The sequence below is a fragment of the Streptomyces lateritius genome (assembly GCF_014649715.1).
Classification (GTDB): domain Bacteria; phylum Actinomycetota; class Actinomycetes; order Streptomycetales; family Streptomycetaceae; genus Streptomyces; species Streptomyces lateritius.
The window spans coordinates 328,218-384,397 of sequence record NZ_BMTO01000003.1; the positions used below are offsets into that span (position 1 = coordinate 328,218).

A 56,180-nucleotide genomic window follows, 5' to 3' on the forward strand; every position below is an offset into this window, starting at 1 on the left:
CAACCGGCGCGCGCTCGGTCCGCGCCGACGAGGGCGCCGGCGGGGTCCGCGCCGACGGGGCCCGCACGATCCCTGTCGCCGAGGACACTCGCGCTGCCGGCGCCGCCGACGGCGCCGGTACGGTCCCTGTCGCCGATGGCGGTACTCGCTCGGCCCCCGCCCGGACGGCGCCGCCTGGGGACGCCCGGCCGGCGGCACCGGCACGGCCGGCGCTGACTGCGACCTCGGCACGGTCCTCGCAGGCGGCGGCGCCGGTACGGTCCCTGTCGCGGATGGCGGCACTCGCACGGTCCCCGCAGCCGACGGCACCCGCCCGGGCAACGTCGCCGACCGCGCCGGCGGGTGCCGGACCGTGCGCCGAGCCGGCACCACGCGGTGGCCGACGGCCTTCGGCGTCGTCGAATGACCCGATCCCGGGGGCCGTCGGGGCCCGGCATGGGGGACACTGCTCCCGTGCGTGGACATCTACCGGACGAGAACGGCGACTTTGTGGGGCGACGCACCGAAGTCGCGCGCCTGGAAGCCGAGTTGACCCGTCATCGCATGGTCACCGTCACCGGGGTCGGCGGAGTCGGCAAGTCGCGCCTCGCCCTGCACACCGCCCGGCGGATCGCCGCCCGGTACCCCGACGGCGTGTGGTGGGCGGACCTCACCCCGCTCCAAGGGGACCGGCTGCTCGTCGCCACCGTGGCCGACGCGGTCGACCTGAGCGACCACACACCCGGCATGCCCGTCGCCGCGCTGGGCCGGTGGCTCGCGGCCCGGCGGCCGCTGCTCGTCCTCGACTCCTGCGACCACCTCGCCGAGCCCTGCGCCCTCCTTGTCACCGAACTCCTCGCCGCCGCCCCCGCCCTCACCGTCCTCGCGACCGGCCGCCGCCCCCTCGGAGCGGAAGGGGAACGGGTGATGCCCCTCGAACCGATGCCGCCGACCGGGCGCGACGCCCTCGACCTGCTCCGCCTGCGCACGTCGACCACCACCGGCACCGGCCGACGGGACGCACGGGGCGCCACGCGTGCGCCCGGCCGGTGGCGGAGCGGGCCCGCCGCCGAGATCTGCGCCCGTCTGGAGGGCATCCCCCTCGCCCTCGAGCTCGCCGCCGCCCAGATCCGTATCCAGGGCATGGGCGCCGTGCGCGCCCAGATCGGCTCCCGCTTCGAACTCCTCGTCCACGACGAGCGGGTCTGGCCGCAGCGCCACCAGACGCTCCGGGCCGCGATCGGCTGGAGCCACGAGCTGTGCGACCCGCTCGAACGGCTGCTGTGGGCACGGCTCACCGTCTTCCGCGGCCCCTTCGAGGCCTCCTCCGCCGCGTACGTGTGCGCGGGAGGCCCCCTGACCCCCCAGACCGTTCCCGACATCCTCGAAGCGCTGGCCCTGAAGTCGGTCGTCGGCAAGGAGGGTGGCCGGGACAGCGGCCGGTACCGGCTCCTCGACACCGTGCGCGAGTACGGCGCGGAGTGGCTGGAGCGACTCGGCGAGACCGAGGCCGTCGCCGACCGGCACGCCGCCCACTGTCTGCGCCTCGCCCGTCAGGCGGACGCCGGATGGCTCGGCCCCGATCAGCTCCGCTGGTACACGGTGATCTCCGAGCTCCACACCGACCTGCGCACCGCCCTGGACCGGCTGCTGCGCACCGATCCCGACGACGCGCTCGCGCTCGTCGGCGCGGTGGGCTTCTTCTGGACATGTTGCGGACGGCTCCGGGAAGCCCGTGACCACCTCGAACAGGCGTTGCTGCTGAGCGGCGCGCGCGGCTCCGACCGGGCCCGCGCGCTGTGGGCCCTGGGCGTGGCGCTGACCCTGCAGGGCGAGTTCGGCGCCGCTCAGGAGGTGAGCGAGGCGTGCGCGCGGGAGGCCCGGTACGCCGAGTACGACGCCGGCACCGCACCCGACGCCGGGGGCGGTCCGGGGGAGAGGACGCTGGACGCCGCGTACCTCGCCGGGCTCCTCGCCCTGCTGACCGGCCGTCCGACGGCGGCGCTCGTGGTCGTCGGCCATGTGCTGGACGCCGTCCCGGGTGGCCCGGCCGCCTCCGCCGCCCGCCTGCGCTGCCTGCTCGTCCGCGTCTTCGGCCTGACCGGTCTCGGCAGAATCGACGAGGCCCGGCGCGAGGCGCTGGCGCTCCGGGAGGTCTGTGCGGAGCTCGGTGAGCACTGGACACGCGCCTCGCTCGACTACCAGCTGGCTCTCACGGGGCTGCTCGAAGGGCGGCCCGCGATCGCCGCCGACCACGCCCGGGCCATGCTCGAAGGGAAGCGGCGGCTGGGGGACGGCTTCGGGGTCGCCCTCGGCCTCGACGTCCTGGCGGCCGCGCTCGCCGCGAACGGGGAAGGGGAACTGGCCGCCGACGTCTCGGGCACGGGGGAGGCGTACTGGCGCTCCACCGGCCACGCACAGCGCGGCATGCCGGAACTGCGCGCGCTGCGCGAGAAGTACGCGCACCGGGCGCGCGAGACGATCGGCTCGCCCGCCTACGAGGAGATCTTCCTGCGCGCGCTCTCCGGCCACCCGCAGGAAGGCCTCGACCGCGCCCTGCGCGGTTCCCCGCACCGCTGAACAGCCGCTGAACCCCCGGGGCGGAAGCCGCCGGAGGCGCGCGGCGTGACTTGTAAGGGCCCCAGGAAGTGGATCACCGGTGCTCGCCGGGGTGACGGGGCGGCGCGCCGGGTTCGCGTCGAGGGGCCGAGCGGCCTTGACGGGTGCGGGCGACACCGCGCCGCCACTGACCGGAATCCTCCGCTCCGCCCCGCGCGACCGCGACGCGCACGACACGCCCCGCGACCTGGTCGGCCCCGAACCGGCCCCCGAGTGCCAACCATGCTTGAACGTGTTCAATAATGCGGTCATGACCGTGATGCGCCCCCGTGCGTGGGCCTTTTCCGCCGCCGTCCTCTACGTCGGAGCGACGGCCGCCGCCGGCCTGGTCCACGTCCTCACGGGCGGATCCGTGGGGGGCTTCACCGTGCCGCACCTCCTGGCCTTCCCCGGATCGGGCGTGGTGACGGTGCTCCTCTTCCTGACGGCGGGGTTCTTCGGCCCCGGGCACCCGGCCGCCGACGCGTCCGCCGATCCGGGACCCACCCTCGGCTCGCTGGTGCCTGTCGTGGGTGGTGCCCTCGTCAATGTGCTGCTGATCCGGGGCATGGCCGGCTTCGTGCGGCTGTTCGTCCGCGAGTGGGCGGCGGCCCGCCGGGCGCGCGGGGCATGTGTGAGGCGCGGCGCATAGAGTCGTCCCCGGCCCCGGAACCCGACGCCTCGCCCCGTACCGTGGACGCGCGCCCGTTCCGTACGGCCGTCTTTCCGTCCGTGCCACCGACACCTCCCGAGGAGCACTCCGTGACCGACCCGGCGTCCACCGCCCTGCAGCAGCAGATCGCCCGGGAACTCGAGGTTTCCGAGACCTTCGACCCTCTCGCCGAGATCGAGCGCCGGGTGGCCTTCCTCGCCGAGCGCCTCACCTCCACGGGCCTGCGCTGCCTCGTGCTCGGCATCAGCGGCGGCGTTGACTCCACGACGGCCGGACGGCTCTGCCAGCTCGCCGTGGAGCGGGCCAGGACCGCCGGACACGAGGTCACGTTCTACGCGATGCGGCTGCCGTACGGCGTCCAGGCCGACGAGAAGGACGCCCAGCTCGCCCTCGGCTTCATCGCCGCCGACCATGTGCTGACCGTGGACATCAGGCCCGCGAGCGACGCCGCGCTCGCCGCCTGCCTGGCCGGAGGGATCACTTTCCGCGACGCCCACCACCAGGACTTCGTCCAGGGCAACATCAAGGCGCGGCAGCGGATGATCGCCCAGTACGCCGTCGCCGGCGCCCACGACGGCCTCGTCGTCGGCACCGACCACGCCGCGGAGGCCGTGTCCGGGTTCTTCACGAAGTACGGCGACGGCGCGGCCGACGTCGTGCCGCTGACGGGTCTGACCAAGCGGCGCGTGCGCGCCGTCGCGGAGGCCCTGGGCGCCCCCTCGGAGCTGGTGTGGAAGACCCCGACGGCCGACCTGGAGACGCTCGACCCGGGCAAGCCCGACGAGGACGCCCTCGGTGTGACGTACGACGACATCGACGACTTCCTGGAGGGCAAGCCGGTGAGCGAGGCGGCCTACGCCTCGATCGTCCGCCGCTACGAGCTCACCGACCACAAGCGGCGGCTGCCGATCGCTCCCTGAGGGTGACGGGCGGGACCCATCCGGACGCCTCCGCGTGGCGTGACGGGGGCCCGCCCTCCGCCGTGGTGTGCCCTGGAGCCCCCGAGGGGCACAGATGGGCACACAGGCGAAGGGAAGACGGCCATGTTCGGACAGGCGAAGGCGTTCAGCGGTTTCTCGGTGGACGACCTCGACAAGGCCAAGAGGTTCTACGGCGACACGCTCGGGCTCCGCGTCGAGGAGAGCGGCTCCGGGGACATGAGGATGCTCGGCCTCACCCTCGGCGGAGGCGCCCAGGTGTTCGTCTATCCCAAGGAGAACCACACCCCGGCGACGTTCACGATCCTCAACTTCCCGGTCGACGACATCGACACGGCGGTCGACGAGCTCGCTCAGCGCGGGGTGGGCCTCGAGCGGTACCCGGAGTTCGGCGCGGACGAGAAGGGGGTCGTCCGGGCCGGCCGCGGCGACGAGGGGCCGGCGGCCATCGCCTGGTTCAAGGACCCGGCCGGGAACGTCCTCTCCGTCATCCAGGAGAGCTGAGCGCCGCGGTGGTTTTCCCGGGGCCGGTACGGGAAGCCGCTGGCCGAGGAGACGGCCGAGGAGGTGCACCGTGACGCGGCACGAGGAGAGCAGGCGGGAGAGCGAGGGCGCGCACGCCCACGCCCAGTACCAGCGCGACAAGGCGGAACATCTTCTGCAACGGGCGCGTCGCAGCACCGACCCGGAGGAGGCCGCGCGCCTGCGCGAGCAGGGGGAGCGGCTCAAGGAAGGCAGCGAGCGGGCCCTGGCCGAGGAAAACGAGCCCCGGCCCGGCGACCTGCACGAGGAGTATCCCGGCTGACCCTCGCTGGGCAGTATCCCGGCTGACCCTCGCTGGGCAGTATCCCGGCTGACCCTCGCTGGGCAGTATCCCGGCTGACCCTCGCTGGGCAGTATCCCGGCTGACCCGCGCGGGGCGGGAACGGGCAGCCACGGGAGCGGCGCGGGGGCAGGGGCGCTCGACGGATCGGAGACCCGTGAATGACCGGAAAGGATGCCCCGGACCGGCCCGGTGACGGGTACGACGCCAGGCCGTACCTGCCGCGCGGCGGCGGGCTCGAAGCCCACCGCCGGGCCTCCGCGTCCTGCCAGGGCTGCCCCCTCTTCGCCGAGGCCACGGCGACGGTGTTCGGCCGCGGCGACCCCGCCGCCCGCTTCCTGGTCGTCGGCGAGCAGCCGGGCGACCAGGAGGACCGCAAGGGGCAGGCCTTCGTCGGGCCCGCGGGTCGGCTGCTGTCCAAGGCCCTGAGCGAGGCGGGTATCGACGAGGAGGACGTGTACCTCACCAACGCCGTCAAGCACTTCAAGTTCACGCAGTCGGGGCCGGGCAAGCGCCGTATCCACAAGGCGCCGAGCCTGCGGGAGATGACGGCCTGCCGGCCGTGGCTGGAGGCCGAGCTGCGGCTCGTCGACCCGAGCGTGGTGGTGGTGCTCGGCGCGACCGCGGGCAAGGCCGTCCTCGGCCGCGGGTTCCGCGTCGGCGCCGACCGCGGGGCGGTGCTCTCCCTGCCCGGCACGGACGGCGGCCCCCACGTCGTGGCGACCCTCCACCCGTCCGCCGTCCTGCGCGCCGACGACCGCGAGAGCGCCTACGCCGGCCTCGTCGCCGACCTGCGTGTCGCGGCCGACGCGCTGTGACACCGGCACGGCCGCCGGACGGCCCGACGCGCGGAGTGGGCGTACGGGCCACGGCGGCACCCGGGTGAAATCCCGGACTTTCAGGAGTGTTCCGACACGAACCGGGCACGTGGGCCGGCATGCCCCCCATGACACTCGACAGCACCGCCGCCCTGCTCATCAAGGGATACGCCTGGCTCCCCGACCTGCGCCGCCGCAGCGACGGCCGCCTGGTGCGGACCCGGCTCCTGGGCCACCCGACGGTCGCCCTGCACGGCCCGGACGCCGTCCCGTTCTTCTACGACGAGAACCACGTCCGGCGCCACGACGCCCTTCCCGGGCCCGTCCTGGACACCCTCTTCGGCCGCGGCGCCGTACACACCCTGGACGCCGAGGAGCACCGTGTACGCAAGGGACTGTTCGTCGGCGAGCTCACCGACCCCGCCGGCGTCGCCGAGCTCGTGGACCGGGTCCGGGCCGAGTGGCAGCGGACCTTCGCCCGGCCGCCCCGCCGCGAGATCGTGCTGTTCGAAGAGGCCGCGCACGTGCTGGCCCGAGCGGTCTGCGCATGGGCCGGTCTGCCATTGACCCGGGAGCAGACCGAGCGCATGGCCGAGGACTGCGTCGCCATGGTCGACGGCTTCGCGACCGCGGGTCCGCGCCACCTGCGGGCGAGGCGCGCCCGGGCCCGCCAGGAGCAGCTGCTCGCCCGGCTGGTCGAGGAGGCCCGCGGCGGGGCGTCGCGCGCCCCGGCGACCCCGTTCGACGCGGTCGTACGCCATCGCGACGCCGACGGCGAGGAGCTGGACGCCCGTACCGCGGCCGTCGAGCTCCTCAACATCGTGCGTCCGACCGTCGCCATCGCCTGGTTCGTCGCCTTCGCCGCCCACGCCATGGACAGGTGGCCCGCCCGGCGCCACCTGCTGCGCGAGGACGACGGCTCGTACTCGGAGCCGTACACCGAGACGTACGCCGAACCCTTCGCCCACGAGGTCCGTCGCTTCTACCCCTTCGCGCCGTTCGTCGGCGGCCTCGCCGCCACCGACCTGCGCCGGGACGGCGAGGAGATCGCCGCCGGGACCCTGGTCCTGCTCGACGTCTACGGCCAGAACCACGACCCCGAGCTGTGGCACGACCCCTACCGCTTCGACCCGGAGCGCTTCATGCGCCGGGCACCGCTGCGCGACGAATTGATCCCGCAGGGCGGCGGCGACGCCAAGAGCGGCCACCGCTGCCCCGGGGAGGACATCACCGTCGCCGTCCTCGCCGCCCTCTCCACCGAGCTGTCCCGGATGGACTACACCGTTCCCGAACAGGACCTGAGGATTCCGCTCCACCGCGTCCCCACCCGCCCCCGCAGCGGCTTCCGCTTCGTCCCCAGCCCCACCTGAGCCCCCGTGTCGTTCGTCACCATCGGGGCGATCGTGGACCACGGCGGCCTCGGCAACCTCCTCTACTCCGGTATGAACACCTACTTCACGTCACAGGTGCTCACCGCCTCCGTCCTCTGCGTGATCATCGCCGTCGTCGCCGGCCTGCTCCTCCTCGCCCTCAGCGGCTGACCCTCTGGAGTGCGACGACGTCACCGGGTCGCGGGCAGGCGGGGTGAGTCGACGGCGCCGAAGGGTTCGTCCATCGGGAGGACCGCGGGTCGGCGGCCAAGGCGCGGGCCACGCCGACGCGCCGGCGCCGGCCGCCGGAGTCCGGGTCGAGCAGGTCAGCAAGGTGTACGCGGACGGCACCGCCGTCGGCCTCTCCTTCGACGGCGCCGAGGCGAGCTGGCCGCAGAAGTCCCGGGCCCGCGCCACCGACCTGCTCGACCTCGTCGGCCTGGACCCGGGGACCTACGGCGCCCACCCCGCCGCACAGCTCCTCGGAGGGTCGCGGACCCGGTGCGGCGCGGCCGGGCGCCTCCTGGCCTGAGTCCGTGACGACCGGCGCCCGGCCGAGGATTGACCGGCGCCCGGCCGAGCACGATGCCGACAGCCCGCTGAACACCGTCTCTTGTCATGACCCTTGCGAGGCCGGCCGTGGGACTGCTATCCATCCGTTAGGAAACTTTCCTTCCAATCCATCGTTCCGGGAGACCCCCATGACATCGGCACGATCGGTACGTCCCCCTCTGCGATCACTGGGTGCCGCCGGCGCCGCCGTGGCCGCCCTGCTCCTCGGCCTCGCCGCCGCACCACCGGCCGCCGTCGCCGCCCCCGTGACCCACGAGGCGGAGACCGCCACCGTCTCCCAGGGCGCGGCCGAGTCCAACCACACCGGCTTCACCGGAACCGGCTTCGTCAACTACGACAACACCGCCGGCGGCTACGTCCAGTGGAACGTCGACGCCGCCCAGGCGGGCACCGCGACCCTCACCCTGCGGTACGCCAACGGCAGCACCACCAACCGGCCCATGGACATCGCCGTCAACGGCGCGGTCACCTCCTCCGGCAAGGCATTCGCCGGCACCGGCGCCTGGACCACCTGGGCCACGACCACCGTCACCGCGAACCTCAAGGCCGGAACCAACACGATCCGGGCCACCGCCACCACCGCGAACGGCGGCCCCAACGTCGACCACCTGAAGGTCGACACCGCCACCACCCAGCCGCCCACCGGCGCCACCCCGGCCGCCGTCAACGGACAGCTGAAGGTCTGCGGCACCCAACTCTGCAACCGGTACGGCAAGCCGATCCAGCTGCGCGGCATGTCCGGCCACGGCACCCAGTGGTACAGCCAGTGCCTCACCGGCGGCTCGCTCGACGCACTCGCCAAGGACTGGAACGCCGACGTCCTGCGCGTCTCCACCTACGTCCAGGAGGAGGGGTACGAGACCGACCCGCGCAAGTACACCGACCTGGCCCACTCGCTCATCGACCAGGCCACCGCACGCGGCATGTACGTGATCGTCGACTGGCACATGCTCGACCCCGGTGACCCGCACTACAACCTGGCCCGCGCCAAGACCTTCTTCACCGAGATCGCCCAGCGCCACGGCTCCAGGACCAACCTGCTCTACGAGATCGCCAACGAGCCCAGCGGCGTCGCCTGGTCCCGCATCAAGAGCTACGCCGAGCAGCTCATCCCGGTCATCCGCGCCAAGGACGCCGAGACCCCCGTCCTCGTCGGCACGCGCGCGTGGTCCTCGCTCGGCGTCTCCGAGGGGGCCGACGAGTCCGAAGTGGTCGCCAACCCGGTGAACGCCTCCAACATCATGTACACCTTCCACTTCTACGCGTACTCGCACCGCGAGGCGTACCTGAACACGCTCTCCCGCGCCGCCGACAAGCTGCCGGTCTTCGTCACCGAGTTCGGCACCCAGAACTACGCGGGAGAGGGTGCGAACGACTTCGCCATGACCCAGCGGTTCATCGACCTCATGGCCGCCAAGAAGATCAGCTGGGTCAACTGGAACTACTCCGACGACCACCGCAGCGGCGCCGTCTTCACCGCCGGCACCTGCGCGAACAACGGCCCGTGGGCCGGTACGAGCAACCTCAAGCCCGCGGGTGTGTGGATCCGCGACCGGATCAGGACGGCAGACGACTTCCCCACCTCCTGACGCCACCTCGACGCGCCCCCGTCCCGCGCCCTGTGATGCACTGGGCGGGCGGGGGCGCATCGAACAGGAGCAGCATTGACCAGCTACCGCCAGCCCGGGCTCGTCCTCACCGACCGCCGTTTCACCGTCCCGCTCGACCACGCCGACCCCGAGGGCGAGCAGATCGAGGTCTATGGCCGTGAGGTCGTCGCGAGCGACAAGGCAGGGCCGGACGGGACGGACCTGCCATGGCTGGTGTATCTGGAGGGCGGCCCCGGCTTCGGGGCCCGCCGCTTCATCGGTCCGCAGGCATGGCTCGGCCGGGCCGTGCGGGAGTTCCGCGTCCTCCTCCTGGACCAGCGCGGCACCGGCAACTCCACCCCCGCCACCCGCCAGACACTCCCGCTGCGCGGCACCCCCGCCCAGCAGGCCGACTACCTCGCCCACTTCCGGGCCGACTCGATCGTCCAGGACTGCGAGCTCATCCGTAAGCGCCTCACCGGCGGCGCCCGCTGGACCGTCCTCGGTCAGAGCTTCGGCGGCTTCTGCGCCACCCACTACCTCTCGACCGCGCCGGAGGGGCTGAAGACCGTCCTGATCACCGGCGGACTGCCGTCCCTGCACGCGGACGCCGGCGAGGTCTACCGGGCCGCCTACCCCCGTATCCGGCGCAAGTCCGAGGCCCACTACTCCCGCTACCCGCAGGACGTCGAACGCGCCCGCCGGATCGCCGCCCACCTGCTCGACCACGAAGTCACCCTGCCGAACGGCGGCCTGCTCACGCCCCAGGCCTTCCAGTCCCTCGGCATCCTCCTCGGCGGCGGCGACGGCACCCACCAGCTCCACCTCCTCCTGGAGGACGCCTTCGTCCCGACGCCCGGCGGCCCCGCCCTCTCGGACGCCTTCCTGGAGAACGTCCAGGCCGTCCTCTCGTACGCCGGACACCCGCTGTACGCCGTGCTCCACGAGGCGATCTACGCCCAGGGCCGGGGCCCCACCGCCTGGGCCGCCGAACGCGTCCGCGCCGAATTCCCCGCCTTCGACGCCGAGAAGACGCTCGCCGGGGACGAACCGCTCCTCTTCACCGGCGAGACCGTGCACCCCTGGCACTTCGAGACCGACCCGGCCCTGCGCCCGCTGCGCGAGACCGCCCACCTCCTCGCCGAGCGGACCGACTGGACCCCGCTCTACGACCCGGCGCGGCTGGCCGTCAACGAGGTGCCGGTGGCCGCCGCCGTCTACCACGACGACCTGTACGTGGACACCGCCCACTCCCTGGAGACCGCCCGCGCGATCCGGGGCCTGCGCACCTGGGTGACCGACGAGTTCGAGCACGACGGCGTCCGGGCGGGCGGCCCGCGCGTCCTGGACCGGCTGCTCGCCCTCGCCCGGGGCGAGGTCTGACCGCCCCGGGGGAGGGAAGCGGGACGTGATCGCCCGAGGTGAGCCCTGATCCTCCGGGGATAGGATTCGGCGCGCAATCGGTCGGCGGTCGAGGCGAGTCCACAGGGGGCGCGGGTGGCACGCGACGAGGTTCCGGCGTCCGGACGCGAGCTGAAGTTCCGAGCCCTCATGGCGGAGCTGCGACGGGGCATCCTCGACGGCACGTGGCCGCCCGGCAGCAAGCGGCCCACCGAGCGGGCCCTGGCCACGGAGACCGGTCTCTCGGTGACCACGGTCCGCCGGGCGTACGAGGACCTCGTCGCCCTCGGTCTGGTCGAACGCCGCCAGGGAGCCGGGACGTTCGCCGCACACCGCCACGAGGAACCGGGCGACCGCCGGATCGTGGGCGTCCTGGTCCCGGACACCGCCTTCTACTCCCCCCGCGTCCTCCAGGGCATCGAGAAGGAACTCGCGGCGGCCGGCGCGCGGCTCGTCCTGGCCTGCTCGCACTACGTCCCCGCCGAGGAGGACGCGGCCGTCCGCCGGCTGCTCTCCTCCGGCGTCCACGGCCTGCTCCTCGTCCCCACCCTGCACACCGCCGTGGATCCCGGCCGGCGCGCCGAGGAACTCCTGGCCCTGCCCGTCCCCGCCGTCCTCGTCGAGCGCCGGCTGGCCGCGACGCACGGCCCGGGCGACCCCACCGAGCACGTCTGCACCGACCACGAGGGCGGGGCCTACGACGCCGTACGCCACCTGCGCGCGCTGGGCCATGACGGGCTCGCCCTCCTCGTACGCTCCGACGCGCCCACCACCGCGCCCATCGAGTCCGGCTTCGCCCTGGCCGTCGCCGACCTCGGCCTCCACGCGCCCCTGCGCATCCGGGAGGAGCGGCAGGGCTGGAACCCCCGGCGGGCGGACCGGGCGGTCGCCGACGCGCGCGGCGGGCGTCACCGCCGGCCTCTGCTTCGGCGACCGCGAGGCCGCTCTCGTCCTTGCGGCCACCCCGCCGCGCCGGTCTGCGGGTCCCCCAGGATCTGGCGCTGATCAGCTTCGACAACGAGTTCGCGGACGTCGCCGAGACCCCGCTGGCGGCTGTCTCACCGCCCAAGTACCAGGTGGGCAGGCTCGCCGCGCAGATCCTGCTGCGCCGGCTCGCCGACGGGGACGCCTCCCCGCTCCACCAGGTGCAGCTGCGGCCGAGGCTGGTCGTCCGGGCCTCCTGCGGGGCGGCGCGCGGGGTGGTCGCGCGCAAAAGTCCAAGCGGTGCGTACTGATTGCTCATGGTGTGCTCGTGCGGGAGCGGATAGAACTCGGCCCGGACCACCCATGAGGAGAGGACCCGGACATGACCACCCACGTCAGTGCCGAGATCGCCGGCCAGCCCGACTGCTGGCGCCGCGCCGCCGACACGGCCGCCGACCACGCCACGCTGCTGCCCCAGCGCGGTGAGCGGATCGCGGTCGTCGGCTGCGGCACCTCGTACTTCATGGCCCGTGCCTACGCGGCCCTGCGCGAATCCCTCGGCGCGGGCGAGACCGACGCCTTCCCGGCCTCCGACGAGACGCCGCTCGGGCGCGGCTACGACCGGATCGTGGCCCTCACCCGCTCCGGCGCGACGACCGAGGTGGCGACGCTGCTCGCCCGGGCCGCCGGCCGCATCCCCACCCTCGTCCTGACCAGCGCCCCGGACAGTCGCGCCGCACAGCACGCGGACGGAGTGGTCGGCCTCGGCTTCGCCGACGAACGCTCCGTCGTGCAGACCCGGTTCGCCACCACCGCCCTCCAACTGCTGCGCGCGGGGCTCGGGGTGGACCTGTCCGCCTCGATCGCCGACGCCGAACTGGCCCTGTACGAACCGCTGCCGACCGCCTGGGAGCAGCGCGGCCAGTTCACCTTTCTCGGCACCGGCTGGACGGTCGGACTCGCCGACGAAGCCGCCCACAAGCTCCGCGGCGTGGCGCGCGCGTGGACGGAGTCGTACGCGGCGATGGAGTACCGGCACGGGCCGATCGTCATCAGCGACCGCTCAAGTCTCGTGTGCTGCCTGGGGCCGGAGCCGGCCGGTCTCCGGGACGAAGTGGAGGCCACGGGCGCGCTGTTCGCGGCCGACGCCATCGATCCGGTCGCGGCTCTGGTGCGCGCCCAGCGACTCGCCGTCACGCTCGCGGCTCGGCGCGGGCTCAACCCGGACCGCCCCCGCCATGCGTCCCGCTCGGTGATCCTTTCCGGAGCGATCCGGAGGTGACGTCGTAAGCTGCGCCCATGATCGAGTCGAACGAACAGGCCCCGCAGCTCGCAGACATGCCCGATGACTGGCAGCGCGCCCTCGCCGTGGTGGCCCACCCCGACGACCTCGAGTACGGCTGCGCCGCCGCCATCGCCGGCTGGACGGACGCCGGCAAGGAGGTCACGTACGTCCTCACCACGCGCGGCGAGGCGGGGATCGACTCCCTCGACCCGGCCACCTGCGGCCCGCTGCGCGAGCGGGAGCAGCGGGCGAGTGCGGAGGTCGTCGGGGTGTCGACGGTGGAGTTCCTGGACCACCGCGACGGGGTGATCGAGTACGGGCTCGGGCTGCGCCGCGACATCGCGGCGGCCGTCCGCCGCCACCGGCCCGAGCTGGTCATCACCCTCAACCACCGGGACACCTGGGGCCCGGCGGTCGGCGGGGCCTGGAACACGCCGGACCATGTCGCGGTCGGCCGCGCCACCCTGGACGCGGCGGGCGACGCGGGCAACCGCTGGATCTTCCCGGAACTGCTCGAACGAGGCCTGGAGCCGTGGGGCGGAGTCCGCTGGGTCGCGGTCGCCGGCTCGACCACCCCGACGCACGCCGTCGACGCCACCCCCGGCCTCGAACGCTCCGTCCACTCCCTCCTCGCCCACCGCGCCTACATCGAGGCCCTCACGGACGAGGACCCTGAGGAGTACGTGCGCACCTTCCTCGCCGGCAACAACCAGCGCTTCGCGACCCGCTACGGAGGCCGCCCGGCGGTGGCCTTCGAGGTGTTTCCCCGCTGACCACCACCGGGCCCACCCCCGGACGGTGGGCTACGTCCGCGGCACGGGCTTCAGAACGGCGAACGGAGCTCCGAAGGGGTCGGCGAGCCACGCGATCCTGCCCACGTCCGGGACGTCCGCCGCCGGCATGAGGACCGAGCCGCCGTTCCCCTGAGCGCGGCCGACGACCTCGTCCGCGTCCCCGACACCGAAGTACGGGATCCAGCGCGGCTTGTCCCCGCCGTCCTGGAGCTCGGCGATGCCGCCGAAGGAGGCGTCCTGCTGGTCGCCCTCGGAGGTGGACAGGACCCGGTACGTCATCCCGGGCGCCTCCATCTCCTGCGAGCGCCAGCCGAACAGCTTCCCGTAGAAGTCCAGCGCCGCCGCCGGGTCGGCGACGTGGAGCTCGACCCAGCACAGCGTGTTGTCCTCGGCAGTCCTCTCCAGGCCCTTGACGGAGGCCGGCTGCCATACGGCGAAGTCGACGCCGCCCGGATCGGTCAACTGGGCCATCCGCCCGGCGTCCATGACGTCGAGGGGCTGGGCGCGCACGGTGCCGCCGCTCTGCTCGGCCGTCTTCGCCGTGGCGTCGACGTCGGGCGTCTGGAAGTAGACCGTCCAGGCGGAGTCGGCCCCCTCCTCGGTCAGCGGCCCCAGCGCGGCGACCGTCCGGCCGTCCCGCTGGAAGAAGCCGTAGCCCCCGGCGTCCGGTCCCGCCGAGGCGAAGTCCCAGCCGAAGACGCCGCTGTAGAACGCGGCGGCGGCCGTCGTGTCGGGACTGCCCAGGTCGAGCCAGCTGGGGGAGCCCTTGGTGAAGTCCGTACCGAGCATGTGGTCTGTCCTGTCTCTGCGCTTCCGGTCTCTCCGCTTCCGGAGGACTCCGGCCACCATCGCCGATCCTCGCCGCTCCCCCCGGCCCCCGCAGCGGTACGCCTCGCAGTTCATCCGCGTGGACCAGCCCCCGGCCGGCCGCGCGCGTCACCCGCCGGCTCGGGTGGCCGCCTCGCGGTCCAGGTCGGTGAGGGTCAGTTCCGCGTTGACCGCCACGCCCGCCCGGTAGCCCCCGCTCGCCGCGTTGATCACCTGTTCCGCGGGGCCGATCGCGTTCCCGGCCGCCCATACGCCGGGCACGCTGGTCAGGCCCGTCGCGTCCACCGTCACGAAGGCGCCCAGGGGGGTGTCGTGCGTCGCGGCGCCCAGCGCCGTCAGCAGTTCGTCCCGGGGTGTCATGCGGGTGCCGGCGAAGAGCACGGACCGCTCGACGATCCGCCCGTCCGTCATCCGCACGCCCGTCATCCGGTCCTCCTCGACGACCAGCCCCGCCACCTCGCCCGTCACCACGGTGATGCCCGCGGCCGCCACCCGGCCGAGATCCTCCTCGGTCAGGGCAGCGGCCGTGTGCGGGAAGAGGGTCACGTCGTCGGACCATTGGGAGACCAGCAATGCCTGGTGCGCGCCCATGACCGGGTGCGCGATCACCCCGAACGCCTGGTCGCGGACCTCCCAGCCGTGGCAGTACGGACAGTGCAGCACGTCGCGCCCCCACCGCTCGGCGACGCCGTCGATCGCGGGCAGTTCGTCCACCAGGCCGGTGGTGACGATCAGCCGCCGGGCCCGTACGGTGGGCCCGCCGTCGACCGTGACGACGAAGCCGTCCGCCGCGTCGGGGACCGCCTCCGTCACCCGGCCGGCCCGCCGTTCCACCCCGTACGCCGCGATCTCGCGCCGTCCGACCTCCAGGAACTCCGCCGGGCTCATCCCGTCCCGGGAGAGGTATCCCTGCATGTGGGCGGCCGGGGCGTTGCGCGGCTCGCCGGCGTCGACCAACAGGGTCCGGCGCCGGGACCGGCCGAGGACCAGGGCCGCGCTCAGTCCCGCCGCGCCTCCGCCGACGACCACGACCTCGTACCGCTCCCGCTCAGGTGTGCTCTCGTATGCGTCCATGCCCCGACCTTCACGCGGCGGAGACGAATCGACAAACATTCTTGCTGTTTCCGCAAGAATCCCTGACCATGAACGCCATGACCGAGGACGAACGCATCGACGAGGTGCTGAACGACGTCGGCCCGCGACTGCGCCGCATCCGGCGCGAGCGCGGGGCGACCCTGGGCGATCTCTCCGCCTCCACGGGCATCTCCGTGTCCACCCTCTCCCGCCTGGAGTCCGGGCAGCGCAGGCCCAGCCTGGAGCTGCTGCTCCCGATCGCCCGGGCGCACCAGGTGCCGCTCGACGAACTCGTCGGCGCGCCGCAGGTCGGCGACCCCCGGGTGCGCGCGAAGCCGATCGTGCGCAACGGCCGCACGATGTACCCGCTGACCCGCCAGCCCGGCGGTCTGCAGGCGTACAAGGTCGTGCAGGAGAAGCCGCACGAACACCCCGACCCGCGCGTCCACGAGGGGTACGAATGGCTCTACGTGCTCTCGGGGAAGCTGCGGCTCGTCCTCGGTGAGCACGACGTCGTGCTCGGGGCGGGGGAGGCGGCGGAGTTCGACACGCGCGTGCCGCACTGGTTCGGGCCGACCCCCGACGCGCCGGTGGAGTTCCTGAGCCTGTTCGGGCCGCAGGGGGAACGGATGCATGTGCGGGCCCGGCCGAAGAAGTCCTGAGAAGTGCCGGGCATACGGTTCCCCCAGAGCAAGCGACCGCTTAGTATGCGACCGATCGCGCAGTACCGACCGCGCAGTACGGACGACGGCTGGTGGAGGACCCGATGCAGGCATGGCGAGTGCACGAGAACGGTGAGCCGGGCGAGGTGATGCAGCGCGACGAGGTGGACCTGCCCGTACCCGGAGAGGGGCAGATCCTGCTCAAGGTCCGCGCCGCGAACATCAACTTCCCCGACGCGCTGCTCTGCCGGGGCCAGTACCAGGTGCGGCCCCCGCTGCCCTTCACCCCCGGAGTGGAGATCTGCGGCGAGACCGAGGACGGGCGCCGCGTCCTCGCCACCCCCGTCCTTCCGTACGGCGGCCTCGCCGACTACGCGGTGGCGGACGCCGCGGCCGTGCTCCCCGCGCCCGACGCCCTGGACGACGCCGAGGCCGCCGCCCTCCACATCGGCTACCAGACCGGCTGGTTCGGCCTCCACCGCAGGGCCGCCCTCAAGGAGGGCGAGACCCTCCTCGTCCACGCCGCCGCGGGCGGCGTCGGCAGCGCAGCCGTCCAGCTCGGCAAGGCGGCCGGCGCCACGGTCGTCGGCGTCGTCGGCGGACCGGACAAGGCCGCCGTCGCCCGCGAACTGGGCTGCGACGTGGTCGTCGACCGGAACTCCGAGGACGTCGTCGCCACGGTCAAGGAGGCCACCGGCGGCCGGGGTGCCGACGTGATCTACGACCCGGTCGGCGGCGCCGCCTACGCGCAGTCCGCCAAGCTCGTCGCCTTCGAGGGACGGATCGTCGTCGTCGGCTTCGCCAGCGGCACGATCCCCTCGCCCGCCCTCAACCACGCCCTCGTCAAGAACTACTCGATCCTCGGCCTGCACTGGGGGCTCTACAACCTCAAGGACCCGGCCGCGATCCTGCGCTGCCACGAGACCCTCACGGACTACGCGGCCAAGGGGCTGATCAAGCCCCTGGTCACCGAGCGGCTGCCCTTCGCCGACGCGGCGGACGCCGTGCAGCGGGTCGCCGAGGGCGTCACCACCGGCCGCCTCGTCGTCCTCCCGGAAGGAGCCCGCGCATGACGGACGCCGCCGAACTGCGCACCCGCACGCAGCGGTTGCTCGCCGAGCACCCGCCCGCCACCACCGCCCGCGAGGACTTCCTCCGGGCCCGCTTCGACGCCGGCCTCGCCTGGGTCCATTACCCCGTGGGCCTTGGCGGACTCGACGCCCCGCGCTCCCTCCAGGCCGTCGTCGACGCCGAACTGGCCGCTGCCGGAGCCCCCGACAACGACCCTCGCCGGATCGGGATCGGCCTCGGCATGGCCGCCCCCACCCTCCTCGCGTACGGCTCCGACGAGGTCAAGCAGCGCTTTCTCAAGCCGCTCTGGGTCGGCGAGGAGGTGTGGTGCCAGCTCTTCAGCGAGCCCGGCGCCGGCTCCGACCTCGCCGCGCTCGCCACCCGCGCCGTGCGGGACGGTGACACATGGGTGGTCAACGGCCAGAAGGTGTGGACGTCGAGTGCCCACGTCGCCCGCTGGGCCATCCTCATCGCCCGTACCGACCCGGACCTGCCCAAGCACCGGGGCATCACCTACTTCGTCTGCGACATGACCGACCCGGGCGTCGAGGTGCGACCGCTGCGCCAGATCACCGGCGAGGCGGAGTTCAACGAGGTCTTCCTGACCGACGTCCGCATCCCCGACGCCCACCGCCTCGGCGAGGCCGGCGACGGCTGGCGGGTGGCCCAGACGACCCTGATGAACGAACGCGTCTCCATCGGCGGCGCCCGCATCCCCCGCGAGGGCGGCATGATCGGCCCGGTCGCGAAGACCTGGCGCGAGCGCCCCGACCTGCGCACCCACGACCTGCACCGGCGCCTCCTCGACCTCTGGGTCGACTCCGAGGTCGCCCGCCTCACCGGCGAACGGCTGCGCCAGCAGCTCGTCGCCGGACAGCCGGGCCCCGAGGGCAGCGCCATGAAGCTCGGCTTCGCCCGGCTCAACCAGGCCATCAGCGGCCTGGAGGTCGAACTGCTCGGCGACGAAGGGCTCTTGTACGGGGACTGGACCATGCGCCGCCCCGAGCTCGTCGACTTCACCGGACGCGACGCCGGCTACCGCTATCTGCGCTCGAAGGGCAACTCCATCGAGGGCGGTACGACCGAGGTGCTGCTCAACATCGTCGCCGAACGCGTCCTCGGCCTGCCCCCCGAGCCCCGCAACGACAAGGACGTCGCCTGGAAGGACCTCGCGCGATGACGGATCTGCTCTACTCCGAGACCGAGGACGACCTGCGGGCGGCGGTCCGCTCCCTGCTCGCCGACCGGGCCGACGCCCAGACCCTGCTCGGCCGGATCGAGACCGGCGCCCCGTACGTCCCCGGCCTCTGGAAGTCCCTGGCGGGCGACATGGGCGCGGCCGGACTGCTCGTACCCGAGAAGCTCGGCGGCCAGGGCGCGAGCCACCGCGAGGCGGCCGTGGTCCTGGAGGAGCTGGGTCGCGCGGTGACCCCGGCCCCGTACCTGACCAGCGCCGTGGTGGCGACCGAGACCCTGCTCGCCCTCGACACGGAGGGCGAGCCCGTGGCCGAGCTGCTCGCGGGCCTCGCGAGCGGACGTACGGTGGCGGTCCTCGCCCTGCCGCTGTCGACGGCCCCCGGCACCGAACGGGGTCTCGCCACCGCGCCGCGGGAGCACGGGGTCGACATCGGCTCGGGCGCTCCGGAGACGCGAGAAGGAGGAGGAAGCGGGCGGCCCGGCACCGTGACCGGTGTCGCCGACGCCCTCGCCGCCGACGTCTTCCTGGTGCCGCGCGCGGACGGGCTGTACGCGGTCCCGGCCGGCGACGCCGTCGTCGTACCGCAGACCCCGCTCGACCTGACGCGGCCGCTGGCGGCCGTCACCACGGACGGCGCGGTCGGCACGCTGCTCGCCGACGCGGAGACGGCCGGGGCGGCGATCCGGCGGGGGCTGCTCTCCGGCGCGGGACTCCTCGCCTCCGAGCAGCTCGGGCTCGCCGAGTGGTGCCTGGAGGAGACCGTCCGCCACACCCGCCAGCGCTACCAGTTCAACCGGCCGGTCGGCTCCTTCCAGGCGCTCAAGCACCGGATGGCGCAGCTCTGGCTGGAGATCGTCAACGCCCGCGCGGCGGCGCGCGCGGCGGCCGACGCGCTGGCCACCGGCAGTCCCGAGGCGCCGCTGACCGTGGCCGTGGCCCAGGCGTACTGCTCGAAGGTCGCCGTGCACGCGGCCGAGGAGTGCGTCCAGCTGCACGGCGGCATCGGCATGACCTGGGAACACCCCGCCCACCTCGCGCTCAAGCGGGCAAAGTCCGATCAGGTCGCCCTGGGCTCGGCTGGCCGGCACCAGGACGCGATCGCCGCCCTGGTCGACCTTCCGGCACCTGCGTGACAGCGGGACTTCCCGCACCGGCGTGACGCCGGACCTTCGGTACCCGCCTGAGCCGGCTTTCCGGCCAAAGTAAGGGGCCCATGTGCCCCCACCCCTTTACATACTGTTTAATTGCGAGCTGTTCGCAACAACGGTTGATCTTCAAGAGGGGTGTGGGCACGATGACCGCCCGATCCATACGCGGCGTGGCCGCCGCGACCCTGGCCGGAGCCATGGCCCTGACCGCGGCGGCCTGCTCGAACCCGGGCGGGTCCGCCGTGGGCTCCGACGGGCGCAAGGATTCCGCGGTCGTCGGCATCGCCTACGAGCCCGACAGCCTCAGCCCCCTCCTCGGCTACGGCAAGGACGGCAACTCCAAGATCTTCGACGGGCTGCTCGCCTTCGACGGCGCCATGAAGCTCCAGCCCGCCCTCGCCACGGCCCTTCCCCAGGTCAGCGCCGACGGCATGACCTACATCTACAAGCTCCGCAAGGGCGTGAAGTTCAGCGACGGCGCGCCTTTCTCCGCCAAGGACGTCGTCTTCACGTACAGGACGGTGCTCGACCCGAGGACCAACAACCCGTCCCGGACCGAGCTCGACGCCCTGAAGGACGTCAAGGCCGTCGGGGAGGACACGGTCGTCTTCACCCTGAAGTACCCCTACGCGCCCTTCGCCGAGCGGACCGTCCTCGCCATCGCCCCCGAGCACATCGCGGCGGAGCAGGACGTCAACACCGGCAGCTTCACCACCCGCCCCATCGGCACCGGACCGTACATCCTCACCGACTGGTCCAAGGGCGAGAAGCTCAGCTTCAAGGCCAACCCCACCTACTGGGGCGGCGCGCCGCAGGTGAAGAAGTTCACGATGGCGATCATCAAGGACGACGACGTCCGCGCGACCCGCCTGCGCTCCGGAGACCTCGACGGCGCGATCCTGCCGCCCAACCTCGCCGCCGGATTCAAGAACGACCCGGCGAAGAAGACGTACGCCGCCACGACGTACGACTACCGGACCGTGACCCTCCCCACCCACAACCCCGTCACCGGGGACACCGCCGTCCGCCGCGCCCTCGACATCGCCGTCGACCGGCAGGCCATGGTCGACCAGATCCTCGAAGGCGCCGGCAGGCCCGCCTACGGACCCGTGCCCACCGACAGCCCGTGGTTCGCCAAGGGCACCGAGCGCCGCCACGACCTCGCCGGCGCGAAGAAGATCCTCGACGAGGCCGGCTGGAAGCCCGGCCCCGACGGCATCCGCGTGAAGAACGGCGTACGGGCCGAGTTCCCGCTCTGGTACCTCTCCGGCGACAAGCTCCGCCAGGACCACGCCCTCGCCTACGCCTCCGACGCCAAGAAGGCCGGCATCGCCGTCAAGACCCAGGGCGGCACCTGGGAGGTCATCGAGCCGAGGATGAAGACCGACGCCGTCCTCGCCGGCGGCGGCTCGCCCGGCGACCCCGACTTCGACCAGTACCTCCTCCTGAAGTCCAGCCTCGGCGGCGACGGCTTCAACAACATGGCGTGGTACGACAACAAGACCGTCGACAGAGCCCTGGAGGACGGCCGCCGCACGAACGACACCGTCGAGCGGCGGGCCGCGTACGACACCGTGCAGCGCGAGCTGGTGAAGAACCCCGGCTACACCTTCCTCACCCACATCGACCACCTGTACGTCGTGAACGACCGCTGGGACGGCCTGTCCACCCAGACCGAACCGCACGACCACGGCCTCGCCGCCGGCCCCTGGTGGAACGTCGAGCGCTGGATCCCGAAGGACGCGAAGAAGTGAGCCGGCGCCTCCCCTGGGGGGCCATGGCCCGGATGACGGGGCGGCGCGCCCTGGCCGCCGTCCCCGTCCTCCTCGCCGTCACCTTCGCGGTCTTCGCCGTCGCCGCGGCCTCCCCCTTCGACCCCGTCAAGGCCTACGCCGGCACCGCCGGACTCACCGCCTCCCAGGAGAACCTCGACCAGCTCCGCGCCAACCTCGGCGTGGACCGGCCGCTCGTCGCCCGCTGGTGGGAGTGGCTCACCGCGGCCCTCCACGGCGACCTCGGTGACTCCAGCGTCATGCGCCGGCCCGTCGCCGACGTCATCACCGAACGCATCGGGTGGTCCGCGCTCCTCGCCGGCACCGCCTTCCTCGTCGCCATCCTGCTCGGCACCGCGCTCGGCGTCCTCGCGGGACGCCGCCGCGGCGGACTGCTCGACCGGACCGTCAGCTCCGTCGCGTACACCCTGGAAGCCGCCCCCGCCTTCTGGCTCGGGCTGCTGGCCATCTGGTTCTTCGCCCTGAAGCTCGGCGCCCTGCCGGCTGGCGGACTCACCGACACGGCAAGCGACACCGTCACCTTCGACCAGGTCGCCGCCCACCTCGTGCTGCCCGCCCTCGTCCTCGGTGTCTCCCAACTGCCCTGGTTCTTCCTGTACGTCAGGCAGGGCGTCGGCGACGCGCTGGACGAGGACTCCGTGCGCGGCGCCCGCGCCCGCGGCCTGCGCGAACGCACCGTCCTGCTCGGGCACGCCCTGCGCTCCGGAATGCTGCCCATGCTCACCCTCGTCGGCTCCCGCGTGCCCGAACTCATCACCGGAGCCCTCCTCGTGGAGACCGTCTTCAGCTGGCCCGGCATCGCCGCGGCGACCGTCCAGGCCGCCACCTCCGTGGACTTTCCGCTGCTCGCCGCCCTCACCGTGCTCGCCACCGCCGCCGTCCTCCTCGGCAACCTCCTCTCCGACCTGCTGTACGGGCTCGCCGACCCGAGGGTGGGCTTCGATGGCTGACCGTGTGACTCCTGCGCCCCCTGCGACCCGTGCCTCCCGTACGACCCGTGCCCCCCGTCGTCTCGGGGCCGGCCGGCAGGCCCGGCGCGTACGGCTGTGGACGTCCGCCCTGATCGTCGGCGCGGTCGTCCTCACCGTGCTGCTCGTGCCGCCGCTCGTCCAGCTCGACGAACAGGCCGTCGACCTCTCCCGCAAACTCCTGCCGCCGTCCTGGGACCACCCCTTCGGCACCGACGACGTCGGCCGCGACCTGCTGTTCCGCTGCGTGTACGGGCTGCGGGTCTCGCTCCTCGTCGGCCTCGTCGCCGCGCTGGTCGCCACCCTCATCGGGACCGCCGTCGGCGCGGCGGCAGCCTCCCTGGGCGGCTGGACCGACCGTGTCGTGATGCGGATCGTCGACGCCTTCGCCTCCGTGCCGCACCTGCTCCTCGGGATCTTCATCGTCGCGATGTTCCGGCCCGGCGTCTGGCCCGTCATCGTCTCCGTCGCCCTCACCCACTGGCTGTCCACCGCGCGGATCGTCCGCTCCGAGGTGCTCTCGCTGCGCTCACGCCCCTACATCGACGCGGCGGTCTCCGGCGGCGCCTCACGGTGGCGGGTGACCGTACGCCATCTGCTGCCCGCCGTCCTGCCGCAGGCCGGGCTCGCCGCCGTGCTGATGGTGCCGCACGCCATGTGGCACGAGTCCGCCCTCTCCTTCCTCGGCCTCGGCCTCCCCAGCCACCAGGCCAGCCTCGGCAACCTGGTGCAGTCCGCCCGCTCCTCCCTGCTGGCCGGTGACTGGTGGCCGACGCTCTTCCCCGGGCTGCTCCTGATCGTGCCGACGCTGGCGCTCGCGGGGCTCGCCGGCGTCTGGCGGGACCGGCTCAATCCGCGCCGCCGATCGGAGCTGATGCTGTGAACACCCGAGTACTGCGGGCCCTGGAGGCCGTCACCGCCGAACGCGCGGAGGGCGCCGTGCTGAGCGTCCGCGGCCTCACCGTCCGCTTCCGGATGCGCGGCGGCCGGCAGGTCGCCGCAGTCACCGACGCCGACTTCGACCTGGCGGCGGGAGAGTGCCTCGCCCTCGTCGGCGAGAGTGGCTGCGGCAAGTCCGTCCTCGCCTCCGCGCTCCTCGGTCTCCTCCCGGGCAACGCCGAGACGTCCGGCACGGCAGTGCTCGACGGCGTCGACCTGCTGACCGCCGACGAGCGGACGCTCGCCCGTACGGTACGGGGGCGGCGCGTCGGACTCGTACCGCAGAGCCCCGCCGCCCACCTGACCCCCGTCCGCACCGTCCGCTCCCAGCTGGAGGAGACCGTCCGCGAACTGACCGGCGTCGCCCGGCGGGAGCGGCGCGCCGCCGCCGAAGCGGCCGCAGAACGGGCCGCGTTCCCGGCCGGCCACCTCGACCGCCACCCGCACGAGCTCTCCGGCGGCCTCGCCCAGCGTGCCGCCACAGCGCTCGCCCTGATCGGCGACGCCCCGCTCCTGCTCGCCGACGAGCCCACCACCGGCCTCGACCGCGACCTCGTCGAGCGGACCGTCGACGAGCTGCGCCGCCACGTCGACGAGGGCCGGGCCCTGCTGCTGATCACCCACGACCTGGCGGCGGCCGAACGCGTCGCCGACCGGGTGGCCGTGATGTACGCGGGCCGGATCGTCGAGACGTCCGCCGCCCACCGCTTCTTCGGCGAGCCGGGCCCCCGCCACCCGTACGCCCGGGGTCTCCTGAACGCCCTGCCCGACCGGGCGTTCGCCCCGATCCCCGGCATGCCGCCCGAGCTGACCGACCTGCCGCCGGGCTGCGCCTTCGCGCCGCGATGCGCGCGGGCGACGGAGGCCTGCGCCACCCTTCCCGAGCCGCTGGCGGGAGTGGCCTGTCACCACCCGGAGAGCCCCCGTGCTTGAACTCCACGACATCACCGCCGGCTACGACCGCCGGAACCCCGTCTTCACCCGTGCGGCGCTCTCCGTCGCGCCCGGCGAGTCGGTCGGTCTCCTCGGGCCCAGCGGCTGCGGCAAGTCCACGCTCGCCCGGGTCGCCGCACTGCTCCACCGGCCCGACGCGGGACGTGTCTCCCTCGACGGAACAGAGGTGAGGGCCTGGCGCCACCGTGCGCCCCGCGCCCTGCGGACCACCGTCGGCGTGGTGTTCCAGCAGCCCCGCATGTCCGCCGACCCGCGCCTGCGCCTGCGCGACCTGATCGTCGAACCGCTGCGCGCCGCCGGCCGCCGCACCGGGATCCCCGCACGCCTGGCCGAACTCGCCCCTGCCGTGGGCCTCACCGACGACCTCCTCGCCCGCCGACCGCACGAGGTCAGCGACGGCCAGCTCCAACGCGCCTGTCTGGCACGCGCCCTGGTGCTCCGCCCGCGCCTGCTGGTCTGCGACGAGATGACGGGCATGCTCGACGCCTCGACCACCGCCGCGCTGGTCACCGCGGTGGAGGCCTACCGCGCGGAGACGGGTGCGAGCCTCCTCGCCGTCGGCCACGACCGCCTGCTCCTGGAGCGCTGGTGCGACCGTACGGTCGACTGGTCCGACTGTCTGACACCGGCCGGAGGCGGCTCCCCGACCTCCTGAGCCGGAACGTCACCCTTTCGGCAGGCATGCCGTACGGCCGTACGGCGGCCCGGCTGCGCCACACTGGCCGCCGAACGCCGCGATTCAGGCGCGGCGCAAGGAGGGTGTGGGCGATGGCCGTAACCATTTCAGTCGTACTGCTTCTGCTCGTCCTGGCGGTGATCTTCCTCCGCAGCGGCGGCCTCAAGCTCTCCCACGCGCTGGTCTGCGCCCTGCTCGGCTTCTTCCTCGCCGGCACGAGCATGGCGCCGACCATCCAGAACGGGGTCGCCGCCACCGCCAACGTGGTCAGCAGCCTCAAGCCCTGAGCCGCGGGCTCCGTGGGGCGGCGCCGTAACGTTTCACGACCGTGAAGCCCCCCCCGAAACCGGAGGCGTTTCGCTCTTCGGCGCCCGTGAGAAGTACGTCGCCATCACCGACGACGCCGACGACCGGATGAACGTCCTCGTCCACCGGCGCGGCACGGACGTCCCGAGGCCCCAGCGGCTGGTCCGCGTGATCGCGGTCTCCCGCCCCGGCGCCTCCACCGCCGACAACTCCCTGATCAGCGGGGGCGACGGCCTCGCCGTCCGTGACCGAGCCCGAGACACGGCGACGCCCGGGGCCGCGAGAGCGGCGGCCCCGGGCGCCCGGCTCACCCGCGACTCAGATCATCTCGGGCATCTCGCCCTCGGTGGTCGACAGGTCGATGACGGCGAAGGCCGCACCCTGCGGGTCGAGGATCGCCGCGAAGCGGCCGAACGGGCTGTCCATCGGGCCGAAGACCTTCCGGCCGCCCAGCTTCTCCGCCTTCTCGACCGCCTGGTCGCAGTTGTCGACGGCGAAGTAGATCTGGACGTACGGAGGGATCTCCTCGGGGAAGTCCTCCGGCGTCATCGTCATCCGGCCGAGGACCGGCTGCTCGCCGCCCAGGTCGAAGACCTTGTAGTCGACATGGTCGTCCTGCATCGTCTTCGCGTTGTAGCCGAAGACCGAGGTGAGGAAGGCGTCGGACTTGGCGGGCTCGCGGGTGAAGACCTCGGCCCAGGCGAAGGAGCCGGGCTCGCCCTCCAGCTCGAAGCCCTCGTGGACGCCGGGCTGCCAGACGCCGAAGAGGACACCGGTGGGGTCCTGCGCGAGGCACATGGAGCCGAAGTCGCTCACCTGCATCGGATCCATGAGCAGAGCGCCGCCGCTGTTCTTGATCTTCTCCGCGGTGGCGGCCACGTCCGGCGAGGAGAAGTACAGACACCAGGCCGACTTCGGGTCGCCCTGGCCGGGCATCGGCGGGACGACGGCCGCGACCGCCTTCCCGTTCCGGTAGGCCTGCGTGTAGTTGCCGAATTCCGAGGAGGACTCGCCGAAGGTCCAGCCCAGCACCTCGCCGTAGAACTTCTTGGCTCCCTCGACGTCGGTGAACATCGCGTCGGTCCAGACCGGCGTGCCTTCAGGTCGTGCGGCCATGACGGTGACTCTCTTCCGATCGATGGTGTTGGCTCGATGTGTGTCTCGGTGCGCTTCTCGATGGGGGTTCCCGAGGGCCACGCTAATCAGGGCGTGCCCGCCTCGCTCGGTGACGGAGCGTAGTCAGGGGTGACGCGCCGGCTCGAAGGCGAAGAGGGTAGCCGCACGCCCCTAGGAACTGACGGTCCGTCAGGATAATCTCAGCGCATGATTCCGACGGTTGTCTGGGGCACCGGGAATGTCGGTCGCGCGGCCATTCGGGCCGTCGACGCCCACCCGGTGCTGGAACTCGCCGCCGTACTCGTCCACGATCCGGCCAAGGACGGTCGCGACGCGGGCGAACTCGCCGGACTCGACCGCCGCCTCGGCGTCGCGGCGACCCGCGACACCGCGGGGGCGCTCGCCGCCCGCCCCCGCGCGGTGGTGTACGCCGCCTCCGGGGATACCCGGCCCGACGAAGCGCTCGCGGACGTCGTCGCGGCGGTCCGGACCGGCGCCGTGGTCGTCACCCCCGCGCTGTATCCGCTCTACGACCAGCGGAACGCCCCGCCGGAGTTCCGGGACCCGGTGCTCGCCGCCGTCGCCGAGGGCGGCGGCTCGCTCTTCGCCTCGGGCGTCGACCCCGGCTGGGGCAACGACGTGCTGCCGCTGCTGATCAGCGGCCTCGGCACCACCGTGGACGCGGTCCGCTGCCAGGAGATCTTCGACTACTCCACGTACGAGCAGGAGGACTCCGTCCGTCACCTGATCGGCATGGGGCACCCCATGGGGTACGAGCCCCTGATGCTCGCCCCGGGCATCCCCGCCATGGTGTGGGGCGGCCAGATACGGCTCATGGCCAGGGCGCTGGGGATCGAGCTCGAAGAGATCCGCGAGACCCTGGAGCGCCGCCCGCTCGACGCCACCGTGACCACCCGGACGATGGGCGCCTTCGAGGCCGGCACCCAGGGCGCCGTCCGCTTCGAGGTGCAGGGGATCGTCGACGGTGAGCCCCGCCTCGTCGTCGAGCACATCACCCGCGTCCACCCCTCCTGCGCCCCGGACTGGCCGACGCCGCCCGACGGCGCCGGGGCGCACCGGGTGATCATCGAGGGCCGCCCGCGGATCGAGGTCACGGTCGAGGCCGCGGACGAGGGGGAGAACCGCTCCGCGGGCGGGAACGCCACCGCGGTCGGCAGGCTCGTGAACGCCATCGACTGGCTCGTGGCGGCCGGGCCCGGCCTCTACGACGCGCTCGACGTCCCGCTGCGTCCGGCAGTCGGCAGAATCGGAAGGAGACCGTCGTGATCATCGACATCCCGGAAGGGCGGGAGCCGATCGGGTACGTGTGGGGCGACATGGTCCCCGGGATAGGGACGGCCGCCGCGAACTTCTCGCTGTCGGTGTACGAGCACACGACCCTGGGGCTGCGCGAGTTCGAGGCGGCACGGTTGCGGATCGCCCAGATCAACGGGTGTGCCTTCTGTCTGGACTGGCGTACCGAACGGGACGGGGAGAAGGTCGAGGCCACGTTCGCCGACGCGGTGACCGAGTGGCGCACCACCGACGCCTTCGACGACCGGACGCGTCTGGCCGCCGAGTACGCCGAACGGTACGCCCTGGACCACCACGGCCTGGACGACGCCTTCTGGACGCGTATGACCGCGCACTACGGCCAGGCCGAGATCGTGGAGCTGAGCATGAGCATCGGTTCCTGGCTGGCGTTCGGCCGGCTCAACCATGTGCTCGGACTCGACAGCGTGTGCGTCCTGCCCGGGGGGTGAGCCGGGCCGGAGGTCGTCGCGGGCCGGCCGGGTGCGGCGGACCGGCTGGGCGCGGCGGTCACAGATCGGTGGCGATGATCTTCTCGATGTTGCGCTCGGCGAGCGCCGTGATGGTGACGAACGGGTTGACGCTGGTGTTGCCGGGGATCAGCGAGCCGTCGACGACGTACAGGCCCGGGTGGCCGTGGAGGCGGCCGTAGTTGTCGGTGGCCTTGCCGAGCACCGCACCGCCGAGCGGGTGGTACGTGAGGTGGTCGCCCCAGATCCTGTGGGAGCCGAACAGGTCGGTGCGGTAGATCGTCCCCTCCTTCGCGTTGATCCTGTCGAAGATCGTCTTCGCCGCGTCGATGGACGGTTGCTTCCAGGCGGTCTGCCAGTCCAGCTCGACACGGCCCGCTGCGGCGTTCCAGGTGAACTCGGCGCGGTGCGGGTTCTTCGTGATCGACAGATAGAACGAGGCGTAGGTCTCGATCCCGGTCGGCAGCGGCGCCACCTCGGCGAACGCCCCGCCGGCGTCCCAGTTGTCGATGCCGGCCGTGGGCATGGCCGACTGCAGTTTTCCGGTCGCGTCCCACATGTGGTTGGCGCGGCCGCACATGACGTTGCCGTTGTCGCCCCAGCCCTTGCCGATCTCGCTGTTCAGGCGCGGCAGCGCGCCGGTGGCCTTCAGCCGGGTGAGCAGCTTGCCGGTGCCGACGCTGCCGGCCGCGAAGAACACCCTGTCCGCGGTGACGGTCTTGACGGCGGTGGTGTTTCCGCCGGTGTCGAGCTGCTCGATGACGACCGTGTAGCCGCCGCCGGCCGCCGGGGAGACCGAGGTGACCCGGTGCAGCGGTGAGACGGTGAGTCTGCCGGTGGCCGCCGCCCGGGCGAGGTAGGTCTTCTGGAGCGTCTTCTTGCCGTGGTTGTTGCCGTAGATGACCTCGCCCTCCAGTGCCGACGTGGGGACGGCCCCGGCGGCCTCCTGCTTCATGTACTCCCAGTCGTACACGTTGGGCACGAAGACGAACGGGAAGCCGGAGCGCTGGGCGTGCTTGCGGCCGACCCGCGCGTACTGGTAGCAGGCGGCGCTCTCCCACCAGGCCGGGTCGACGTGGGTGACGCCGAGCCCCGCGTTGGCGCGCGGGTAGTAGACGTCGTACATCTCGTCGACGTTCACGGACGGCAGGACGGCGCCGAAGTTCTCCCGGCGCGGAGTGACGGCCATGCCGCCGTTGACGAGCGAGCCGCCTCCGACGCCGCGGCCCTGGTAGACGGTGATGCCGCCGAACTCCTCGGCGTCCAGGATCCCGGTGTACCGCGGGACGTCCTTGTCGAGCGGGAAGCCGAGGAAGTTGCTGAGCGGCTGCTTGGTCCGGGTGCGCAGCCAGAAGGACCTGTAGTCGGGCTTCGTGGTGTTGGCGAAGATCTTTCCGTCGGAGCCGGGGGTGTCCCAGGCCATACCCATCTCGACCAGGTGGACGTCGACACTGGCCCGGGCGAGCCGCAGCGCGGTGACCGACCCGCCGTAGCCGCTGCCGATGATCAGCGCGGGGACGTGGGATCCGGCGGCGACGGGGGCGGCCGTGGCGGAGCGGAGGGGGAGCGCCGTGACGGCGAGAAGAGAACCTGTTCCAGCGATGAATCTGCGTCGTGTGACCACGTGAAAGTCCTCACGCTCGGGGGGAAGGGGAACGAGTTCTACTGCTGCCCGCATGGGAAGTCACGGCATACCGATTGGTAACTTATGGGTGGATCGCGCATGTTCCGGGCGCGATCAGGTTCCGGGTCACTCAAGGCGTATCGGCATGAAGCCGACAATCCACTCAGCGAGAGGACCGAGAACCGACCGAGGAGAGCGCCCGCCCATGGAGACCGTCGCCCCCCACCCCGCATTCGAGACGGTTCCCGACACCGCCCCCGAGGCCGTCGACCGCGCCGCCGCCCGGCTCTACGACACCGCCGCCTGGCAGGAGATCGTCCGCCGCTGGGACACGACCGCACCCGCGCCGGGTCCCGTGCCGGGTCCCGTGCCGGCCCCCGAGGAGTGGCGCCGCCTGCTCTCGGTCCCCGTCGACGAGCTGGTCGCCACCGCCCTCGGCGCACTTCCCGCGCCCCCGCCCGTCGAGCGGCCGCTTCCCGGCCGGCTCGGTGCGATCCTCCCCGACCGCCTGCACGCCTGGCGCCGCATCGGCCAGCCCGACCTGCGCCCCTCCGCCCACCTCGCCCACGCCCGCCGCGTCCTCGTCGAGTGGGGCTGGCAGAACCGGCCGTACCGCCTCCGCGACGCCCGCGGGGCCCGCTGCCTCTGCGGCGCCCTGCTGACCGCCCACCGCCTCGGCCACGGCAGCGCCGAGACGATGAACCGCTCCGCCGCCTGGATCGTCACCGAACTGCGCGCCCAGGGCTGGACCGGCCTCATCGGCCCCTGGAACCGCGCACCGGGCCGCACCGCCGAGCAGGCGCTGGCCCTCATCGACGCGACGATCCGCCGGGCCGCGCACGCGGGAGAATGATCCCGTCAGGCGGCGGAGGATCCATGGCCCAGCGGATCGCCCGCGTCACCACCACGCCGCCCGCCCGCGCCACCGGCCGCGCCGACCGGGGCATGTACGGCAGCCCGAGCTGTTCGTGCGCCCACGGCGGCAGCAGCGCCAGCGCGCCCGCCGCGAGCAGCGCGTACGGAGGGCGGGCCTGCCAGGGCAGCGGTGGGCTCAGGAGCAGGAACCGGGCGGCCTCCCGGCCGGCGGGCGTACCCCGCAGCTCGCCGCGGTAACCGGCCAGCTGCTCCGCCAGTTCGGCGACGGTGCGGGGCGGGTGCTCCACACCGAGCTCCTGGGCGATCCGCGCCGCGTCCGCCACATAGCCGTCGTACCCGGCCCGGTCGAGCGGCGCCGCTCCGTAGCACCGATGGGCCCGCAGGAAGCTGTCCACCTCGGCCACATGCACCCAGCCCAGCAGACGCGGATCCGACGCGCGGTACGGAACACCTTCGGCGGTCGTGCCCGTCACCCGCCGGTGGACCGCCCGTACCCGGTCGACCGCGCGCCGCGCGTCGTCGGCCGTGCCGAACGTCGTCACCGCCAGGAAGGTGCTGGTCCGCTGAAGCCTGCCCCAGGGGTCGCCCCGGAACCCCGAGTGGGCGGCGACGGCGGCCATGGCGAGCGGATGCAGGGACTGCAGCAGCAGCGCCGCCAGACCCCCGGCGAACATCGAGGCGTCACCGTGGACCGTACGGATCGGACGCTCGGGGCCGAACCACCGCGGCCCCGGAGTGCCGTGGATGCGGGCACGCGTCTCCTCGCCCGACGGGCCGGCGACACGGCGGAAGAGCGAGGCGCCGAGCCGCACCCTCAGGTCGTCCACGGAGGCGGGTGGCCATCCCATGCGGCCAAGTATGCGCCCGCGCCGCCCCTTCCCCGGAGCGCGCCGGTCAAGAGCTACTGTCCGTCGGCCACCGTGAAGAGTCCGCCGTCCGGATCGCGCAGGGTGGCGCACCGGCCGTCCTCGGAGGGGTGCGGCGCCGAGGCCGGCGTCCCGCCGAGACGGACCGCCGTCTCGACGGCCTTGTCGACGTCCGGGACCCGGAAGTGGACGTGCCACCGGGGCCTGACCTGCGGGTCGGGGGCCGCTTCCACGGCGCCGCCGACGAGCCGGGCGACGGTCACGCCGGCGTGGCTCAGCACGACATGGTCGTCCTCGTAGGAGACCTCGCAGCAACCGGGACGCTCCCCGGCCCACTCCAGCACCTCGGCGTAGAAGATCGCCGCGTCGAAGGCGTTCCTGGTCCGCAGCTCCAGCCACGCCGGGGCCCCACCCTTGCCGACGCTCCAGTCGGGGATGACACGGCCCTCCCAGATACCGAAGACGGCACCCTCGCGGTCGGAGGCGAGCGCCGCACGGCCCGTGCCGAACCGCAGCGGTCCCACGGCCACTGTGGCGCTGCGCTCGCGGATGCGCGCCGCGGCGGCGTCGGCGTCGTCGACGGCGAAGTACGGAGTCCACGCGACGGCCACCGCCAGGCGGGGCGCGAGCGCGCCGATACCGGCGACCGGTGCCCCGTCGTGGAAAGCGACGGAGAACTCCTCGCCCAGCTTCGTGGGGCGGAACTCCCATCCGAACACGGCGCCGTAGAAGGACTCCGCCGCGCGCAGGTCGCGGGTCATCAGGCTGACCCAGCAGGGAGCGCCGAACATCGCATGGCTCGAGGTCGACACAACCTTCATCCATCCGTCGTGGACGTTTTGACCGCTTCTCATCCCACCGTACCCCCCGGAAGATCGCCATTCCGGCAACCTCCGCCCGGCCGCGCCGCCGCCGAGTGCGCGGCGACTTCGGGTACGAAAGCCTGATGGGGGCAGGAGAGGGCGAAGCCCACAGGAAAGGACCGTGACATCTGACGTGGCGGACATGGGAAACGCGCTCCGGCGGCCAGTGGCCGGCCTGCTCGCACGGCGAAGGGAACCGGCCGTCGTCCAGACCCTCCGCTCCACCGCCGCGGCGACGATCGCCTACGTCGTCGCGCTCCAGCTGAGCAGCGAGGCCGCCCCGCTCACCGCGCCGCTCACGGCGCTCCTGGTCGTCCAGGTCACCCTCTACTCCACGCTCACCACCGGGATCCGCCGGGTGAACTCCGTGGTCGTCGGCGTCCTCATCGCGATCGCGTTCAGCGCACTGGTCGGCCTGACCTGGTGGAGCCTCGGGCTGATCATCCTTGCCTCGCTCGTGGTCGGACGCTTCGTGCGGGTCGACGAGTTCGTGCCCGAGGTCGCGATCAGCGCGATGCTCGTCCTCGGTGTCACCCAGGTCACCGACACCGCCTGGGACCGCGTCCTCGAGACGCTCATCGGCGCGGTGGTGGGCCTGCTCTTCAACGTGGTCCTCGCCCCGCCCGTCTGGGTGGGGACGGCCGGCGAGTCCATCGAGGACATGGCCCGGCGCATGCGGCAGCTCCTGCTGCGGATGGGCGAGGAGCTCACCAGCCCCACCCTCGTCGAGGACGCGGCCGCCCGCCTGCACGAGGCGCGCCGCCTCGACAACGACGTGGCCGACGTGGACGCGGCCCTGCGTCAGGCCGAGGACAGCCTCCGCCTCAACCCCAGGGTCAAGGAGGGGCTGCTGCACCGCATCGTGCTGCGCACCGGTCTGGACACCCTGGAGATCTGCGCCGTCGTGCTGCGGGTCCTGGCCCGGACGCTCACCGACCTCGCCAAGGAGCGGCGGGAGGAGGAACTCTTCCCGCGCGAGGCGGCGCTCGCACTGGAGGAACTCCTGGCCCACGTCGCCGACACGCTCGTCAGCTTCTCCGTCCTCGTGACCACCCGGGTCACGGCGAACGCCGACGCGGCGGAGGAGCGGCTGACCGGAGAGCTCCTGGCGGCCCGCGCCGTCCGCGACAGGGCGGCCGACCTGCTGCTCCAGGGTGTGCTGCGGGATCCACGGCAGTGGCAGCTGCACGGGGCCGTGCTCGCCGAGGTCGACCGGATCCTCGACGAGCTGGACCTGGACCACCGGAGCCGGCGACTGATGGAGGAGCTGGACCGCCAGTCGCGCGAGCGCCACGAGAAGCGTCCGAGGCTGTCGGCGCTGCGCGCCAAGCTGGGGGTCTGAGCGGACTGACGGGTTCCACGCGTCAGCGCCGGGCGTTCATCAGCTCCTGGAACGAGCTCATGCAGGGGGTGCAGTGACGGTCGGTCCTCTCGCGCTCTTCGAGGTGCTCCTCGTGGAGGGACTGACCACAGAGGGCGGTCGCGGTGCCCATGGCGGCGACGTGCCAGACGAAGACCCCGTCCGGGGCCGCGAGGCCGACGTGCATTTCGTACATGGTCGTCTCCATGCTCGGCGGACGGTTGCCTCTCCAGTGCACCGGAGAGAGGGGGGGTTGCACGTCCGGAGCGCCGCTGTTCGGGTGACGGCTACGCTGGACCAGAGGGCGTTCGACGGCCCTGTCCGGCGGGAGACGACCCCATGAGACGACGCCACCACTTCCACACCGACCACGCGGGGCACTCCGTGAGCGTCACCGTCCAGACCGGGCACACCGCCGTGGTCGAGGTCCTCGTCGACGGCAAGGAGACGGGGTACGCCACCACCGGCGGCGACCGCCCGGTGAGCGTGCGTGTCGAGCTGCCCACCGATCCGCCGACCGCGGTCACGGTCCGCGCGACGCCGGGCCCCGGCGTCCCGCGCTGTGTCCTGGAGGTGGAGGGCGCCGAGGGCCAGGTCATGCCCCCACGGCCCTACTGAGGCTCCGCGGCGGGCCGGTCGGCCGGGCCGGTCAGCCGCCCGTGGCCGGCCGCGGGACGTAGCGGGGCCGTCCCGCCCGGGGCGGCAAAGAGGCTCCCGCCGTGCGCGGGGGCGCCCCAGGAGGCGATGGAGAGCCCGGGCCCGGCCGACCCCCAGCCGCTGCGGAACCGTCCCGCCGCGGCGCTCTCCCAGGCCACCGTCTCCACCAGCCGGTCGAGCCGCGGCGGCTCGCGGGCGAGCGCCTGCACGCCGGACAGGGGCGCGCTCCGCGCCGCATCAGCCGCGCTGGGGTGAGCAGCCCGTCGACGAGGCCGCCCATGCCGTCCGCGGGCCGCAGCGTCCGGCGCGGCACCTCGGCGCCCGCCCCGTCCCCCGCACGGCGCCGTCTCTCCGAGCATGCGCGGCGAGGCGACCGGAGTCCGCCGCGCGTGCGCCGCGTCGGCGGGCAACGACCCTGCTGCCGCAGCGCCGTCTGCGCCGGACGGGCCGCCCGCCCGGACGGCACATGGCCGACCGAGGCCGACAGGCACACCAGGACGGCGCGGCCGACGCTCAGCGGCCAGGCGTACGACGGTGGTCGGCGAGCGCGGAGGAGGCGCCGCGGACGGGGACCACGGCGCCGTCCCGGCCCGTGTCGCCCACCGCGGCCGGGGCGAAGTAGGGCTCGGCGAAGAGGCGGACCGGTCGTCCGTGCGTGGGGTGCCGGCCGACGGCGACGACGTCCTCCGTGCGGACGGCGGTCCCGGCCGCCGCCCGGACGTCGGCGGGGCGCCCGCCGGCCGGACAGGGCCGGTCCGGGGCGAGGTCGACGACGGGGTCCGAGGAGCCGTTCCGGGGGACGGAGCAGACGGTCGGGGGCGGGCATTCCGTGTCCATGGTCTCGACCACGTCCCGGCTGTCGGGCCGGTCCTCCTCGTCGTGCGTGAGGAGGCTGATCGCGTGCGTGGTGGCGAGGTTCATCGGCCGGTCGAGCCGCTCGCGCCACCACCGGTCGTCGCTGCGCACGGCGAAGACGGCCATCGAGCCTTCAGTGGTCGGAACGATCCGGCCATCAGGGGCGATACCCGCACCGATCACCACACCGTCAGGTCAACAGTCTGTAACGTCAACGGGCTTGTCGGACAGAACACTTCCTTCCGCACCGCATCGTCTGCGATCTTGCGTCCACCCCACACATCGCACGGCCCGGAGCCGGCGCCATCAGCGCCACCGGGCCATCGGAGGACGCATTGTTTTCCCACATATCCAGCCGGCTGAGACACTCCGCTCTGGCCGCCGCCGCGCTCGGCGCGACCATGGTGCTCGCCGCCCCCGCCGGAATCGTCCAGGCCGCCGAGTCGACCACCCCGGAGCCCTCGGGCGCCTCGGCTGCCCGGGTCGCGACCACGGCGGCCCCGGCCGCCTGGGCGGCCGGCACCCGCGCGTACCTGGTCATCACCGCTCCCGGTGACACCACCGCCGTACGCACCGCCGTCGCGAACAACGGCGGTTCCGTCTTCGCCTCGTACGACGCGATCGGCGTGATCGTCGCCCACTCCACGTCGACGACCTTCGCCTCGACGATGCGCGCGGTCAGCGGCGTCCAGCAGGTCGGCGCGACCCGTACGTCCGATGTACCGGCCGACGCCTACAACCCGGCGCTCCCCGCGAACCCGGCGCAGTCGGCGACCACGCTCACCGAGTCCAACCGCTGGGACATGACGCAGATCAAGGCCGACCAGGCCTGGGCCGTCACCACCGGCTCCGCCTCCGTCAAGGTCGGCGTGCTCGACACCGGCGTCGACGACCAGCACCAGGACATCGCGCCCAACTTCAACGCGGCCGACTCGGTCTCCTGCGCCTACGGCAAGGCGGACACCCGCGCCGGGGCCTGGCGCGACGTCGGCACCCACGGCACACACGTCGCCGGCACCATCGCCGCCGCGAAGAACGGCAAGGGCGTCATCGGCGTCGCGCCCGGCGTGAAGATCTCCTCGGTCCGCATCGCGGAGCCGACCAGCAGCCTCTTCTTCGCCGAGAACACCGTCTGCGGCTTCATGTGGGCCGGTGACCACGGCTTCAAGGTCACCAACAACAGCTACTACACGGACCCGTGGGCGTTCAACTGCCCGGACAACGTGGACCAGGCCGCCATCATCGAGGGCGTCAAGCGCGCGCAGGCGTACGCGGAGAGCAAGGGCTCGCTGCAGATCGCCGCGGCCGGCAACTCCAACTACGACCTCGCGAACAAGACGACCGACAGCGAGAGCCCGAACGACTCCACGCCGGTCACCCGCACCATCACCAACGCCTGCATCGACATCCCGACCGAGCTTCCGGGCGTCGTGACGGTCGCGGCCATGGGCAGCGGCAACGTCAAGGCCTCGTACTCCAACTTCGGCAACGGCGTCATCGACATCGCGGCCCCCGGCGGCGACGGCGCCTCCGGTGTCTACTCGACGCTGCCGGGCGGCAAGTACGGCAGCAAGAGCGGTACGTCGATGGCCTCCCCGCACGTGGCGGGTGTCGCCGCGCTCATGGCGAGCGTCGACCCGGCCCTCACCCCGGCGGACATCCGCGCCCGGCTCTCCACCCAGGCCAACGACACCGCCTGCCCCTCGGACAGCCGCTGCACCGGCACGACGGCGAAGAACGGCTTCTTCGGCGAGGGCCAGACCGACGCGCTGAAGGCCGTCGGGGGCTTCACCCCGCCGCCCGGGAAGTACTTCGAGAACCTCACCGACGTCACCGTCGCCGACAACGCCACCGTCGAGAGCCCGATCACGGTCAGCGGGGTGACGGGCAACGCGCCCGCCACGCTCAAGGTCGGCGTGGACATCAAGCACACCTACATCGGTGACCTCAAGGTCGACCTGGTGGCCCCGGACGGCACCGTGTACACGGTGCACAACCGAGCCGGCGGCAGCACGGACAACATCGCCGCGACCTACACCGTCAACGCCTCCTCGGAGGTCGCGAACGGTGTCTGGAAGCTCCGCGTGAACGACAACGCCAGCCAGGACACCGGCCGGATCGACGCCTGGAACCTGACCTTCTAGCTAGGTCGTGTCCGGAAGGTAGCGCCGTATGCCCGCGGGCCAGGCGGGACTTCACGGATACGGCCCAGGACCCCGGCACGACAGGAGGCGCCCGCCCCGGCAGCATGCCGGGACGGGCGCCTCCCGCCGTCCGCTCGGGCCGTCAGGCGTCCGCCCGCATCAGATCGGCGCACTTCTCGCCGATCATCATCGTCGTGATGCACGGATTGACGGTGACGAGATCCGGCATCACGGACCCGTCCGCGACCCGCAGCCCCCGCACCCCCTTGACCCGCAGCCGCGCGTCGAGCGGCGCCGAGACGTCGTCGTCCGCGCCCATCTTCACCGTGCACGCCGGGTGGTAGACGGTGTTGTGCGTCTTACGGATGTAGTCGAGCAGCTCGTCGGCGGTGCGGACGTCGGGTCCCGGGGCGAGCTCGGCCCCCGCCCACCCGGCGAGCGCGGGCTGCGCGGCGATCCTGCGGGCCAGCTCGATGCCGTACGTCATCACCCGGACGTCGTGCTCGTGCGTGAAGTACCGCGGGTCGACCTTAGGCTTGTCGCGGTAGTCGCGCGTCCGCAGCCGTACCGTGCCGCGCGACTTGGCACGCGTGACGTTCGGCGTCAGACAGAAGGCGTTCTCCGACGTCGGATAGCCGTGCCGGGTGGTGTTCATGTCGAAGGGCACCGAGCCGTAGTGGAACATCAGGTCCGGCCGGTCCAGGCCCGGCTCCGTGTCGTAGAAGATGCCGGCCTCCCACCACTGGCTCGACGTGGTGGTCATCGGCTGCTTCGCCTCCCACATCACGACGCCCTCGGGATGGTCCTGGAGGTTCTCGCCCACGCCGGGGGAGTCGACGAGCACGTCCACGCCCACCTCCCGCAGATGCTCCGCGGGGCCGATGCCCGAGAGCATCAGCAGCTTCGGCGTGTCGATGGAGCCGCACGAGACGACGACCTCGCGGCGGGCGCGGACCGTACGGGTGTGGATCAGGTCCGGGTCCAGGTACTGCGCGCCGACACAGCGTCCGCCCTCGATGACCAGCTGCTTCGCCCGTACCCCGGTCCGTATCTCCAGGTTGGGGCGCTTGCCCATCACCGGGTGGAGGTAGGCGACCGAGGAGGACTGCCGGATGTTGTTCTCGTCGGCGTTGATCTGGAACCAGTTCGCGCCCCGCACCACCGTCGAGCCGGTGTTGAACGGGGTCGTCGGTATGCCCGCCTGGGCGCACGCCGCCAGCAGGGCCGTGCCGCACGGGTCCCCGCCCTTGAGCGTGCGCAGCTTCACCGGCCCGGACCGGCCGTGGTGGTCCCCGGGCGCGTCGTTGTTCTCCAGCCGACGGTAGAGCGGGAAGAGGTCCGCCGCGCTCCAGCCGGTACAGCCCGCGGCCGCCCAGTCGTCCAGGTCCTCCGCCGGCGCCCAGAAGGCGATGCACGAGTTGTGCGAGGAGCAGCCGCCGAGCACCTTGGCGCGGGCGTGCCGCATGAAGCTGTTTCCGCTGACCTGCGGCTCGACCGGATAGTCCCAGTCGTAGCCGGAGTCCAGCAGGCCCATCCACCGTTCCAGTCTGAGGACGTTGTCGTCCCCGACGTCGCTGGGACCCGCCTCCAGGACGCACACGGTGACGGACGGGTCCTCGCTCAGCCGTGCGGCGACCACGTTGCCCGCGGTGCCGCCGCCGACGACGACGTAGTCGAACTCATCACTCTCGAGGGCGTTCATGAGGGGATGACCTCCTTCGGTGCGACATGCTCAGGGGACGCCACGACGGCGTGTTCGGCGAGGACGCCCGTACGGTGCCGCTGGACGAACCAGTAGTAGGTGAAGCCGCCGAGCGCGATCGCGCCGACGAACAGGACAGCGCCCCAGCGCAGATACCAGTGGTACGGCTCCGCGGCGTTGTAGACGGCCGCCCGCGGCCAGATGAGGTTGAGCGTCATGGCCCCGCCCCACAGCACGGCCAGGATGTTGACGGGGAGGCCCCAGCGGCCGAGCGAGAACCTGCCCTCGGCGGGCTGCCACCGGCCGCGCAGTCGAGCCACCAGCATCGGCAGGGTGACCAGCAGATACGCCACGTAGATCATGACGATGCCGATGCTCGTGACCACCGTGAAGATCTGCGGCTGGCGGATGTTGACCAGCAGGATCGCCAGCGCGAGTACGCCGATGATCACGGTCGGCAGGATCGGGGTGCCGAACCGGGGACTGACCTTGGCGAGCCGCGAGGAGGCGGGGAGGTTGTTGTCCCTCGCCATGGCGAAGGCGAGCCGGACCGCCGCCGTGTGCACGGCGAGGGCGCAGACGGTGACCGCGATCAGCACGCACCACAGCATGGCCTTGCCGGCCGTCGGGCCGAGCACGTCCAGGACCACGTATTGCAGGCCGTCGGTGGACAGCTTCTCGCCCCGCAGGTTCGAGACGCTCATCAGCGCGAGGATCAGGATGAGCCCACCGAGGACGAACGAGGCGACGATAGCCCGGATGACGGCGCGCGGCGCGTTGCGCGAGGGATCGAGGGACTCCTCACCGAGCGAGGCCGCCGTGTCGAAGCCGTACATCACGTACGCGGAGGCGAGCGAGGCGATCAGGAACGCCCCGAGGTAGCCGAAGGGCTGGCCCGAGCCGGTGCCGGCCGTCTCGGTGACGACCTGCGGGCCGCGGACCACGTTCACGGCGAGCAGCACGATCAGCACGACCGTGGCGATGAGTTCGAGGAAGACACCGGCGGTGTTGATCCGCGCCATCAGCTTCACACCGAAGGCGTTGACGACCGTGGTGAAGAGGATCAGCCCCGCGGCGAGGATCACCGCGTTGGTCGCCACGTCGTACGTCCCCGTCCCGTCCCCCACGAACTGGAAGACGGAGGAGATCTGCGGAAGGGTCAGCTGATAGGCGAGGGCGACGGCGGCGATCGAGACGACCGAGGCGATGAGCATCATCCAACCGGCGAGCCAGCCGACGTGACCGTTCCCGACCTTCTTCGCCCAGTTGTAGATGGAGCCCGCCACCGGGTAGCGGGCGGCCAGCTCGGCGAAGCAGAGCGCGACCATGAACTGCCCGGCGAAGACCATCGGCCAGGACCACCAGTAGGCGGGGCCGCCGCTGGCGTAACCGAAGTAGAACAGCTGGAAGGTGCCGGTGAGGATCGATATGTACGAGATGCCGGCCGCGAACGTGTGGAAGTTGCCGAGCGTGCGCTTGAGTTCGGGCCGGTAGCCGAACTCCGTGAGTTCCGCGTCGTCGCCCGGCGGAGAGGAGGGAGCGGTTGCTGCCATGGGTCAACTCCTGGTCGGTGGGGGATGGTTCAGGCGAACCAGGCCTGCGGCTCCGGAGCGGTGTTGCGCCAGATGTGCTTCGTCTCGCGGTACTCCGCGAGGCCGGCCGGACCGAGTTCCCGCCCGGTGCCTGACTGCTTGAACCCGCCCCACTCCGCCTGCGGCAGGTAGGGGTGGTAGTCGTTGATCCACACCGTGCCCAGCCGCAGCCGGGCCGCGACACGCCCGGCCCGGCCCTCGTCGGAGGTCCACACCGCGCCCGCCAGGCCGTAGATCGTGTCGTTCGCCAGCCGGACCGCCTCGTCCTCGTCGCGGAACCGCTCCACGGTCAGCACCGGGCCGAAAGACTCCTCCCGCACCACCGACATGCCGGACCGGCACTCGTCGAGCACGGTCGGCAGGTAGTAGTGGCCCGCGTCGTACGCGGGACCCTCCGGCCGGGCGCCGCCGCAGCGCAGCACCGCGCCCTCCGCCACCCCGGCCGCGACGTAGGCTTCGACCTTCTCGCGATGGGCGGCCGAGATCAGCGGCCCGGTCTGCGCCCGCTCGTCGAAGGGCCCGCCGAGCCGGATCTCCCGGGCCCTGCGTACGACCTCGTCGACGAAGCGGTCGTGCAGCGAGTCCTCCACGAGGAGCCGTGCCCCCGCCGAGCAGACCTGGCCGGAGTGCAGGAAGACGGCGGTCAGCGCCATGTCGACGGCCGTGTCGAAATCGGCGTCCGCGAAGACGATGTTCGGGTTCTTCCCGCCGAGTTCGAGCGCGACCTTCTTCACCGTCCCGGCGGCGGCCGCCATCAGCCGGCGGCCGGTCTGCAGCCCGCCGGTGAAGGAGAGCAGGTCGACGTCCGGGTGGTCGGCGAGCGGCGCACCCGCCTCCGGGCCCGCGCCGAGGACGAGGTTGGCGACACCGTCCGGCAGCCCGGCCTCGGCGAGCAGACGCATCAGATGGATCGCCGTGTGCGGGGTCAGCTCGCTGGGCTTCAGGACGAAGGTGTTGCCCGCGGCGAGCGCCGGTGCCACCTTCCACGCCGTCTGGAGCAGCGGATAGTTCCACGGAGTGATCAGCCCGCAGACGCCGACCGGCTCGTACACGACCCGGCTGTCGGTGTTCGCGGTGCCCGTCTCGATCACCCGGCCCGTCTCGGCCGCCGCGAGCCGCCCGAAGTACCGGAAGCAGTTCACGATGTCGTCGATGTCGTACGCGCTCTCCACCAGCCGCTTGCCGGTGTCGAGGGACTCGGCGCGGGCCAGGGCGTCCTTGTCGCGAGCGAGCAGATCGGCGACGCGCAGCAGCAGGTCGCCGCGGTCCGCGGCCGTCGTCGTGGGCCACGGGCCCTCGTCGAAGGCACGGCGGGCGGCCGTGATCGCCTCGACGGTGTCCTTGGCGCCGGCCTCGTCGACGACCGCGACCAGGTCGCCGTCGGCGGGGCACCGGATCTCCCGGGTCCGCCCGTCGAGCGCGGACCGCCAGGCTCCGCCGATGAAGAGTTCGGGCATGCTTCTCGTTCCTCCTGGTCAGCGCCGGAGTGGCGCACCCTTGCCGCTGGTACCTCACCGGACGGTCGCGATCCATGCCGAATGTGACCGTCAACACTCCGGGGCGGGGGAGGGTTCGCTCAGCTTCCGCCGCAGCCACGCGTGGAAGGTCTCGATGTGGTGCTCGGTCGACACCAGCACCCCGCCGGCGCGGGAGGCGCGGGAGGCCATCGCGGGCTGGGTGCGCTCGCAGGCCTCGCAGTCCTGGACGTTGACCCGGTGGAAGAGCTCCACCGACTCCGACACGTCCGCGCCGGACTCCACGACCTCCGGCGCGTACAGCCAGTCGCACTCGACGGCCGTACGGTCCTCGGCGAACGGGAACATGCGGTGGAGGATCACATGGTCCGGCACCAGGTCGATGAAGACGGTCGGCTTCACGGTGATGGCGTAGTGGCGCCGGTCCCGTTCGTCGGCGACCTCCGGCAGCCGGGCGAAGCCTCGCTGCCGTCAACGGTGAACCCCTCGGCCTCCTCGGCGAACCCGGCGCCGTGGCCGACGTAGTGCTGCGCCGCGTAGCCGTCCGCGAACTCAGGGAGCACCTCGGTGAGTTCGGGGTGGATCGTCGCGCGGTGGTAGCACTCCATGAAGTTCTCGACGATCAACTTCCAGTTGGCCTTCACGTCGTACGTGATGCGGCGGCCGAGCGCGAGATCCTCCGCGCGGTAGCGCTCGGTGGAGGCGGCGTCGCCGAGCCGCTCCAGGCCGCGCCGATCACGGTCTCCTCGAAGGGCGCCGGCTCGCCGGCTCCCCACTCCTGCTGCACGACGGGGTGCTCTGCGACGTCGGCTGCGTCACCGCACTGCCGCAGGTCGTGGCGGTGGGCGATGTCGCCCGCGGCGGAGGAGTACGCGCGGAACACTGGGCCGGCGCGACCGACCAACCGCCGTCGCCGTACGCAACCTCCTGGCCGGCCGGACGGTGGACAGCAACCGCCCCCTGCCAGTCTTCTGGTCGGACCGGTACGGCGCACGCGTCCGGTGCGCGGGCCGGCGGCGTGAGGGGGACACCGTCCGTGTCGTCGAGGGCCCCCACGGAGGAGGGCAGCTTCCTCGGCGTGTACGAGCGTGACGGCCGTACGACGGCCGTACGACGGCGGTGCCGGCCGTCGACCGGCCCCGGGCGTTCCTCCGGGCCCGCCGCGAACTGGCGAGCCGCGAACTCGCCCACGTGACGGGGCCCGCCGCGAACCCCGTGTGCCGGGGGGCACCGCACCCGCGCTACTCCGGTCGCCGGGGGCCGCGACGGTTCTTCGTCTCGGACGCCGTGCCGGGGTAGAGGTGATCGACCTCCGGCCGGAGGTCGAGTATGTCGAGGAGCTCCGCCAGCTCCGCCCGGTCCACGACCCGGCTCGCGACGGTCCGCCGGGCGGCCTGGCGTCGACTGCCGGGGGCGGGCCCCGGTGCCGGCCCGTCGTTCTCCTCTGCGAGGTCCATGACGCCGATCCGACCACACGACGGCCCGCCGCGCATCACCCACGCCGCCCGAGGGGCGGGGCGGCTCAGTAGATGCCCAGGAAGATGCCGCCCGGCGTGTTGAGATCGTCGTTGTGAAGGTGGAAGGCCCGAAGGGACCTGGCGATCTCCCGCTGGGAGATGAACGCGTCACGGTCCAGGTCGAGACGCTCGAAGACCACCGGGTCCTGCTCGCTGGAGACGCCCCAGACGGAGAGGTAGGCGGCGAACTCGTCCCGGCTGACCCGCTTGTCCCCCTTGGTGTCCATGATCCGGAAGATGGCCTCCGCCAGGTTCTCGAGCAGCTCCGGCCGGTTCGCGTCGTAGCCCACCGCACGCTGCGCCGCGACGAACTCGTCCTGGTCCAGCCGCTCCCGCCCCGGCTCCGACTGCGTGAGCAGGCCGAGCCACAGCGCCCAGTACGCCTTCTCCAGGGCCCGGATCCTGTCGTCGTCCCCGGCCAGCCCGTAACCGGCGGCGTACGCGTCCACGATCTGGCGGTGATCGGACCAGGTGACGAAACCGTCCTGGTCGGAGTCGAGGACCCCGAAGAGCCGCCGGAGCCTGCGCGTGATCGGATCGAACATCGGCATGCTTTCGTGTTCCTTCCGTAGGGGTCGTCGAGAAGCTGAGGCCTGGCCTGGTGCCGTCCGTCGCGGTCCAAGTGTCGTTCCCCGCCCGGGCCGGGCGCGGCGCGACACCCAGCCCTTGCGAGGCGCGGGGAAGCCGACGAGGGTGAGGGAGAGAGGTGGAGCCGCCCCCGCCATGGACCAGGACCTCGGTAGCGACCTTCCCACGCTCGTCCGCGCGCTGAGCGGGCGGGTCGACCCGGCGCGCCTGCGGTACGACGTGGAGCTTCTGGCCGACCGGCCGCGCGGCCGGACCGCCGCGCCCGAGGCCATGGCACGGGCCGAGGCACATGTGGTGCGGGAGCTGACGGAGGCCGGCTGGCGGACAGAGCGGCGGCCCTTCGACGTACGCGGCCGCCTGGGATGCTCGGACCGCCCAGGCGGAGGAATGTCCCCGCTCCGTCTCCGCCTGCACCGGCGGCTCACCGGCGCCAACCTCCTGGCCCGGCTGCCGGGCGCCGACGACCGCCCCACCGTGATCGTCGGGGCGCATCTCGACACCGTGCGGGGGAGCCCCGGCGCCGACGACAACGCCTCGGGGGTCGCCGCGCTGCTGGAGACCGCCCGGCTTCTCGGCGGGCTGCCGGGGCGGCCCCCCGCGGTCACCCTCATGGTCTTCGACATGGAGGAGCTGGGGTTCATCGGTTCCCGGGTCGCGGCCCGGCGTCTTCGCCGCGACGGCACCACCCCGCAGGCGGGCATGATCTGCCTCGAGTCGGTCGGCTGCTTCGCGACCGAGCCCGGGACCCAGCGTCTGCCCAAAGGGTTCGGCCTGCTCTTCCCCCGTGCGGTCGCCGCCGTGCGCGCGACCGGGCTGCGGGGCGACTTCACTCTCGTGGTCCATCGGCGCTCGACCGATCAAGCCGCCTCCCTCTGGCAGCGGGCCGCCGGCGCCGCCGAACCCCCGCTGCCCGTCGTCACGCTGCGCGACCCGCGCCCCGACGGCCCGCTCGGCGCCCTCGCCGGCCTCCTCCTGCCGCCGCTCAACCAGCTCGGCCGCAGCGACCACGCGGCCTTCTGGAACGCCGGGATCCCGGCCGTCCTGCTCACGAGCACGGCCGAGTTCCGCAACCCCCACTACCACCGGCCGACCGACACCCCGGACACCCTGGACTATTCACGCCTCGCGTCGGTCACCGCCGCGACCACCGCGACGGCCCTGTCCTGGCGACCCCGTCGACCCGGATAGTCCGCACCGGGGGTTACGGATAGGTCCGCACGTCGTCGTTGTACTCGCTGGCCCGTTCCCGTACCAGCTCGGGGAGGGTCCCCGCCGCCAGATCCGCGAGGGTCGTGCCCTCCAGGACGTGGCGAAGGCTCGCCCGGACGGCACGCCACACGTCCGGCATCGGGGCGGCGGCGCCCTGGTACTCGAGACCCGTCAGTTTCAGGTCACGCACGCTCACGAGCGGACCGTCCATGGCACGGATGACATCGGCGAGAGTGATGTCCGCCGCGGGCGCGGCGAGTGAGTAGCCGCCCTCCGGGCCGCGCACGCTCCGCACCAGCCGCGCCTGACGCAACTCGCTGAGGACGACGAAGAGGAAGCGGACGGGGATGTCCTGACGGCCGGCGATCTCCTCCGCCTTCAGAGGCCGGTCGGGCGAACACGCCAGCTCCGCCATGGCCCGCAGGGCGTAGTCCGTTCTCGCTGAGATCCTCACCGCCTCAATGTCTCACGGTTGGCGCGAAACTGATCCGGCATCCCCACCGCCGACTGAGCGGGCTTGTCATTCCACATTCTCCATCGACATAGTGAACATCGCCGAACTTCACCGTGCGCCATCCGCCTTGGCTCGGAGGTTTCCGTGGTTCCCGTCGCGTCCGTGGTGTCCACCCGTCAGCGATCGACCGTGGCCGTGGTCGGCGCGGGCGCCGCCGGCGCGCTCGTAGCCGTCCAGCTGTGCGAAGCCGCGGCCCGGCGCCGCACCCCGCTCGACCTGGTCCTGATCGACCCCGCCGCGGAGGCGGGCCGCGGCACGGCCTACGCCACCGAGGTCCCCGAGCACCGCCTCAACGTGCCCGTCGGCGGAATGAGCTGCTACCCGGACGACCCCGGGCACTTCCGCCGCTGGCTCTGCCGCCACGGCGAATCCACCGTCACCGCCGCCGACTTCGCCTCCCGCCACCGCTTCGGCTCGTACCTCGCCGACACCCTCGGACGCGCCATCATCACGGCGCACGGCACAGTCGCCGTACGCCGGCTGCGGACCACGGCCGGGAACTGCGCCGACACGGCCGACGGGCGCCTCGCGCTCACGCTCGCCGACGGTGGGACCGTGACGGCCGACAGCGTCGTCCTGGCCACCGGGCCCGCCGCCGGAACGGCCGGCTGGGCCCCGGCGGAACTGCGCGGTTCCGACCGGTTCGTCACCGACCCCTGGGCGCCCGGAGCACTCGACGCGGTGGACCCGGCGGACGACGTCCTGCTCGTCGGCACCGGCCTGACCGCCGTCGACCTCGCCCTCGTCCTCGACCGGCCGGGTCGCACGGTGCACGCCGTGTCCCGCAGCGGACTCCTGCCCCGGCCGCACGCCGTCGCCCCGCTGCCGCCCGTGCCCCCTCCGCCCGGTATCGGCGCCCTCCCGCTCCACCGGCTGCGCCCGGCACTGCGCCGGCACCTCGCCGCCGTCCTGCGGGACCACGGCGACTGGCGGCCCGCCTTCGACGGACTGCGCCCCGGCATCGCGGCGCTCTGGCAGGGCCTCACCGACGAGGAGCGGGCCGAGTTCCTCGCCCGCGACGCCACCCGGTGGAACGTCCACCGCCACCGCATGGCACCGGCCACCGCGGAGGCCGTCGCCCGTGCCCGCGCCGCCCGCCGCCTGCGGATCCACGCCGGACGGATCGCCGCCGCCGAGCCGCTCGAGGACGGCCGGCTCGTCGTCCGTCTCGCCGACGGCCGGGAACTGACCGTGGCCCGGGTGGTGGACTGCACCGGGCCCGGACTCCGGATGGACGGCGCCGACGACCCGCTGTGGGGCGGCCTGATCGCCGACGGCCTCGCGGTGCCGGGCCCCTTGGGCATCGGCGTCGCCACCGACGCGGGCCGGCTCCTCGACGGCCAAGGACGCACCGAGCGGCCGCTGTTCACCCTGGGCGCGCCCCGGCGTGGCGAGCTGTGGGAGACGACCGCGATCCCGGAGATCCGTGTCCAGGCCAAGGAGATCGCCGAGGCCGTCCTCGCACCGCTCACCCCCGCCCGCCCCGCCGGGCGCCGCAGGCCCACCGACCAGTTCGGGCTGCCGCTCTCCACCCACGCCGCCGCCGCCACGGCCTTCCGCACCGGGCTCGGCCGGGTCGTCACCGTACGCGCCAAGGCGGCCGAGGCGTTCGCCCGATCCGTCGAACTCGACCCCGGCTTCGCCCTCGGCCATGCCGCGCTCGCCCTGCTCGGCCACGAGAGCGGCGCGGACGTCGACGTCTCCCGCGCGCTCGCCGACGCCCAGCGCAGCGCCGCGGAGCGTGGTGACGAACGGGAACGCTCCTTCGTCGACGTCGTCACCCGACGCGTCCGCGCGCACGACGGAGGTCCGGCGTCGGCGGACGACGGGGACCGGGCGCTCGTCGACCACCTCGACCGGTTCCCCGGCGACGCCTTCGCGCTCGGCATCGCCGTCCCCACGATCGCCTTCTCCGGGGTCGGGGACCTCGACGGCTCCCTCGCGCTGCGGCTCGTGGAACACACCGCGCCCGCCTACGACGGTCACTGGTTCCACACCTCGCTCCTCGCCTTCGTCCGTCAGGAACAGGGCCGGATCGACGAGGCGGGCGCCCTCGCCCGGGTGGCCCTGGCCGCCGAACCCGCCTCCGGGCACGCCGTGCACGCCCTCGCCCACGTCCACTACGAGTCCGGCGCGCACCGCGACGGCCGCGACTGGCTCGACGGCTGGATCGGCGGCCAGGGCAGGGGAGCCGTGCACCGGGCGCACTTCTCCTGGCACGTGGCGCTGCACGAACTGGCCCTGGACGACACCGAGGCGGTACGCCGCCGCTGGTTCGCCCAGCTGGCTCCCCGTCAGGTGAACGGCGTACGGGCACTCGTCGACTCCGGATCCCTCCTGTGGCGGGCCCGGATGTCCCGGAACTGGACGGGCCGGGTGCCCGTCGAGGGGGTTCTCGACGCGGTCGCCCGTGACCTGGTCGAGCGACCCGCCACCGCCTTCACCGCGCTGCACAGCGCCGTCGCCCTCACGGCGGCGGGCGACCTGCCCGCGCTGCGCCGTCTGCGCACCCACGCCGCCGGAGCCGATCCCGTCCAGCGGGAGGTCGTCGTCCCGCTGTGCCGCGCCCTCGAAGCCGTACTGGAGGAGCGGTGGACGACGGCGGTGACCGGACTGCGGGCGCTCCTGCCCTCCCTGCGCAAGGTGGGCGGCAGCGCCGCGCAGCGCGAGGTCGTCGAGGAGACGCTGCTGTACGCGCTGATGGAGGCGGGCCACAGCGACGCCGCCCGCCACCTCCTGGAGGAGCGCCTCGACCGTCGGGCCTCCCCGCTCGACCGGCGACGCCTGGCCGACCTGCCCGCCTGACGGGCGGGGCGGGGTAGCGGGTCGGCACACGGCGCGGCGGAAGCGGGTGCGAGGCGAGACGGGGGCCGCATCGGCTTCCGCCTCCGTCAGCCCGCCTTCGCGTCGGCGATCAGCCGCTGGAGCAGATCGGCGGCGGCACGGCCGAACCACGGGTCGTTGAGGTGCGTGTCGATCTCGACGACCTCGACGGCGCTCCCCCTCAGCCCGTCCCGCAGGGCGGCGAACAGCGCCTCGTCCGCGGCCGGATCGTGGTACGGACCGCCCGGCGCCCCCAGCGTGGACAGCCCGCGCAGCGGCAGACACACCGCCGTCGGTCCAGTCGACACCCGTAGCTTCGCGGCGACATGCGCCCCCAGTTCGGCGCACTCCCGCGCCGTCGTGCGGACGACCGAGACGGACGGGTTGTGCACCCGTACGTCCCGGTCGCGCACGCGGGCGGGAACGGTGTCGAGCGGGCCGAACTTCACCAGGTCCAGGGCCCCGGGGCTCACCACCTGCGGCACCCCGCGGCGCCCGGCGGCCGTCATCCGGTCAGGCCCCGCCGTCAGGATGCCCCCGAACAGCTCGTCCGCGATCTCGCAGAGCGTCAGATCGAGTACTCCCGCGAAGAGCCGCCGCTCGGCGAGCGATTCCAGGGTCCTCCCGCCGGACCCGCTGGCGTGGAACACCAGCACCTCGTAGCCGTGCCCGGTCAGCCGCTCCCGCGCCGCGTCGACGCCGGACGTCGTCACCCCCGCCATGCTCGCCGCGATCAGGGGGCCACCGCCCTCGCCGCCCGCTCCGTCGTCACCCAGCTCGGCGGGGCGTACGGCCCGGGGCTCGGCGGCGAACCCCTTCGCCATGCTGGCGACCGCGTCGACAGCGTTGGCGAGGATCGGGGCGGAGAGACGGTTGACGCCGGCGATGTCCACGACGCTGTACATCATCGTGATGTCGGCGGAGCCGACGTAGGGCGAGACGTCGCCGGCGGCCATGGAGGAGACCATCACCTTCGGAACTCCGAGCGGCAGTTCCCGCATCGCCCGGGTCGCGATCGACGTACCGCCGCTGCCGCCGAGAGCGAGCACCCCGTGCAACCGTCCTTCCGCGTGGAGCCGCCGCACGATCTCGGCCGCGCCCCGTGCCATGGCCGTCACCGCCGCGCCCCGGTCGCCCTCCGCCCGCAGCCGCTCCAGGTCCCCGCCCGCAGCCCGCGCCACCTCCGCGCGCGGCACGTCGGCGGGTATGCGCGGAGTTCCCACCACCCCGGCGTCGACCACCACGACCTCGACGCCCCGTGACAGCAGTCGCTCACGCAGCCAGCCGTACTCCAGCCCCTTGGTGTCCAGCGTGCCCACCAGTACAACGATCGTCATGCCCGTCAATGTGCGGGGAAGGGGCCGGATCGGCAAGACCATGGCTGTCCCTCGCCACTGCCCGGGAGCTGCCGTCCGTACGGCGGGACGACCTCGCCGCCCACGCGCCCGCTCGGCATACTGACCCCGCTTGATCACCCCGGATCAATGCCGATCGACATCTGATTGCTCTTGATCATCGCAGGAGGAGACATGGCCGCCAGTTTCAAGACCGTCATCGAGGTGGGCCCGGACCATCTCGAACAGGCCCGTGCCATCGACCGCTTGTTCCAGGAGGCGATCGCTCCGGCGACCGTCAACTTCGACTTCGACAACATCCGTCAGGCGGCCGCGGCCATCCCCGACAGCACCGTCGTGAAGATGGTCCGCGGCTGGGGACTTCAGGAGGAGGCCCCGGTCGTCGTCATGGTGCTCTCCCTCAAGGAGGCCGTACGCCAGGCGCTCCCGGCGGAGTTCGCCGACGCCCCCTTCTGGGACACGATCGAGCAGGAACTGGTCCACGCCTTCACCGGACTCGCGGCGCAGGAGAACGAGCCGGGGCTCTCGTACTACGACGAGGGCCCCGAGCACACCAGCTACTACCGGGACCTGTTCTTCGCCCTTCAGGACGAGGAGACCGGCGAGCACATGTACGCCGTCGCCTTCTGCATCGACGTGACCGTCGGCCTGGAGAAGGAGAAGGCCGGCGCGCTGCGGACGGGGGACATCGCCCCCTACACGATCCGGCTCAACGCGATCGTGGTGCGCCAGGAACTGGGCCTCGCCGCCTGACGGTCGTGTGAACGTGTGAACGTGCCGCCGGCCCGGTACGCCCGTACACCCCGTACACCCCGTACGCCCGTACCGCATCGCACCGGAGCGCCCCGGCTCGCACCGACGCACCGGCCCGCCGTCCCGGGCCGGTCCCACCCGGAACCTAGACTGCCCGCATGGCGAAGTACTTCGACGTGCACCCCGACAATCCTCAGCGGCGCACCATCAGCAGTGTGGCGGACAGCATCCGGTCCGGCGCGCTCGTCGCGTATCCGACGGATTCCTGTTACGCCCTGGGATGCCGACTGGGCAGCCGTGACGGCATCAGTCGCATCAGGTCCATCCGGAACCTCGACGACCGTCACCATTTCACCCTGGTGTGCCAGAACTTCGCGCAGCTCGGACAGTTCGTGCACATCGACAACGACGTCTTCCGCGCGATCAAGGCGGCGACGCCCGGCAGGTACACCTTCATCCTGCCCGCGACGAGGGAAGTGCCGCGCCAGTTGCTGCACCCCAAGAAGAAGACCGTCGGTGTCCGCATCCCCGACCACGCCGTCGCGCAGGCCCTGCTCGCCGAACTCGGCGAACCGCTGCTCTCCAGCACCCTGCTCCTGCCCGACGAGGAGGAGCCGATGACCCAGGGCTGGGAGATCAAGGAACGGCTCGACCACGTGGTCGACGTCGTGGTGGACTCGGGCGACTGCGGCACGGAGCCGACCACGGTCATCGACTTCTCCGGCGGCGAACTCGACATCGTCCGCAGGGGAGCGGGCGACACCACGCGGTTCGAGTGACCGGCGCCCCACGCCGGGCCGGGGCCGCGTGTGATGATCGGCGCATGACCGTCATATCTGTGAGGCGCGCGCTCGTGGTGGCCGCGGGGGTGGCCGTCGCGGCCGTGGTGACCGGCGGGTGCGGACTCTCGGCGGAGATCGACCGTGAGGTCGACCCCGAGCGCACCCGGGCGGCGGCATCGCCGAAGCCGCCGCCCATCGTGGCACCGGTGGAGACGGGGGCACCCCGGCCCGGGGACGCCGAACCGACGCCCTCCGTGGCGGCGACGGGCTGCCCGGCGACCGGAGTGACGGTGTCGACGGGCGCGGTGAACGCCGCCATGGGGCTCCGGGCCATGCCGGTGACGCTCACCAACTGCGGTGGCGGCACCCAGCGGTTGAACGGCTACCCCGATGTACGGGTACGTGACGTCGAGAACGAGCGCATGGACGTCACCGTACTCAAGGGGACGGGACCGATCACCCAGCTCGACGACCCGGGGCCGCACCCCGTCACGCTCGCGCCCGGAGAGTCCGCGCGCAGTGTGTTCGTCTGGCGCTACTCCGCCGTCGACGCGGCGACGCTGCGGGGGAGCGGCGTGCACGTGGAGATCGGCCCGGCCGTCGGGGCGGAGCGGCAGACCGTCGAACCGGAGGGCGGCCTCGACGTGGGGGAGACGGGACTGCTCGGCACGACGGCGTGGCAGAAGGTCGTCGACTGAGCCGCCCGAACGTGCCTGATCTCCCCCACTCCGGCCCGCCCGGTGCTCAGCTCCGGCCGCGCCGGCGACCGCGCCTGCGGGCGAGGCGGTGGAAGGCCCGCGGGGGGCGCGTCGGCGTGGGCAGGGCACCGGCGACCGCGTCCGCGAGGAGCGTGCCGATGGTCTCGGCGGCGCAGGTGCGGTTGGCCCCGATCCCGCCCGAGGGGCCGCGCTTGATCCAGCCGACGACGTACGTCCCCGGCATCCCGTCCACCCGCCCGCCCTGGTGCGGCACCGTCCCGGTCGCCTCGTCGAAGGGCAGCCCCGCCACCGGAACCCCCCGGTGTCCGACGGCCCGCAGGAACAGGCCGGCCGGTATCGCGCGCTCGCCCGCCTCCGCCGTCGCCTCCGTGACCCGTACGCCCCTGACGCCGTCCGCGCCGAGCACCTCCAGGGGCGCGGAGTGGAAGCGCAGGACGATGCGACGGCGCTCCGACCCCGGCGCACGCGACCAGTCCACCGGCTCGCGCGGAAGCCCTCGCAGCAGCGCGGCCTTCCCGCCCCCGACCCCGTCCGCGCCGTCGATCGTCGCGCCGGTCCGCGGGTCGTGGTCGTCGACGACCAGGTCCACGCCGGGCAGGTGCGTGAGGGCGAGCAGTTCGGAGGCGGTGTACGCGGCGTGTTCGGGGCCGCGCCGCCCCAGCAGGACCACCTCGCGCACCGGGGCGTCGCGCAGGGCGGCGAGCGCGTGGTCGGCGATCTCGGTGCCGGCCAGCGACGCCGGGTCGGTGACGAGGATGCGGGCCACGTCGAGGGCGACGTTGCCGTTGCCGACCACGACGACCCGCTCGGCGGTGAGGGCGACCGCGTCCGCGGCGACCTCGGGATGGGCGTTGTACCAGGACACGAACGTGGTCGCCGGGATGCTGCCCGGCACGTCCTCGCCCGGGATGCCGAGCCGGCGGTCGGCCGAGGCGCCCACGGCGTACACCACCGCGTCGTGGTGCGCGGCGAGCTCCTCCGCGGTGATGTCCTCACCGACCGCGACGCCCAGGTGCATCCGTACCCGCGGGTGGCTGTGGAACCGGGCGAAGGTGTCACCCACTTTCCTGGTCGCGGGGTGGTCCGGCGCCACCCCGTACCGGACCAGACCGCCCGCCACGGGCAGCCGGTCGACCAGCGTCACCTCGGCGTTGGTGTGCAGCAACAGGTCCTCGGCGGCGTACATCCCGGCCGGTCCGGTGCCGACGACCGCGACCCGGATCGGCGCGAAGTCGGACGGCAGACCGCGCTCGAAGACGGGCGCGCCCCAGGAGTGGAAGTTCGGCCCGGCGCCCACCGGTTCGGGTTCCTCGGCCGTGAAGTAGGCCGCGTTGATCGCGGCGTACTCCCGCTGCGGCGCGGAGAGGCTGTCCACGGGGAAGATCGCGTCGACCGGGCAGGCGTCCGCGCAGGCCCCGCAGTCGATGCACGTCCCGGGGTCGATGTGGAGCATCTCCGTGCTGCCGAAAGCCCGTTCCTGCGGGGTCGGGTGGATGCAGTTGACGGGGCACACGGCGACACACGTGGCGTCGCTGCAGCACGTCTGGGTGATGGCGTAGGTCATGTCGTCAGTCCGGCTCAGTCGGTCGGAGGAAGGGGGAGGGGAGGCGGCGCGCCGGCGCGGCTGCGGTCAGATGAGGTGGGCCCGCTTGTAGAAGAAGAGCGCCGGCCTGGTGAGCAGCCGGGCGGAGGCGAGGAAGTCCATCAGGCCCGAGCAGCTGGAGCGCATCAGGGCCTTGTGGTGTTCGTTCGCCCGTGCCTCGGCGAGGGCGCGCGCCGTGTCGAGTCCGGCGTTCGCGTAGACGTTCCGGTTCACCATGCTGGTGACGATGTAGTAGGAGGCGATCGCGATGACGAACGCGTTGAGCTGCCGGCGCAGCGGGCCCGCGTCCCGGAGCCGCTTGCGCGTCTCGTCGCGCGCGAACTTCATGTGCCGTGATTCCTCCACGACATGGATGTTGTTGATGGTGCGGACGAAGGGGGCGACACGCTCGTCCCGCATCCAGTCGCGCTGCATGACGTCGAGGACCTCCTCGGCGACGAGGATCGCGGCGTAGGCGGCCTCGCCGAAGGCGAGCGTCTTGAAGGCGCGGCCGAGTTCGACCACCGCGCGCCGCGGCCGGTAGGCCGGAGCGCCCAGTTTGGCGGCGCCGCGCGCGAACATGATGGAGTGCCGGCACTCGTCGGCGATCTCCGTCAGCGCCCACTGGAACCGAGGGGAGGTGGGGTCCTTGGCGTACATGTCGCGCAGCACCATCTGCTGCAGGATCATCTCGAACCAGATGCCCGTACTGGCGACCGAGGCGGCCTCCTGCCGGGTCAGCTCTTTGCGCTGCGCGTCGGTCAACTCGCCCCAGTACGAGGTGCCGTAGAGAGTGCTCCACTCCGGGCTCGCGCCGTGGAAGTCCTTGTCCAGCGGTGTGTCCCAGTCCACCTCGGTGGCCGGGTCGTACGACAGCTTCGCGGCCGAGTCGAGCAGCCGCCGGGCGACGTCCTGCTCGGCGCTCCGGTCCTGGGTCTCCGGGCGAACGGTGCTGCTTGCCATGGTGCGGCTCCTTGAATCGAGAGATCGACTCGACGCCGGCCGCCCCCGCCCCATCCCGTGCCCGCCCGATGAGGCGAGGGCGGCCGCGCGCCACCCTCGCTTGTTAGATGTGACGTCTAGCAAGCTGTTAGACGGAACGTATAACAAGGCGGGGTCGCCGGCCTACCCCCGCGACGGAAATCGTCGGCGCGACGGGCGACTCGTCACGCCTTTCGCGCCGGTTCTTCCCGCTCTGGGGGTTTGCAACTCTCCTCCGGCCCGGGGCGCGTACCACGCCGTCGACCTCACCAGGCAACCCCTGGACGCCCGTTGCCGTCCTCGGAGGGCGAGAGAGGCACCACGGAAGCCGCAGGTGCCGACGAGACCGATGGTGAGGAAGACCGCTTTGATACGTCTCACACGCGCGGTGACCGCCGCCGCGGCGTTAGTCGCGCTGGCCGCGGCGTCGCCGGGAGCGGCGCACGCGCAACCGGACCCCGGCCCGCTGTCGAGGACGAACCAGACGAGGGAGGACGGAAACCTCCCGGAGGGCTGGCGGTTCACCGGCGAGGGCGCCGGAAGGGAACTGATCTGGACCTCGTCCGCCCCCGTGCCCATGGGCGACGCCCGCGTCGAGTTCTACGCGGGGAACAGGCTGCTCGGCCGGCCCGAGGCCACGCCGGACGGGCGCGCGTACCGGCTGAAGGTCGACGGCACGCGGATCGGCTCCGCGGCGGAGCTGCGGGTGATGGCGGGCGGCCGGCGCCTCGACGCGGGCGCGAACGCCCCTGGCGGCACCGGGCGACTCTCTCCCTCCATGCCCCGCGAGACACCTCCCCCCGCCCACCTGGAGGCCCAACTCCCCGCGAATCCGGTCGATCCCGGCGTACGCGGCGGCCACCGCACCGTCACCGGCGAGTACACCCTGCCGTCGGTACGGCTGCCCGGATTCGCCGCCCCGGTGGAGATGCGGGCCACCGTCGTGGGCCCGGTCGGCGCCCCCGGCAAGCGCCCCCTCGCGCTCTTCCTGCACGGCCGTCACGCCACGTGCTTCAGCGCCGCCGGTGAGGTCACCGGCGAGTGGCCCTGCACGGCCGGAACAC

At 72.9% G+C, this 56,180-nt stretch carries 54 protein-coding genes and 3 pseudogenes (1 of these 57 only partly in view); 38 read left to right on the top strand and 19 right to left on the bottom strand.

The window, feature by feature from the left end; translation table 11 throughout:
- Positions 1 to 453 precede the first annotated feature (453 nt).
- The 15 genes and pseudogenes from IE136_RS07860 (at position 454) to IE136_RS07925 (ending at position 13,744) form a co-directional block, all read left to right on the top strand.
- On the top strand, positions 454 to 2,559 hold the full coding sequence (locus IE136_RS07860; RefSeq protein WP_308432396.1) for an ATP-binding protein: 2,106 nt from the start codon (positions 454 to 456) through the stop codon (positions 2,557 to 2,559).
- 289 nt (positions 2,560 to 2,848) lie between these two features.
- Positions 2,849 to 3,229 carry a hypothetical protein gene (locus tag IE136_RS07865; RefSeq protein ID WP_189599921.1) on the top strand — a complete coding sequence of 127 codons (381 nt, stop codon included), beginning with the start codon at positions 2,849 to 2,851 and terminating at the stop codon, positions 3,227 to 3,229.
- Positions 3,230 to 3,339: 110 nt separating this feature from the next.
- Positions 3,340 to 4,170 carry an NAD(+) synthase gene (gene nadE / locus IE136_RS07870; RefSeq protein ID WP_229818697.1) on the top strand — a complete coding sequence of 277 codons (831 nt, stop codon included), beginning with the start codon at positions 3,340 to 3,342 and terminating at the stop codon, positions 4,168 to 4,170.
- 123 nt (positions 4,171 to 4,293) lie between these two features.
- Entirely contained in the window at positions 4,294 to 4,692 is a 399-nt protein-coding gene (locus tag IE136_RS07875; RefSeq protein WP_189599923.1) for a VOC family protein, read from the top strand.
- A 70-nt stretch (positions 4,693 to 4,762) separates the two neighbouring features.
- A complete protein-coding gene (locus IE136_RS07880; RefSeq protein ID WP_189600041.1) occupies positions 4,763 to 4,993 on the top strand; it encodes a DUF6381 family protein in 231 nt (76 codons plus the stop codon).
- A gap of 179 nt (positions 4,994 to 5,172) precedes the next feature.
- Positions 5,173 to 5,829: a UdgX family uracil-DNA binding protein gene (locus IE136_RS07885; RefSeq protein ID WP_158992722.1), complete on the top strand. Its 657-nt coding sequence runs from the start codon at positions 5,173 to 5,175 to the stop codon at positions 5,827 to 5,829.
- 119 nt (positions 5,830 to 5,948) lie between these two features.
- Entirely contained in the window at positions 5,949 to 7,199 is a 1,251-nt protein-coding gene (locus IE136_RS07890) for a cytochrome P450 (protein ID WP_189599924.1), read from the top strand.
- A 6-nt stretch (positions 7,200 to 7,205) separates the two neighbouring features.
- A pseudogene (locus IE136_RS07895) lies at positions 7,206 to 7,370 on the top strand (ABC transporter permease); the annotation flags it as partial.
- Positions 7,371 to 7,533: 163 nt separating this feature from the next.
- Positions 7,534 to 7,731 (top strand): hypothetical protein, encoded by a 198-nt coding sequence (locus IE136_RS07900; protein ID WP_189599925.1) that lies wholly within the window; start codon positions 7,534 to 7,536, stop codon positions 7,729 to 7,731.
- Between the two features lie 169 nt (positions 7,732 to 7,900).
- The gene (locus IE136_RS07905; protein ID WP_189599926.1) at positions 7,901 to 9,361 is read left to right on the top strand and encodes a cellulase family glycosylhydrolase; all 1,461 of its coding nucleotides are present in this window, start codon (positions 7,901 to 7,903) and stop codon (positions 9,359 to 9,361) included.
- Between the two features lie 75 nt (positions 9,362 to 9,436).
- On the top strand, positions 9,437 to 10,744 hold the full coding sequence (locus IE136_RS07910; protein WP_158992730.1) for an alpha/beta fold hydrolase: 1,308 nt from the start codon (positions 9,437 to 9,439) through the stop codon (positions 10,742 to 10,744).
- Between the two features lie 114 nt (positions 10,745 to 10,858).
- Entirely contained in the window at positions 10,859 to 11,767 is a 909-nt protein-coding gene (locus IE136_RS07915; protein WP_229818698.1) for a GntR family transcriptional regulator, read from the top strand.
- The gene (locus IE136_RS35420; RefSeq protein WP_229818699.1) at positions 11,716 to 11,997 is read left to right on the top strand and encodes a substrate-binding domain-containing protein; all 282 of its coding nucleotides are present in this window, start codon (positions 11,716 to 11,718) and stop codon (positions 11,995 to 11,997) included. The genes IE136_RS07915 and IE136_RS35420 overlap by 52 nt, the downstream gene beginning before the upstream one ends.
- A 71-nt stretch (positions 11,998 to 12,068) precedes the next feature.
- On the top strand, positions 12,069 to 12,968 hold the full coding sequence (locus tag IE136_RS07920; RefSeq protein WP_189599927.1) for an SIS domain-containing protein: 900 nt from the start codon (positions 12,069 to 12,071) through the stop codon (positions 12,966 to 12,968).
- Positions 12,969 to 12,985: 17 nt separating this feature from the next.
- Positions 12,986 to 13,744, top strand: coding sequence for a PIG-L deacetylase family protein (locus tag IE136_RS07925; protein WP_189599928.1), 759 nt, complete (start codon positions 12,986 to 12,988; stop codon positions 13,742 to 13,744).
- A 30-nt stretch (positions 13,745 to 13,774) separates the two neighbouring features.
- Here the strand turns inward: IE136_RS07925 and IE136_RS07930 are convergent, their stop codons facing one another.
- Complete coding sequence (locus IE136_RS07930; protein WP_189599929.1) at positions 13,775 to 14,554, bottom strand: VOC family protein; 780 nt, start codon at positions 14,552 to 14,554, stop codon at positions 13,775 to 13,777.
- 147 nt (positions 14,555 to 14,701) lie between these two features.
- Complete coding sequence (locus IE136_RS07935; protein ID WP_189599930.1) at positions 14,702 to 15,667, bottom strand: NAD(P)/FAD-dependent oxidoreductase; 966 nt, start codon at positions 15,665 to 15,667, stop codon at positions 14,702 to 14,704.
- A gap of 77 nt (positions 15,668 to 15,744) precedes the next feature.
- On the opposite strand from IE136_RS07935, the gene IE136_RS07940 reads away from it, so the two are divergent.
- The 10 genes from IE136_RS07940 to IE136_RS07985 all read left to right on the top strand — a co-directional run bounded on the left by IE136_RS07940 (position 15,745) and on the right by IE136_RS07985 (position 25,363).
- Positions 15,745 to 16,329: a helix-turn-helix domain-containing protein gene (locus tag IE136_RS07940; RefSeq protein ID WP_189600019.1), complete on the top strand. Its 585-nt coding sequence runs from the start codon at positions 15,745 to 15,747 to the stop codon at positions 16,327 to 16,329.
- 104 nt (positions 16,330 to 16,433) lie between these two features.
- A complete protein-coding gene (locus tag IE136_RS07945; protein WP_158992740.1) occupies positions 16,434 to 17,402 on the top strand; it encodes an NADPH:quinone oxidoreductase family protein in 969 nt (322 codons plus the stop codon).
- Complete coding sequence (locus tag IE136_RS07950) at positions 17,399 to 18,580, top strand: acyl-CoA dehydrogenase family protein (RefSeq protein WP_189599931.1); 1,182 nt, start codon at positions 17,399 to 17,401, stop codon at positions 18,578 to 18,580. Before IE136_RS07945 ends, IE136_RS07950 begins: the two co-directional genes overlap by 4 nt.
- On the top strand, positions 18,577 to 19,731 hold the full coding sequence (locus tag IE136_RS07955; RefSeq protein WP_189599932.1) for an acyl-CoA dehydrogenase family protein: 1,155 nt from the start codon (positions 18,577 to 18,579) through the stop codon (positions 19,729 to 19,731). Before IE136_RS07950 ends, IE136_RS07955 begins: the two co-directional genes overlap by 4 nt.
- 161 nt (positions 19,732 to 19,892) lie before the next feature.
- A complete protein-coding gene (locus IE136_RS07960) occupies positions 19,893 to 21,500 on the top strand; it encodes an ABC transporter substrate-binding protein (protein ID WP_189599933.1) in 1,608 nt (535 codons plus the stop codon).
- Positions 21,501 to 21,523: 23 nt separating this feature from the next.
- Positions 21,524 to 22,489, top strand: a complete 966-nt coding sequence (locus IE136_RS07965; protein WP_189600020.1) for an ABC transporter permease — start codon at positions 21,524 to 21,526, stop codon at positions 22,487 to 22,489.
- Positions 22,482 to 23,390: an ABC transporter permease gene (locus IE136_RS07970; RefSeq protein WP_189599934.1), complete on the top strand. Its 909-nt coding sequence runs from the start codon at positions 22,482 to 22,484 to the stop codon at positions 23,388 to 23,390. The genes IE136_RS07965 and IE136_RS07970 overlap by 8 nt, the downstream gene beginning before the upstream one ends.
- A 92-nt stretch (positions 23,391 to 23,482) precedes the next feature.
- The gene (locus IE136_RS07975) at positions 23,483 to 24,379 is read left to right on the top strand and encodes an ABC transporter ATP-binding protein (protein WP_158994931.1); all 897 of its coding nucleotides are present in this window, start codon (positions 23,483 to 23,485) and stop codon (positions 24,377 to 24,379) included.
- Complete coding sequence (locus IE136_RS07980) at positions 24,372 to 25,055, top strand: ABC transporter ATP-binding protein (RefSeq protein WP_189599935.1); 684 nt, start codon at positions 24,372 to 24,374, stop codon at positions 25,053 to 25,055. Before IE136_RS07975 ends, IE136_RS07980 begins: the two co-directional genes overlap by 8 nt.
- A 113-nt stretch (positions 25,056 to 25,168) precedes the next feature.
- Positions 25,169 to 25,363, top strand: coding sequence for a hypothetical protein (locus IE136_RS07985; protein WP_158992754.1), 195 nt, complete (start codon positions 25,169 to 25,171; stop codon positions 25,361 to 25,363).
- A 337-nt stretch (positions 25,364 to 25,700) separates the two neighbouring features.
- Here IE136_RS07985 and IE136_RS07990 read toward each other — a convergent pair whose 3' ends face one another.
- Positions 25,701 to 26,498: a VOC family protein gene (locus IE136_RS07990; RefSeq protein ID WP_158992756.1), complete on the bottom strand. Its 798-nt coding sequence runs from the start codon at positions 26,496 to 26,498 to the stop codon at positions 25,701 to 25,703.
- Between the two features lie 207 nt (positions 26,499 to 26,705).
- On the opposite strand from IE136_RS07990, the gene IE136_RS07995 reads away from it, so the two are divergent.
- Together IE136_RS07995 and IE136_RS08000 are read left to right on the top strand one after the other, a co-directional pair.
- Positions 26,706 to 27,785: an NAD(P)H-dependent amine dehydrogenase family protein gene (locus IE136_RS07995; protein WP_158992758.1), complete on the top strand. Its 1,080-nt coding sequence runs from the start codon at positions 26,706 to 26,708 to the stop codon at positions 27,783 to 27,785.
- Positions 27,782 to 28,261, top strand: a complete 480-nt coding sequence (locus IE136_RS08000; RefSeq protein ID WP_158992760.1) for a carboxymuconolactone decarboxylase family protein — start codon at positions 27,782 to 27,784, stop codon at positions 28,259 to 28,261. Before IE136_RS07995 ends, IE136_RS08000 begins: the two co-directional genes overlap by 4 nt.
- Before the next feature lie 58 nt (positions 28,262 to 28,319).
- Here the strand turns inward: IE136_RS08000 and IE136_RS08005 are convergent, their stop codons facing one another.
- Positions 28,320 to 29,903, bottom strand: a complete 1,584-nt coding sequence (locus IE136_RS08005) for a GMC oxidoreductase (protein ID WP_373309022.1) — start codon at positions 29,901 to 29,903, stop codon at positions 28,320 to 28,322.
- Positions 29,904 to 30,108: 205 nt separating this feature from the next.
- On the opposite strand from IE136_RS08005, the gene IE136_RS08010 reads away from it, so the two are divergent.
- Positions 30,109 to 30,756, top strand: coding sequence for a DUF6197 family protein (locus IE136_RS08010; protein ID WP_189599937.1), 648 nt, complete (start codon positions 30,109 to 30,111; stop codon positions 30,754 to 30,756).
- Here IE136_RS08010 and IE136_RS08015 read toward each other — a convergent pair.
- Positions 30,713 to 31,627 carry an oxygenase MpaB family protein gene (locus IE136_RS08015; protein ID WP_158992766.1) on the bottom strand — a complete coding sequence of 305 codons (915 nt, stop codon included), beginning with the start codon at positions 31,625 to 31,627 and terminating at the stop codon, positions 30,713 to 30,715. The genes IE136_RS08010 and IE136_RS08015 overlap by 44 nt on opposite strands.
- A 53-nt stretch (positions 31,628 to 31,680) precedes the next feature.
- A complete protein-coding gene (locus tag IE136_RS08020) occupies positions 31,681 to 32,466 on the bottom strand; it encodes a VOC family protein (protein ID WP_373309023.1) in 786 nt (261 codons plus the stop codon).
- 184 nt (positions 32,467 to 32,650) lie between these two features.
- On the opposite strand from IE136_RS08020, the gene IE136_RS08025 reads away from it, so the two are divergent.
- Entirely contained in the window at positions 32,651 to 33,850 is a 1,200-nt protein-coding gene (locus IE136_RS08025) for an FUSC family protein (protein WP_158994935.1), read from the top strand.
- Positions 33,851 to 33,872: 22 nt separating this feature from the next.
- Here IE136_RS08025 and IE136_RS08030 read toward each other — a convergent pair whose 3' ends face one another.
- On the bottom strand, positions 33,873 to 34,064 hold the full coding sequence (locus IE136_RS08030; protein WP_158992768.1) for a hypothetical protein: 192 nt from the start codon (positions 34,062 to 34,064) through the stop codon (positions 33,873 to 33,875).
- Between the two features lie 143 nt (positions 34,065 to 34,207).
- Here IE136_RS08030 and IE136_RS08035 point away from each other — a divergent pair, with 143 nt between their 5' ends.
- Positions 34,208 to 34,486: a hypothetical protein gene (locus IE136_RS08035; RefSeq protein ID WP_189599938.1), complete on the top strand. Its 279-nt coding sequence runs from the start codon at positions 34,208 to 34,210 to the stop codon at positions 34,484 to 34,486.
- Here IE136_RS08035 and IE136_RS08040 read toward each other — a convergent pair.
- Together IE136_RS08040 and IE136_RS08045 are read right to left on the bottom strand one after the other, a co-directional pair.
- Entirely contained in the window at positions 34,480 to 34,734 is a 255-nt protein-coding gene (locus IE136_RS08040; RefSeq protein ID WP_158992772.1) for a hypothetical protein, read from the bottom strand. The two genes, IE136_RS08035 and IE136_RS08040, sit on opposite strands and share 7 nt — an antisense overlap.
- Positions 34,735 to 35,038: 304 nt before the next feature.
- Positions 35,039 to 35,506 carry a hypothetical protein gene (locus IE136_RS08045; RefSeq protein ID WP_189599939.1) on the bottom strand — a complete coding sequence of 156 codons (468 nt, stop codon included), beginning with the start codon at positions 35,504 to 35,506 and terminating at the stop codon, positions 35,039 to 35,041.
- A gap of 248 nt (positions 35,507 to 35,754) precedes the next feature.
- Between IE136_RS08045 and IE136_RS08050 the strand changes: the two genes are divergently transcribed.
- Entirely contained in the window at positions 35,755 to 37,524 is a 1,770-nt protein-coding gene (locus tag IE136_RS08050) for a S8 family serine peptidase (protein ID WP_189600021.1), read from the top strand.
- A gap of 142 nt (positions 37,525 to 37,666) precedes the next feature.
- Here IE136_RS08050 and IE136_RS08055 read toward each other — a convergent pair whose 3' ends face one another.
- The 4 genes and pseudogenes from IE136_RS08055 to IE136_RS08070 form a co-directional block, all read right to left on the bottom strand.
- Positions 37,667 to 39,226, bottom strand: a complete 1,560-nt coding sequence (locus IE136_RS08055; RefSeq protein ID WP_189599940.1) for a GMC family oxidoreductase — start codon at positions 39,224 to 39,226, stop codon at positions 37,667 to 37,669.
- A complete protein-coding gene (locus IE136_RS08060; protein WP_158992777.1) occupies positions 39,223 to 40,779 on the bottom strand; it encodes an APC family permease in 1,557 nt (518 codons plus the stop codon). The genes IE136_RS08055 and IE136_RS08060 overlap by 4 nt, the downstream gene beginning before the upstream one ends.
- Positions 40,780 to 40,808: 29 nt before the next feature.
- On the bottom strand, positions 40,809 to 42,275 hold the full coding sequence (locus tag IE136_RS08065) for an aldehyde dehydrogenase family protein (protein ID WP_158992778.1): 1,467 nt from the start codon (positions 42,273 to 42,275) through the stop codon (positions 40,809 to 40,811).
- Between the two features lie 90 nt (positions 42,276 to 42,365).
- Positions 42,366 to 43,062: pseudogene (locus tag IE136_RS08070) on the bottom strand (SRPBCC family protein); the annotation flags it as partial.
- Between IE136_RS08070 and IE136_RS35430 the strand changes: the two are divergent.
- Positions 43,054 to 43,466 (top strand): annotated as a pseudogene (locus tag IE136_RS35430) (oxidoreductase C-terminal domain-containing protein); the annotation flags it as partial. The pseudogenes IE136_RS08070 and IE136_RS35430 sit on opposite strands and share 9 nt — an antisense overlap.
- A 68-nt stretch (positions 43,467 to 43,534) precedes the next feature.
- Here the strand turns inward: IE136_RS35430 and IE136_RS08075 are convergent.
- Positions 43,535 to 43,750, bottom strand: coding sequence for a hypothetical protein (locus IE136_RS08075; protein ID WP_162467816.1), 216 nt, complete (start codon positions 43,748 to 43,750; stop codon positions 43,535 to 43,537).
- Between the two features lie 65 nt (positions 43,751 to 43,815).
- Positions 43,816 to 44,361 (bottom strand): EF-hand domain-containing protein, encoded by a 546-nt coding sequence (locus IE136_RS08080; RefSeq protein ID WP_158992782.1) that lies wholly within the window; start codon positions 44,359 to 44,361, stop codon positions 43,816 to 43,818.
- A 172-nt stretch (positions 44,362 to 44,533) separates the two neighbouring features.
- Here IE136_RS08080 and IE136_RS36565 point away from each other — a divergent pair, with 172 nt between their 5' ends.
- Positions 44,534 to 45,586 carry a M28 family peptidase gene (locus IE136_RS36565; RefSeq protein WP_189599941.1) on the top strand — a complete coding sequence of 351 codons (1,053 nt, stop codon included), beginning with the start codon at positions 44,534 to 44,536 and terminating at the stop codon, positions 45,584 to 45,586.
- A 13-nt stretch (positions 45,587 to 45,599) separates the two neighbouring features.
- On the opposite strand, the gene IE136_RS08090 is transcribed toward IE136_RS36565, so the two are convergent.
- A complete protein-coding gene (locus IE136_RS08090; RefSeq protein WP_158992786.1) occupies positions 45,600 to 46,061 on the bottom strand; it encodes an RrF2 family transcriptional regulator in 462 nt (153 codons plus the stop codon).
- A gap of 162 nt (positions 46,062 to 46,223) precedes the next feature.
- Between IE136_RS08090 and IE136_RS08095 the strand changes: the two genes are divergently transcribed.
- Positions 46,224 to 48,926, top strand: a complete 2,703-nt coding sequence (locus IE136_RS08095; protein WP_229818701.1) for an FAD/NAD(P)-binding protein — start codon at positions 46,224 to 46,226, stop codon at positions 48,924 to 48,926.
- A gap of 86 nt (positions 48,927 to 49,012) precedes the next feature.
- Here IE136_RS08095 and IE136_RS08100 read toward each other — a convergent pair whose 3' ends face one another.
- Positions 49,013 to 50,281: a Tm-1-like ATP-binding domain-containing protein gene (locus IE136_RS08100; RefSeq protein ID WP_189599942.1), complete on the bottom strand. Its 1,269-nt coding sequence runs from the start codon at positions 50,279 to 50,281 to the stop codon at positions 49,013 to 49,015.
- Positions 50,282 to 50,473: 192 nt separating this feature from the next.
- Here IE136_RS08100 and IE136_RS08105 point away from each other — a divergent pair, with 192 nt between their 5' ends.
- From IE136_RS08105 to IE136_RS08115, 3 genes are all read left to right on the top strand, one after another.
- Positions 50,474 to 51,052, top strand: coding sequence for a Type-2Aa cytolytic delta-endotoxin (locus IE136_RS08105; RefSeq protein ID WP_158992790.1), 579 nt, complete (start codon positions 50,474 to 50,476; stop codon positions 51,050 to 51,052).
- Positions 51,053 to 51,210: 158 nt separating this feature from the next.
- A complete protein-coding gene (locus IE136_RS08110; protein WP_158992792.1) occupies positions 51,211 to 51,831 on the top strand; it encodes an L-threonylcarbamoyladenylate synthase in 621 nt (206 codons plus the stop codon).
- 44 nt (positions 51,832 to 51,875) lie between these two features.
- On the top strand, positions 51,876 to 52,532 hold the full coding sequence (locus tag IE136_RS08115; RefSeq protein WP_189599943.1) for a DUF4232 domain-containing protein: 657 nt from the start codon (positions 51,876 to 51,878) through the stop codon (positions 52,530 to 52,532).
- A gap of 46 nt (positions 52,533 to 52,578) precedes the next feature.
- On the opposite strand, the gene IE136_RS08120 is transcribed toward IE136_RS08115, so the two are convergent.
- Positions 52,579 to 54,117: an FAD-dependent oxidoreductase gene (locus IE136_RS08120; RefSeq protein ID WP_189599944.1), complete on the bottom strand. Its 1,539-nt coding sequence runs from the start codon at positions 54,115 to 54,117 to the stop codon at positions 52,579 to 52,581.
- 66 nt (positions 54,118 to 54,183) lie between these two features.
- Positions 54,184 to 55,098: an AurF N-oxygenase family protein gene (locus IE136_RS08125; protein ID WP_158992798.1), complete on the bottom strand. Its 915-nt coding sequence runs from the start codon at positions 55,096 to 55,098 to the stop codon at positions 54,184 to 54,186.
- Positions 55,099 to 55,483: 385 nt separating this feature from the next.
- Between IE136_RS08125 and IE136_RS08130 the strand changes: the two genes are divergently transcribed.
- A protein-coding gene (locus IE136_RS08130) for an alpha/beta hydrolase family protein (protein WP_373309024.1) crosses the window boundary here: on the top strand, positions 55,484 to 56,180 show its beginning. Its footprint extends 2,108 nt past the window's final position; 697 of the gene's 2,805 nt are visible here — the first part of the coding sequence; the start codon lies at positions 55,484 to 55,486; its stop codon lies off the right edge, out of view.

Bases quoted from the DNA above. Each gene is read 5' to 3' on its own strand.
- IE136_RS08065 (WP_158992778.1), bottom strand. From the start codon at position 42,275: ATGCCCGAACTCTTCATCGGCGGAGCCTGGCGGTCCGCGCTCGACGGG.
- IE136_RS08110 (WP_158992792.1), top strand. From the start codon at position 51,211: ATGGCGAAGTACTTCGACGTGCACCCCGACAATCCTCAGCGGCGCACC.
- IE136_RS08105 (WP_158992790.1), top strand. From the start codon at position 50,474: ATGGCCGCCAGTTTCAAGACCGTCATCGAGGTGGGCCCGGACCATCTC.
- IE136_RS08115 (WP_189599943.1), top strand. From the start codon at position 51,876: ATGACCGTCATATCTGTGAGGCGCGCGCTCGTGGTGGCCGCGGGGGTG.
- IE136_RS08125 (WP_158992798.1), bottom strand. From the start codon at position 55,098: ATGGCAAGCAGCACCGTTCGCCCGGAGACCCAGGACCGGAGCGCCGAG.
- IE136_RS08080 (WP_158992782.1), bottom strand. From the start codon at position 44,361: ATGCCGATGTTCGATCCGATCACGCGCAGGCTCCGGCGGCTCTTCGGG.
- IE136_RS07990 (WP_158992756.1), bottom strand. From the start codon at position 26,498: ATGGCCGCACGACCTGAAGGCACGCCGGTCTGGACCGACGCGATGTTC.
- IE136_RS08060 (WP_158992777.1), bottom strand. From the start codon at position 40,779: ATGGCAGCAACCGCTCCCTCCTCTCCGCCGGGCGACGACGCGGAACTC.
- IE136_RS07935 (WP_189599930.1), bottom strand. From the start codon at position 15,667: ATGGACGCATACGAGAGCACACCTGAGCGGGAGCGGTACGAGGTCGTG.
- IE136_RS07875 (WP_189599923.1), top strand. From the start codon at position 4,294: ATGTTCGGACAGGCGAAGGCGTTCAGCGGTTTCTCGGTGGACGACCTC.
- IE136_RS08025 (WP_158994935.1), top strand. From the start codon at position 32,651: ATGGGAAACGCGCTCCGGCGGCCAGTGGCCGGCCTGCTCGCACGGCGA.
- IE136_RS08015 (WP_158992766.1), bottom strand. From the start codon at position 31,627: ATGGGATGGCCACCCGCCTCCGTGGACGACCTGAGGGTGCGGCTCGGC.
- IE136_RS07955 (WP_189599932.1), top strand. From the start codon at position 18,577: ATGACGGATCTGCTCTACTCCGAGACCGAGGACGACCTGCGGGCGGCG.
- IE136_RS36565 (WP_189599941.1), top strand. From the start codon at position 44,534: ATGGACCAGGACCTCGGTAGCGACCTTCCCACGCTCGTCCGCGCGCTG.
- IE136_RS07945 (WP_158992740.1), top strand. From the start codon at position 16,434: ATGCAGGCATGGCGAGTGCACGAGAACGGTGAGCCGGGCGAGGTGATG.
- IE136_RS07965 (WP_189600020.1), top strand. From the start codon at position 21,524: ATGGCCCGGATGACGGGGCGGCGCGCCCTGGCCGCCGTCCCCGTCCTC.
- IE136_RS07995 (WP_158992758.1), top strand. From the start codon at position 26,706: ATGATTCCGACGGTTGTCTGGGGCACCGGGAATGTCGGTCGCGCGGCC.
- IE136_RS07985 (WP_158992754.1), top strand. From the start codon at position 25,169: ATGGCCGTAACCATTTCAGTCGTACTGCTTCTGCTCGTCCTGGCGGTG.
- IE136_RS07920 (WP_189599927.1), top strand. From the start codon at position 12,069: ATGACCACCCACGTCAGTGCCGAGATCGCCGGCCAGCCCGACTGCTGG.
- IE136_RS07975 (WP_158994931.1), top strand. From the start codon at position 23,483: ATGCGCGGCGGCCGGCAGGTCGCCGCAGTCACCGACGCCGACTTCGAC.
- IE136_RS07970 (WP_189599934.1), top strand. From the start codon at position 22,482: ATGGCTGACCGTGTGACTCCTGCGCCCCCTGCGACCCGTGCCTCCCGT.
- IE136_RS07925 (WP_189599928.1), top strand. From the start codon at position 12,986: ATGATCGAGTCGAACGAACAGGCCCCGCAGCTCGCAGACATGCCCGAT.
- IE136_RS08075 (WP_162467816.1), bottom strand. From the start codon at position 43,750: ATGGACCTCGCAGAGGAGAACGACGGGCCGGCACCGGGGCCCGCCCCC.
- IE136_RS07950 (WP_189599931.1), top strand. From the start codon at position 17,399: ATGACGGACGCCGCCGAACTGCGCACCCGCACGCAGCGGTTGCTCGCC.
- IE136_RS08100 (WP_189599942.1), bottom strand. From the start codon at position 50,281: ATGACGATCGTTGTACTGGTGGGCACGCTGGACACCAAGGGGCTGGAG.
- IE136_RS08055 (WP_189599940.1), bottom strand. From the start codon at position 39,226: ATGAACGCCCTCGAGAGTGATGAGTTCGACTACGTCGTCGTCGGCGGC.
- IE136_RS07960 (WP_189599933.1), top strand. From the start codon at position 19,893: ATGACCGCCCGATCCATACGCGGCGTGGCCGCCGCGACCCTGGCCGGA.
- IE136_RS07865 (WP_189599921.1), top strand. From the start codon at position 2,849: ATGACCGTGATGCGCCCCCGTGCGTGGGCCTTTTCCGCCGCCGTCCTC.
- IE136_RS07885 (WP_158992722.1), top strand. From the start codon at position 5,173: ATGACCGGAAAGGATGCCCCGGACCGGCCCGGTGACGGGTACGACGCC.
- IE136_RS07890 (WP_189599924.1), top strand. From the start codon at position 5,949: ATGCCCCCCATGACACTCGACAGCACCGCCGCCCTGCTCATCAAGGGA.
- IE136_RS08030 (WP_158992768.1), bottom strand. From the start codon at position 34,064: ATGTACGAAATGCACGTCGGCCTCGCGGCCCCGGACGGGGTCTTCGTC.
- IE136_RS07905 (WP_189599926.1), top strand. From the start codon at position 7,901: ATGACATCGGCACGATCGGTACGTCCCCCTCTGCGATCACTGGGTGCC.
- IE136_RS07940 (WP_189600019.1), top strand. From the start codon at position 15,745: ATGACCGAGGACGAACGCATCGACGAGGTGCTGAACGACGTCGGCCCG.
- IE136_RS08020 (WP_373309023.1), bottom strand. From the start codon at position 32,466: ATGAAGGTTGTGTCGACCTCGAGCCATGCGATGTTCGGCGCTCCCTGC.
- IE136_RS08010 (WP_189599937.1), top strand. From the start codon at position 30,109: ATGGAGACCGTCGCCCCCCACCCCGCATTCGAGACGGTTCCCGACACC.
- IE136_RS08120 (WP_189599944.1), bottom strand. From the start codon at position 54,117: ATGACCTACGCCATCACCCAGACGTGCTGCAGCGACGCCACGTGTGTC.
- IE136_RS08035 (WP_189599938.1), top strand. From the start codon at position 34,208: ATGAGACGACGCCACCACTTCCACACCGACCACGCGGGGCACTCCGTG.
- IE136_RS07930 (WP_189599929.1), bottom strand. From the start codon at position 14,554: ATGCTCGGTACGGACTTCACCAAGGGCTCCCCCAGCTGGCTCGACCTG.
- IE136_RS08045 (WP_189599939.1), bottom strand. From the start codon at position 35,506: ATGGCCGTCTTCGCCGTGCGCAGCGACGACCGGTGGTGGCGCGAGCGG.